Annotated in this window: 48 protein-coding genes (2 of these 48 cut by a window edge); 33 read left to right on the forward strand and 15 right to left on the reverse strand. The window is 65.0% G+C overall.

Annotation, left to right across the window (positions count from 1 at the left end; translation table 11 throughout):
• From AC1DQ3_RS07045 to asnB (AC1DQ3_RS07110), 14 genes are all read left to right on the forward strand, one after another.
• A protein-coding gene (locus tag AC1DQ3_RS07045) for a class I SAM-dependent methyltransferase (protein WP_477119460.1) crosses the window boundary here: on the forward strand, positions 1-786 show its 3' portion. It extends 369 nt beyond the left edge of the window; 786 of the gene's 1,155 nt are visible here — the last part of the coding sequence; its start codon lies off the left edge, out of view; the stop codon is at positions 784-786.
• Positions 783-1,544: a polysaccharide deacetylase family protein gene (locus AC1DQ3_RS07050; RefSeq protein WP_477119461.1), complete on the forward strand. Its 762-nt coding sequence runs from the start codon at positions 783-785 to the stop codon at positions 1,542-1,544. The genes AC1DQ3_RS07045 and AC1DQ3_RS07050 overlap by 4 nt, the downstream gene beginning before the upstream one ends.
• 149 nt (positions 1,545-1,693) lie before the next feature.
• The gene (locus tag AC1DQ3_RS07055) at positions 1,694-2,422 is read left to right on the forward strand and encodes a WbqC family protein (protein ID WP_477119462.1); all 729 of its coding nucleotides are present in this window, start codon (positions 1,694-1,696) and stop codon (positions 2,420-2,422) included.
• 60 nt (positions 2,423-2,482) lie between these two features.
• A complete protein-coding gene (locus tag AC1DQ3_RS07060) occupies positions 2,483-3,769 on the forward strand; it encodes a glycosyltransferase (protein WP_477119463.1) in 1,287 nt (428 codons plus the stop codon).
• On the forward strand, positions 3,763-4,920 hold the full coding sequence (locus tag AC1DQ3_RS07065) for an ABC transporter ATP-binding protein (protein WP_477119464.1): 1,158 nt from the start codon (positions 3,763-3,765) through the stop codon (positions 4,918-4,920). Before AC1DQ3_RS07060 ends, AC1DQ3_RS07065 begins: the two co-directional genes overlap by 7 nt.
• 10 nt (positions 4,921-4,930) lie before the next feature.
• Entirely contained in the window at positions 4,931-6,142 is a 1,212-nt protein-coding gene (locus AC1DQ3_RS07070) for an ABC transporter ATP-binding protein (RefSeq protein WP_477119465.1), read from the forward strand.
• A 13-nt stretch (positions 6,143-6,155) separates the two neighbouring features.
• Positions 6,156-6,941, forward strand: a complete 786-nt coding sequence (locus AC1DQ3_RS07075; protein ID WP_477119466.1) for an ABC transporter permease — start codon at positions 6,156-6,158, stop codon at positions 6,939-6,941.
• A gap of 42 nt (positions 6,942-6,983) precedes the next feature.
• Positions 6,984-9,428 (forward strand): hypothetical protein, encoded by a 2,445-nt coding sequence (locus AC1DQ3_RS07080; protein WP_477119467.1) that lies wholly within the window; start codon positions 6,984-6,986, stop codon positions 9,426-9,428.
• Positions 9,429-9,548: 120 nt separating this feature from the next.
• Complete coding sequence (gene asnB, locus AC1DQ3_RS07085) at positions 9,549-11,435, forward strand: asparagine synthase (glutamine-hydrolyzing) (RefSeq protein WP_477119468.1); 1,887 nt, start codon at positions 9,549-9,551, stop codon at positions 11,433-11,435.
• 57 nt (positions 11,436-11,492) lie between these two features.
• Entirely contained in the window at positions 11,493-12,431 is a 939-nt protein-coding gene (locus AC1DQ3_RS07090) for an NAD-dependent epimerase/dehydratase family protein (RefSeq protein ID WP_477119469.1), read from the forward strand.
• Positions 12,432-12,441: 10 nt separating this feature from the next.
• The gene (locus AC1DQ3_RS07095) at positions 12,442-13,380 is read left to right on the forward strand and encodes an NAD-dependent epimerase/dehydratase family protein (RefSeq protein ID WP_477119470.1); all 939 of its coding nucleotides are present in this window, start codon (positions 12,442-12,444) and stop codon (positions 13,378-13,380) included.
• Positions 13,381-13,399: 19 nt separating this feature from the next.
• On the forward strand, positions 13,400-14,452 hold the full coding sequence (locus tag AC1DQ3_RS07100; protein WP_477119471.1) for an NAD-dependent epimerase/dehydratase family protein: 1,053 nt from the start codon (positions 13,400-13,402) through the stop codon (positions 14,450-14,452).
• Between the two features lie 529 nt (positions 14,453-14,981).
• Positions 14,982-16,436, forward strand: a complete 1,455-nt coding sequence (locus tag AC1DQ3_RS07105; RefSeq protein ID WP_477119472.1) for a glycosyltransferase — start codon at positions 14,982-14,984, stop codon at positions 16,434-16,436.
• Between the two features lie 3 nt (positions 16,437-16,439).
• Positions 16,440-18,350 carry an asparagine synthase (glutamine-hydrolyzing) gene (gene asnB / locus AC1DQ3_RS07110; RefSeq protein WP_477119473.1) on the forward strand — a complete coding sequence of 637 codons (1,911 nt, stop codon included), beginning with the start codon at positions 16,440-16,442 and terminating at the stop codon, positions 18,348-18,350.
• Positions 18,351-18,581: 231 nt separating this feature from the next.
• Here asnB (AC1DQ3_RS07110) and argH read toward each other — a convergent pair whose 3' ends face one another.
• The 3 genes from argH to AC1DQ3_RS07125 all read right to left on the reverse strand — a co-directional run bounded on the left by argH (position 18,582) and on the right by AC1DQ3_RS07125 (position 21,361).
• Positions 18,582-19,991, reverse strand: a complete 1,410-nt coding sequence (gene argH, locus AC1DQ3_RS07115) for an argininosuccinate lyase (protein WP_477119474.1) — start codon at positions 19,989-19,991, stop codon at positions 18,582-18,584.
• A 114-nt stretch (positions 19,992-20,105) separates the two neighbouring features.
• The gene (locus tag AC1DQ3_RS07120; protein WP_477119475.1) at positions 20,106-20,843 is read right to left on the reverse strand and encodes an anti-sigma factor; all 738 of its coding nucleotides are present in this window, start codon (positions 20,841-20,843) and stop codon (positions 20,106-20,108) included.
• Positions 20,840-21,361: a sigma-70 family RNA polymerase sigma factor gene (locus tag AC1DQ3_RS07125; RefSeq protein WP_477119543.1), complete on the reverse strand. Its 522-nt coding sequence runs from the start codon at positions 21,359-21,361 to the stop codon at positions 20,840-20,842. Before AC1DQ3_RS07125 ends, AC1DQ3_RS07120 begins: the two co-directional genes overlap by 4 nt.
• Positions 21,362-21,639: 278 nt before the next feature.
• Here AC1DQ3_RS07125 and AC1DQ3_RS07130 point away from each other — a divergent pair, with 278 nt between their 5' ends.
• Positions 21,640-22,275 (forward strand): ferritin-like domain-containing protein, encoded by a 636-nt coding sequence (locus AC1DQ3_RS07130; RefSeq protein WP_477119476.1) that lies wholly within the window; start codon positions 21,640-21,642, stop codon positions 22,273-22,275.
• Positions 22,276-22,371: 96 nt separating this feature from the next.
• Here AC1DQ3_RS07130 and ppc read toward each other — a convergent pair whose 3' ends face one another.
• Positions 22,372-25,389 (reverse strand): phosphoenolpyruvate carboxylase, encoded by a 3,018-nt coding sequence (gene ppc / locus AC1DQ3_RS07135; protein ID WP_477119477.1) that lies wholly within the window; start codon positions 25,387-25,389, stop codon positions 22,372-22,374.
• Positions 25,390-25,461: 72 nt separating this feature from the next.
• Between ppc and hemC the strand changes: the two genes are divergently transcribed.
• The 3 genes from hemC to AC1DQ3_RS07150 are packed head-to-tail and all read left to right on the forward strand — an operon-like array spanning position 25,462 to position 29,849.
• On the forward strand, positions 25,462-26,463 hold the full coding sequence (gene hemC, locus AC1DQ3_RS07140; protein ID WP_477119478.1) for a hydroxymethylbilane synthase: 1,002 nt from the start codon (positions 25,462-25,464) through the stop codon (positions 26,461-26,463).
• Positions 26,464-26,472: 9 nt separating this feature from the next.
• A complete protein-coding gene (gene hemDX, locus AC1DQ3_RS07145; protein WP_477119479.1) occupies positions 26,473-28,653 on the forward strand; it encodes a fused uroporphyrinogen-III synthase HemD/membrane protein HemX in 2,181 nt (726 codons plus the stop codon).
• A 5-nt stretch (positions 28,654-28,658) separates the two neighbouring features.
• Positions 28,659-29,849, forward strand: coding sequence for a heme biosynthesis HemY N-terminal domain-containing protein (locus tag AC1DQ3_RS07150; RefSeq protein ID WP_477119480.1), 1,191 nt, complete (start codon positions 28,659-28,661; stop codon positions 29,847-29,849).
• 183 nt (positions 29,850-30,032) lie between these two features.
• Here AC1DQ3_RS07150 and AC1DQ3_RS07155 read toward each other — a convergent pair whose 3' ends face one another.
• Positions 30,033-31,565, reverse strand: a complete 1,533-nt coding sequence (locus AC1DQ3_RS07155; protein ID WP_477119481.1) for a cryptochrome/photolyase family protein — start codon at positions 31,563-31,565, stop codon at positions 30,033-30,035.
• A 148-nt stretch (positions 31,566-31,713) separates the two neighbouring features.
• On the opposite strand from AC1DQ3_RS07155, the gene AC1DQ3_RS07160 reads away from it, so the two are divergent.
• The 7 genes from AC1DQ3_RS07160 (at position 31,714) to AC1DQ3_RS07190 (ending at position 37,438) form a co-directional block, all read left to right on the forward strand.
• Positions 31,714-32,427 (forward strand): pseudouridine synthase, encoded by a 714-nt coding sequence (locus AC1DQ3_RS07160; protein ID WP_477119482.1) that lies wholly within the window; start codon positions 31,714-31,716, stop codon positions 32,425-32,427.
• A gap of 106 nt (positions 32,428-32,533) precedes the next feature.
• Positions 32,534-33,106: a YqgE/AlgH family protein gene (locus tag AC1DQ3_RS07165; protein ID WP_477119483.1), complete on the forward strand. Its 573-nt coding sequence runs from the start codon at positions 32,534-32,536 to the stop codon at positions 33,104-33,106.
• Complete coding sequence (gene ruvX, locus AC1DQ3_RS07170; RefSeq protein WP_477119484.1) at positions 33,099-33,536, forward strand: Holliday junction resolvase RuvX; 438 nt, start codon at positions 33,099-33,101, stop codon at positions 33,534-33,536. Before AC1DQ3_RS07165 ends, ruvX begins: the two co-directional genes overlap by 8 nt.
• Positions 33,533-34,060: a bifunctional pyr operon transcriptional regulator/uracil phosphoribosyltransferase PyrR gene (pyrR, locus tag AC1DQ3_RS07175; protein ID WP_477119485.1), complete on the forward strand. Its 528-nt coding sequence runs from the start codon at positions 33,533-33,535 to the stop codon at positions 34,058-34,060. The genes ruvX and pyrR overlap by 4 nt, the downstream gene beginning before the upstream one ends.
• Positions 34,061-34,188: 128 nt before the next feature.
• A complete protein-coding gene (locus AC1DQ3_RS07180; RefSeq protein WP_477119486.1) occupies positions 34,189-35,160 on the forward strand; it encodes an aspartate carbamoyltransferase catalytic subunit in 972 nt (323 codons plus the stop codon).
• A gap of 84 nt (positions 35,161-35,244) precedes the next feature.
• Positions 35,245-36,519, forward strand: a complete 1,275-nt coding sequence (locus AC1DQ3_RS07185) for a dihydroorotase (protein WP_477119487.1) — start codon at positions 35,245-35,247, stop codon at positions 36,517-36,519.
• Positions 36,520-36,586: 67 nt separating this feature from the next.
• Positions 36,587-37,438 (forward strand): lysophospholipid acyltransferase family protein, encoded by an 852-nt coding sequence (locus AC1DQ3_RS07190; protein WP_477119488.1) that lies wholly within the window; start codon positions 36,587-36,589, stop codon positions 37,436-37,438.
• A 33-nt stretch (positions 37,439-37,471) separates the two neighbouring features.
• Here the strand turns inward: AC1DQ3_RS07190 and AC1DQ3_RS07195 are convergent, their stop codons facing one another.
• Entirely contained in the window at positions 37,472-38,323 is an 852-nt protein-coding gene (locus AC1DQ3_RS07195) for a symmetrical bis(5'-nucleosyl)-tetraphosphatase (RefSeq protein WP_477119489.1), read from the reverse strand.
• Between the two features lie 264 nt (positions 38,324-38,587).
• Here AC1DQ3_RS07195 and rfbB point away from each other — a divergent pair, with 264 nt between their 5' ends.
• The 4 genes from rfbB to rfbC are packed head-to-tail and all read left to right on the forward strand — an operon-like array spanning position 38,588 to position 42,007.
• Positions 38,588-39,652 (forward strand): dTDP-glucose 4,6-dehydratase, encoded by a 1,065-nt coding sequence (gene rfbB / locus AC1DQ3_RS07200; protein ID WP_477119490.1) that lies wholly within the window; start codon positions 38,588-38,590, stop codon positions 39,650-39,652.
• Positions 39,642-40,562 (forward strand): dTDP-4-dehydrorhamnose reductase, encoded by a 921-nt coding sequence (gene rfbD / locus AC1DQ3_RS07205; protein ID WP_477119491.1) that lies wholly within the window; start codon positions 39,642-39,644, stop codon positions 40,560-40,562. Before rfbB ends, rfbD begins: the two co-directional genes overlap by 11 nt.
• Before the next feature lie 7 nt (positions 40,563-40,569).
• Complete coding sequence (rfbA, locus tag AC1DQ3_RS07210) at positions 40,570-41,448, forward strand: glucose-1-phosphate thymidylyltransferase RfbA (protein ID WP_477119492.1); 879 nt, start codon at positions 40,570-40,572, stop codon at positions 41,446-41,448.
• A 7-nt stretch (positions 41,449-41,455) separates the two neighbouring features.
• The gene (rfbC, locus tag AC1DQ3_RS07215) at positions 41,456-42,007 is read left to right on the forward strand and encodes a dTDP-4-dehydrorhamnose 3,5-epimerase (RefSeq protein ID WP_477119493.1); all 552 of its coding nucleotides are present in this window, start codon (positions 41,456-41,458) and stop codon (positions 42,005-42,007) included.
• A gap of 113 nt (positions 42,008-42,120) precedes the next feature.
• Here the strand turns inward: rfbC and AC1DQ3_RS07220 are convergent, their stop codons facing one another.
• The 5 genes from AC1DQ3_RS07220 to AC1DQ3_RS07240 are packed head-to-tail and all read right to left on the reverse strand — an operon-like array spanning position 42,121 to position 48,101.
• Positions 42,121-43,212 (reverse strand): glycosyltransferase family 4 protein, encoded by a 1,092-nt coding sequence (locus AC1DQ3_RS07220; RefSeq protein WP_477119494.1) that lies wholly within the window; start codon positions 43,210-43,212, stop codon positions 42,121-42,123.
• Positions 43,209-44,459 carry a lipopolysaccharide biosynthesis protein gene (locus AC1DQ3_RS07225; RefSeq protein ID WP_477119495.1) on the reverse strand — a complete coding sequence of 417 codons (1,251 nt, stop codon included), beginning with the start codon at positions 44,457-44,459 and terminating at the stop codon, positions 43,209-43,211. Before AC1DQ3_RS07225 ends, AC1DQ3_RS07220 begins: the two co-directional genes overlap by 4 nt.
• Positions 44,459-45,583 carry a glycosyltransferase gene (locus tag AC1DQ3_RS07230; RefSeq protein WP_477119544.1) on the reverse strand — a complete coding sequence of 375 codons (1,125 nt, stop codon included), beginning with the start codon at positions 45,581-45,583 and terminating at the stop codon, positions 44,459-44,461. The genes AC1DQ3_RS07225 and AC1DQ3_RS07230 overlap by 1 nt, the downstream gene beginning before the upstream one ends.
• Positions 45,584-45,618: 35 nt before the next feature.
• Positions 45,619-46,935, reverse strand: coding sequence for a sugar transferase (locus AC1DQ3_RS07235; protein WP_477119496.1), 1,317 nt, complete (start codon positions 46,933-46,935; stop codon positions 45,619-45,621).
• The gene (locus AC1DQ3_RS07240; RefSeq protein WP_477119497.1) at positions 46,932-48,101 is read right to left on the reverse strand and encodes a glycosyltransferase family 4 protein; all 1,170 of its coding nucleotides are present in this window, start codon (positions 48,099-48,101) and stop codon (positions 46,932-46,934) included. Before AC1DQ3_RS07240 ends, AC1DQ3_RS07235 begins: the two co-directional genes overlap by 4 nt.
• A 313-nt stretch (positions 48,102-48,414) precedes the next feature.
• Between AC1DQ3_RS07240 and AC1DQ3_RS07245 the strand changes: the two genes are divergently transcribed.
• The 4 genes from AC1DQ3_RS07245 to AC1DQ3_RS07260 all read left to right on the forward strand — a co-directional run bounded on the left by AC1DQ3_RS07245 (position 48,415) and on the right by AC1DQ3_RS07260 (position 53,241).
• Entirely contained in the window at positions 48,415-49,800 is a 1,386-nt protein-coding gene (locus AC1DQ3_RS07245) for a phosphomannomutase/phosphoglucomutase (RefSeq protein ID WP_477119498.1), read from the forward strand.
• 94 nt (positions 49,801-49,894) lie between these two features.
• Entirely contained in the window at positions 49,895-50,917 is a 1,023-nt protein-coding gene (gene waaC, locus AC1DQ3_RS07250) for a lipopolysaccharide heptosyltransferase I (protein ID WP_477119499.1), read from the forward strand.
• On the forward strand, positions 50,917-52,263 hold the full coding sequence (gene waaA, locus AC1DQ3_RS07255) for a lipid IV(A) 3-deoxy-D-manno-octulosonic acid transferase (RefSeq protein ID WP_477119500.1): 1,347 nt from the start codon (positions 50,917-50,919) through the stop codon (positions 52,261-52,263). Before waaC ends, waaA begins: the two co-directional genes overlap by 1 nt.
• Before the next feature lie 141 nt (positions 52,264-52,404).
• The gene (locus AC1DQ3_RS07260; RefSeq protein ID WP_477119501.1) at positions 52,405-53,241 is read left to right on the forward strand and encodes a DUF4377 domain-containing protein; all 837 of its coding nucleotides are present in this window, start codon (positions 52,405-52,407) and stop codon (positions 53,239-53,241) included.
• A gap of 58 nt (positions 53,242-53,299) precedes the next feature.
• Here the strand turns inward: AC1DQ3_RS07260 and AC1DQ3_RS07265 are convergent, their stop codons facing one another.
• The 4 genes from AC1DQ3_RS07265 to AC1DQ3_RS07280 form a co-directional block, all read right to left on the reverse strand.
• Positions 53,300-54,796 (reverse strand): TolC family outer membrane protein, encoded by a 1,497-nt coding sequence (locus tag AC1DQ3_RS07265; protein WP_477119502.1) that lies wholly within the window; start codon positions 54,794-54,796, stop codon positions 53,300-53,302.
• A gap of 178 nt (positions 54,797-54,974) precedes the next feature.
• Complete coding sequence (locus AC1DQ3_RS07270) at positions 54,975-55,298, reverse strand: rhodanese-like domain-containing protein (RefSeq protein WP_477119503.1); 324 nt, start codon at positions 55,296-55,298, stop codon at positions 54,975-54,977.
• 14 nt (positions 55,299-55,312) lie between these two features.
• Positions 55,313-55,966 carry a protein-L-isoaspartate O-methyltransferase family protein gene (locus AC1DQ3_RS07275; protein ID WP_477119504.1) on the reverse strand — a complete coding sequence of 218 codons (654 nt, stop codon included), beginning with the start codon at positions 55,964-55,966 and terminating at the stop codon, positions 55,313-55,315.
• Positions 55,967-56,170: 204 nt separating this feature from the next.
• Positions 56,171-57,189, reverse strand: the 3' end of a protein-coding gene (locus tag AC1DQ3_RS07280; protein ID WP_477119505.1) for an efflux RND transporter permease subunit. The gene runs 2,170 nt beyond the window's last position; 1,019 of the gene's 3,189 nt are visible here — the last part of the coding sequence; the start codon falls outside the window, past its right edge; it ends in the stop codon at positions 56,171-56,173.

Genomic DNA, 57,189 nt, shown 5'->3' on the forward strand with positions numbered 1-57,189 from the left:
GGCATCGAGCCTGGCGAACAGGGTCAAGACGGTGCAAAACGCCATGGAGTGCCGATTATCCACGGATTCTTTCCGCACCCAGACGTGGATGCGAAGTTCGACGTGATCATCGCATATGGTGTAGTCGAGCATATCGTCGATCCGGTGCAATTCATGCGGCAGGTCGCCGCACAATTGGCGACGGACGGCGTGGCATACATTGCCGTCCCGGATTGCGAGCCCTATCTGCGCCGGGGAGACATCTCCTGCCTGCTGCACGAACACTGGTGCTATTTCACCGCAGATACGCTGGCGGGCGTGCTGGCGCGTGCCGGCCTGGGCGCGGAAGTCTCCAACTCAGGCTTCGGTGGCAGCCTGTACAGTCGCTGTCGCCTGGGACACGGTGTCGAAGCCGTCGCCGACAAGCCAGATGCTATGCTGTTCCGGCAGTTTCGCGAACGTGCAGGCGCGGCTGCCGCGCGTATGACGGATGTGCTGAGCAGTACCGATGGCGAGATCGGACTCTATGTGCCCGGGCGCGTGGTGAATCTGCTGTCTACACTCAATGCGTCGGTGTTGTCCCGACTCCGTTTTTTCGACGACAACTCTCGCATGACCGGTCAGTTCTTTCCCGGCGTTCCTGTGCCGATCGAGAACTTCGCCGGACTGGTCTCACGCCCACCGGCCCGGCTGTTCATTGCAACCCGGAGCTTCCAGGACGCGATCGTAGCGCAACTGCGCGACGCTGGAGTGGATATCCCGACGGTCGGTTGGGCGGACGTCTTTGAGGCAGAGTCCGTGAAATGAGTGCATCCGATCAACACGATTATGCCGACTTCACGCGCGAAAACTATCGCCGCTTGCTGCGGCTAGCGCGTGATCGCTACGTCTTTCAGGGCTATGGTGACGATCTGGCGTTGGCGCAACCGCCGTTCGTCCTCTGGCGTCATGACATCGACATGTCGGTGCACGCCGCGCACCGGCTGGCAACCATCGAACACGAAGAAGGTGTACGTGCGACCTACTTCTTGTGGATCCATTCGCACTTCTATAATGTGTTCGAACGCGAGATCAGCGATCGGATTCGAGACATCGCGCGGATGGGGCACGATATCGGCTTGCACTTCGACTGCGACTATCATGACGCTGGTTCGGAGGATACCTTCCTGTCACAGCTGCGCGTCGAGGCGGATTGGTTGTCAAACCATTTCGACGTACCGGTTGGAGCGTTCTCTTTCCATAATCCGGACGCGTGGTCGTTGGCCCATGACCAATTGCGTTACGCAGGCCTGGTCAATACCTACGCGGCCTGTTTACGGCAGGGAATCGACTACTGCTCCGATTCCAACGGGTACTGGCGACATCGGCGGCTTGAGGATGTTATCCTCGCCAACCCTGCGCGGCTGCAAGTGCTTACCCACCCCGAGTGGTGGACGGACACGCCGATGAGCCCCCACCAGCGCGTCGAGCGCTGCATCGAGGGCCGTGCGAAAGCAGTGCGGCGGTTGTATGAGACGCAGCTCTCGGCATTTGGGCGGAGCAATCTTGGCAGCGATGACAAGTGAGATCACGCGTCGGTCACTCTATATGTCACGGTGGGAGCGTACCGGCCGGTGCGCTCGATTGCTGACGCAAAGCGAGCCTATCGGCTAATACGCCATTGGAACGGACAGCAATCATAATCAAAGTGCACATCTGAAATTGGGAAAATACAATGCGCGATAACCGCCGCCTTATATGCGCAATTCACCAGCCAAATTTCTTTCCTTGGCTCGGTTATTTCGACAAGATCGCAAAAGCGGATGTATTTTTGCTGATGGACAATGTGCAGTTTCCCAAAAAGGCGGGGACCTGGATAAATCGCGTGAAACTTTTGTCTGGTGGCGGCTCATATTGGGCGACGGCTCCGATAGATCGGAAATTTCACGGTACGCGACTGATTCGGGATTCGCAGTTCAGCTCTGAAGAAACAGCGTGGAGAGAGAAGCTGCGCCGCTCCATCGTCATGCAATATGGCAAGACATTGCATTTTGCTGAGGTATTTCCGGCTATTGAGCGGTTGCTGATGTTCGAAACGGATAACATTGCGGAATACAATATCAATGCGATTGTGGGTACCTGCACGCTGCTTGGGTTGGACGCTGGGAAACTGCGCCGAGGCTCCTCGCTTCATGTCGATGGCAGTGCCACGGCCTTGTTGATTCAAATGTGCGAAGCCGTCGGCGCAAGCGTTTATCTTTGCGGGGGAGGCGCATCCGGCTATCAGGATGATGAGGCATTCCGGGCTGCAGGCATCGAGTTGGTGTATCAGAATTTCGAGCACCCAACATATTCGCAGGGCAAGGCTTCGTCATTTCAGCCTGGGTTATCGACGATGGATGCATTGATGCATTGCGGTGTCGCGGGCGTACGGGGAATGCTTGGTGTGGGTAACAGCCAGTAGGATTGTGGATGGCATGGATAAGCATGGCGCGCCGGCGTTTGTGAAAATGTGGAATACAGGATGTTGAAGCGTCTTTTTTTGAGTGATTTTTTTCGTAAACACCATCGAATTTTGATCGATTGGCTCATTGGGCCAATTTTTCGACTGCGAGTGAAGTGTTTTCCACGTAAGGCAGTTCTTTACGTGGGGCATTCCTACTATCACGCCTGGTACCTTTCCAGATCGCTACGCAAGCTCGGCTGGAAAGCTGATGTGCTCAACTGGGACACTAACGAATCTTCCGCAATCTATTACCACGGTGACGATTACAGATTCAAGGCCGATGACGACGTGCAGGATCAATTGGCTTTCTATTTGCGCTCGATTCTCGATTACGATATTTTTCATTTTTCCAACAAGGGCGGGATTGCGTACAGCTATCCCTTGCAGGCTTATTTCCGGGATCGCTTCGGCATCCACTCCGAAATCGAGCTCTTGCGCAAGTTGGGGAAGAAGGTTGCCTACTCGCACACCGGCTGTCTCGATGGCGTGTCACAAACCGCCTTCAGCAAATGGGGGCCCCATTCCGTCTGCGCGATTTGTCCATGGCGCAATCGTCCCGACGTTTGTAGCGACGAGGGCAACCTCGCGTGGGGCCAGTTTCGTAATTCCGTGTCGGACTACCAGTGCACGCTCGGCGGAAACCGCGCTGACTGCAATATGGATCCGAGGGTACATGAGACACCGGGTTTCTTCTGCCTCGATCCGGACGTTTGGCGTCCCGATCTGGTGATCCCCGAGCGTTTTCGCCTGAAATTCCCGGAAGGCACGATCAAGCTCTATCACGCAGTCGGCAATCTCGATACGCGGACGGATGAGAATGGCGTCAATATCAAGTCGACGCATGTCTACCTGCCGCTCATCGAGCGCCTGAAGCAGGAGGGGTACCCGATCGAACTGCTCTCGTATTCCAACGTTCCCAACACGGAGATCCGCTTCTACCAGGCGCAGGCGGACATCGTTCTGGACATGCTAACCTACGGTTTTTTCGGCGCAAATGGCCGCGAGGCATTGATGCTGGGCAAGCCTTTCGTGTGCTTCGTGCGGCCAGAATGGCTGGAGAGCATGCGCGACGAGATACCCGAGTATGTCGATGAACTGCCGGTCGTCAGTGCGACCCCGGAAACGGTCTATGACGTGCTCAAGGATCTCCTCGATAACCCGGAAAAGCGGGCTGAAATCGGCCGTCGTAGCCGGGCGTTCGCGGTGAAATGGCATTCCGCGGACAGTGGGGCCGTCCATTTCGACAGGGTTTATCAAAGCTTGTTACGCGGCAACGCCGAGTTCAGGGGAGAGACCACATGCTAGAGCCGCAGGAACGGAGTGTTGCGTTAACATGTCGCAATGTCGGCAAGACGTTCCCATTGCAGCGAGAGGGCAACGTCTGGCGTCTGATGGTCGGACTGCCGACGGTTGGCAAGTCCTTCACCGCATTGACCGACGTTTCTCTGTCGGTGCCGAAAGGCAGGATCGTCGGTATCCTTGGACATAATGGCGCCGGCAAGAGCACGCTGTTGCGCGTGCTGGGCGGGGTCTACCAGCCGACGATCGGCACGATTTCGGTCGAAGGCTCTGTGTGCGGCCTGTTTGAAATGGGGGGTACAGGCAATCCCCATCTGACTGGCCGTGAGTACGCGCATCGCTACTTCATGCTGATGGGCGTGCCTCGCGACCGTCATGCCGCTTTGCTGGAAGACATTGAGGCCTTCTCTGAACTCGGGGCTGATTTTGACCGCCGCGTTCTGACGTATTCGGCCGGGATGGCCGCGCGCCTGTATTTCGCGACGGCGACGGCGATCGAGTACGACGTCTTCCTGATCGACGAGTTGTTGTCCGTGGGCGACGAACACTTCCAGGCGAAATGTTGGTCCCGAATGCGCAAGCTGTTGCTCAACGGTGCATCAGGCATTCTGGTCACGCACGACTGGGTCGCAATCCTGCGCCTGTGCGAGGATTCGCATATCTTGCGGCGCGGCCGCATCGTCGACAGCGGCGCGAGCGACGCGGTGGTGGTCAAGTATCTCGGTTTGCCGGTTCCCAGCGCCCGGGTTGCGCGCTTCGCCGAGACCAATGGCATGGAGTTCCGGGCGACGTCGGGGTGCGATGCAACGTTACGCTTTGAAATCGAGGTGGACGAACCCGCCCGGGTGGCGTTTGTCTACTCGATAGAGATGATGCGCATCGGCACCGGGTGGGAAGTCCTCATGCTCGAGAGCAATGTCCTTGTTGCCGAGACCGTCGGCCGTCACGAGGTCATGCTTGAGATCGACAGCCTGCCGCTGGTGGCCGGCGAATACTCGCTGAACGTCGCATTGAACCGGTACCAGGAAGGTCCCGTCGGCGCAGCCGAATCGTTCGATGCGCGCGGGTGGACGACGGGTAATGGATGGAAACTTGAAGTGGACGGAACCCCCTCTGCCACGGCAGTCAATGTCGCCGTCGATGCGACTATCTGGTGAATCTGGCGTCATGGATCTGCATATCAGTCTGAAAGCATTGACCAAGGCATATCGGCTTGCTCACTCCGAGTCGGGCGAGATGCTCGAACGGATGCTGGTGGGAGCCGGCGCAGACGACACGAAGCCGGAAGGCGAGTACAAGCTCGCTGTCGATCATGTCGATCTGCACATCACGCAGGGCGAGCGGGTCGGCATCATTGGCCGCAACGGCGCGGGCAAGTCGACTCTGCTGCACATGATTGCCGGATTGTCGAATCCGACGTCGGGCAGTGTCGAAGTCAATGGCAAGGTGACGGCCATTATGACGTTGGGGCTCGGGCTGCGCGAGCACGCATCGGGACGCGACAATATCTACATTGACGGCGAGATCCAGGGCAAGAGCCGAGCTGAGATCGACGCTGTCATCGACCAGATCGTGGCATTTGCGGAACTCGGCGAGTTCATCGACCTGCCCGTGCGGACCTACTCGACCGGCATGAAATCGCGCCTGGCGTTCGCGATGATCAGCTGCATCGAGCCCGAGATACTGATCATCGACGAAGCGCTCTCCGCCGGCGATGCGCAATTCGGCAAGAAGGCCACGGCCAAGATCCGGGAAATCTGCAATACGGGCAAGATCGTCATTATCGTGTCGCACTCGATGAAAGCGATCAGTGACATGTGCGATCGGTGCATCTGGATCGATGGCGGAAAGATCGTGATGGACGGGCCGTCGAAAACGGTGACGAAGGCCTATCTCGATGCGGTGCGCGGTGAGGATGAAGCGCGGTTGCTGGAGCGCTTCAAGCGCGAAATGCAGGATTTCTCGGCCGGTCCGGGCTGGCGGGTCGAGTTGTTGCATGCTACGCATGAAGACGAAGCCGATCGCACCTTGCTGATGGCAGGGCAGACTGCCTCCCTCCGGACAATCTTCGCCGTAGCCGAATGCGACGATACGACCCGGGTGCGTTGCGTGATCACGCGGCTCGATGGATCGGTCATGCTTGATTACGCCGTCGACGCACGCGATTATCATCGCGATGGAAAGATACGGGTGGCCTTCGGCATGGCATCAATCGTGCTTGGCCCGAGCGTCTACCGGCTCGATGTCAGCGTGTCCCATCGGGGGGATACGAAAGCCAGTTCGTGTAAGATCTTCGAGATTTACTCACTGAATCCTCCGTCCGGGGGTAAGCCGATGCTGTTATACCCGTCCCGGGTGCGCGCCCGCTCAATTTCCTGATTCTGGATAACCCATGTTTGGTTTCAACAAACGCGACGTAGCGTTGACGTTCAACTTTCTTGTCGTGAACTTGCGCGACAAGTACCTCGGGTCGAAATTAGGCGGGGTGTGGGCAATCGCCAATCCGCTGTTCATGCTGGGGCTGTTCACATTCGTGTTCGGTTTCGTCTACAAATCGAAGCTGCCCGGTGCCGACACGACGCTCGCTTATGTGATCTGGCTGATCAGCGGTTATGGCCCGTGGATTGCGGCATCCGAGGCGATTTCGACTTCGGCGATGTCGGTGGTCGGTGCCGGTGGCCTGATCAAGAACCTTGCGTTCAAATCCGAGGTATTGCCCATCGCGGCGGCGGCGACCGGCATCGTGCCACTCGGGGTCAGCATAGTGTTTCTCGTTATCCTGATGATTTTCGACGGTAATGTGCCAACCTGGCATGTCGTCTGGGTGCCGCTTGTCATCTGCCTGCAGTTTTATTTTGTCGCGGCGCTTGGTATCTGGCTGTCGGCGCTGACCGTATTTATCCGCGATATTTCCTTCGTGATTCCGAATGCGCTGACCATGCTCCTGTTCGGGACACCGATCTTCTACCAGATCGAGTCCATGCCACGGATCATCCGCTTCGTGTCGCAGTTCAATCCCTTCTACATCCTGGTCGAAGGGTATCGGCAGCCGCTGGTGCATCATCAAAGTCCAGGCGCGACCGGCCTGGCATATGTGTTCGTGTTGTCAACGGTGCTGTTCTACCTTGGCTTGCTCGCATTCCGGCGGGTGAAAGGCCATTTCGAAGCCGCACTCTAGCGCGGATAGAGGAACGCGATGAAACAATGCGTAGGAACTGAAGTGATTGCGACGCTGATTGAACGTTTCGATTGCGTTGTCATGCTTGACGACGGTGCGACCGATAGCGCGATGTTGCGCCGTGATGCCATGCGCCTGCGCATGGTGCTTCCGGTGGTTCTGGTGTCGCCGCCGGCGGCGACGTGGACCGACGAAGCATTGCCGGCTGCGATCGAGCCTTTTCCCATGCCTGCGCCGCTCGATGCCGAAGGTGTCGAGTCGTTGGTCACATACCTGGCCCAGCGCGGCGTGGCGCGGCCTCTGTTGTGGGTTGGGGAGGCCAGCGCCGCCAATGCATTGTTTGCCGCCTGGCCGAATGCCTTGCGGATCATGCATTTGGGGCGCACGGCGCCGGACGAGACGGATGCGAGTCTTCGGCAGGCAGCAAAGGTTGATCTGCTCATCGTCGACGACGAAGCGGCGTATGCCCTTGCGCGAGTGGAATACGGCCAAGCCGTTCCGATCGTTGTCATTGGCGAAGCGCTTGACGCCGAGCCTACGCTTGCACGCCCCGTGGCATTGAGCGACGCCGGCTTGGGCGTGGCGCTGGATCCGGAGATATTGCACGCACTCGTCCACCGTCTGCCGTGGTGGGACCTCCACGTCGCAGGAGATAGCGACCGCTCCGGCCCCGCATGGCAACTCCTGAGCAGTCACCCGAGCGTGCGCGACCTCGGGCCAGTGGACGCGGCCTCACTGACGAGCGCTGCCACGGCCATCGTGCTGCCCTGTGCTTCCGATGCTGATTCCGCAGTCGGCGTGCGGCTTGACGCGCTGATCGCGAGCGGTTTGCCGGTTATCGCGTCGCCGGCGCTTGGTGCGAGCGCCGGGGTAACGCTTGCAAGTTCGCTCGACGCATTCGCGGATAATCTTCGGCGTGCCTGGGCGTTTGCCAACCTGGCGGGCCCGGCGCAGGATTGTGCCTGGCTCGGGGCGGTGGCGAATGCCATCACCACACGCTTGCAAGCGATGCTCAGCGCGGAGGTGCATGGCCGCCTCAACATTCTGTTGCTGTATGACGACCGTTCGACGTTTACCAGCACGGTCCTGGAGCACCTGGAGTCGTTCGCGGCGTTCTCGCGGCACAGTTTCCACTACATGCCAGCGACGGGCACGCCGATTCCGTCGAGCGCCAGCTTCGACATCGACCTGTCGATGTTCGATGCCATCATTTGCCACTACTCCGTGCGCCTGTCGCTGCCGGACTACTTGCAGGCCCGCATCGCGGCCAAGCTTGAGCGTTTCCACGGTTTGAAGCTCCTGTTTATCCAGGACGAATACGACACCACGGAGACTGCACGCCGCTGGATGGAGCGGATTGGCTTCGACGTGGTCTACACGTGCGTCCCCCCCAGCGGCAGGGAGTATGTCTACCCGAAACACCGCCTGCCACGTATCGAATTCCTGCAGACGCTGACCGGCTATGTCCCGATGGATACGGGCATTGACAGCTATGCACTGCCAATCGAGGCACGCGCCACGCGCATCGCCTATCGTGGCCGCATGCTGCCCTACCACTATGGCACGCTCGGGTGGGAGAAGTACCGGATTGGCGTCGACGTCAAGCGGCTGGCGCAAGAGCGAGGCGTATGCATCGACATCGAAGTCGACGATAGCAAGCGGATTTATGGCGCGGACTGGTATCGCTTCATCGGCTCGGCGCGGGCAACGCTCGGCACGGAAAGCGGTTCGAACGTGTTCGACTTCGACGGCACGGTGCGCAGCCGCATCGAGGCCACGCTGGCCGCTGACCCGCAAACGTCTTTCGAGACCCTCCAGCGCGATCTGTTGGCGCCATTGGAAGCGCAGGTTCGCATGAATCAGATTTCGCCGAAGATTTTCGAGGCGGCGAGGTTGCGCACGGCGCTGATCCTGTTCGAGGGGGAGTATTCGGGTGTCGTCAAGCCGTACGAGCACTACCTGCCGTTGCGGCACGACTATGGCAATCTCGACGAAGTGCTTGCGGCGCTGGAGGACATCCCCCGCCTGCGTGAGATGACAGACCGGACGTACCGAGACCTCATCGCCAGTGGACGGTACGCCTACCAGACATTCGTCCGGGGCATTGACGCTGACATAGAAAGCCGTTTGGTGCGGGGACCCCGCCATCGCATCTTCGCCGCACCAGCGATGGTTTGCGATGAGCTTGGCACGGTATCGCGATTCGAGCCTGACCAGGTTGCGGCATGGTGCCTGTTCGACGAGGTCTTGTGTCGCGCGACAACGCGCGAGCAGGCGTCCGAACTGTTTCATCCTTATGTGCCGCCTCCGCCGCCTCCGCCGCCGCCGCCCGTTGACCGGTCGCTGAAGGCGCGGGTTCGTCCGATGGTGCGGGGCATAGCCGGGCGCCTTGTGCGTCAACGCGCATTCGTGGCCGTAGTCCGGCCGGCGTGGCGGCTATTACCCGCGCGGCTGCGCCGCGTACTCGGCCCGAAGATCCTGGGCTGAGCCAGGCGGCGAATTCAAGTCGTGTAGAATATCGGGCCGGTGACGGGATCCGTGACTTTCGCTCGGTGACTGGAGTGCCGGTAGCGTTAGTGTTTTGTTCATCACAGGGGAACGTCGCGGATGTGCGGGATTTTTGGGTTCTTGACGGCTCGGGGCAACCCGATCGAGACAGACGCTCGATTGCAGCAAGGGATTGCTGCGATTCGTCACCGCGGCCCCGATGGCGACGGTATCTGGCGCACCCCTGATGGGGATGTCGGGCTGGCGCATGTACGTCTGAGCATCATCGACCTGGCGACCGGTGCGCAGCCCATGCGTTCCGGCTCGGGCAATGTCATCACTTATAACGGCGAAATCTACAACTACCTCGAATTGCGGGAGGAGTTGGGCGCCGAGAATTTCACCACGCATTCCGATACCGAGGTCATCCTGCGCGCCTACGAGCGCTGGGGTGCCGATTGCGTCGATCATCTGCGCGGCATGTTCGCCTTCGCGATCTGGGATGTGCGTCGGCAAGAGTTGTTCATCGCGCGCGATCGCTTTGGCATCAAGCCCTTCTACTATCACGCTGAGGGTAGGGAATTCTGCTTCTCATCCGAGATGAAGGGGCTGTTGGGGGCGTTGCCGAATCGGGATATCAATACCGCGGCGCTCAACGAGTACTTCTCCATGCAGTTCTGCCTGGGCGAGAAGACGCTGCTCTCGGGCGTGCGCCAACTGCTGCCAGCGCATTGCGGATACGTCAAGCCAGGCGAGCAGCCTCGCCTGCGGCGCTACTGGGAAGTGTTCTACCATCTTGACTGGGACCATACCGAGCGCTATTTTGTCGAGCGTTTGCGCACGTTGCTGGACGATTCCGTGGCTTTCCACATGCGCAGTGACGTGGAGGTCGGCGCATATATCAGCGGCGGTGTTGACTCGAGCCTGATTGCCGCCAGCGCCCGCGAGCATCGGCCGGATGAGCGCTTTCAGGGATTTACCGGCAAGTTTTCCCTGAGTGAAGCGTTCGATGAGTCGCACTACGCCAGGGCCGTTGCACGCGACAAGCGCATCGACCTGCACGAGATCGACATCACCGAACAGGACTTCGTCGACAACATCGAGCGCGTCATTTTCCATCTGGACCAGCCGACGGCGGGGCCAGGCGCATTCCCGCAGTACATGGTGTCGAAGCTGGCCAGCCAGCACGTGAAGGTTGTGCTTGGCGGGCAGGGCGGCGACGAGATCTTCGGCGGATACGCGCGGTATCTCATTGCCTATTTCGAGCAGTGCATCAAGGGGGCGCTCGACGGTACGATTCACAACGGCAACTACGTCGTCACGTACGAATCGATCATCCCCAACCTGCAATCGCTGCGTGCCTACAAGCCATTGCTGCAGGAGTTCTGGTCTTCCGGGATCTGGGAGGAGCGGGATTCGAGGTACTTCCGCCTGATCAACCGGGCCAACACGTTCGGCGACCTGCTCAACACCGACATGTTCCACCCGATGGCGGCACTGGCCGAGTTCAAGGAGATCTACTGGGGCGAAAATGTGGGCAAGGAATCGTACTTCGATTCCATGACGCATTTCGACTTCAAGACGCTCCTGCCGGCACTGCTGCAGGTCGAGGATCGCATGAGCATGGCGCATGGGCTGGAGGCGCGAGTGCCATTCCTCGATCACCGCCTGGTCGAACTTGCTGCGACAATTCCCTCCAACGTAAAATTTGCCGACGGTGAGTTGAAGCGCCTGCTGCGGATTGCGTTTGCCGAACGCTTGCCGCAGGAGATTCGCGCGCGCAAGGACAAGATGGGTTTCCCCGTGCCGCTGCAGGTCTGGCTTGGCCGCAAGGGCGTGGCGCGCGAATTCGTCAGCGACATCCTGAACAGTTCCGCCGCGCGGACTCGCCCTTATCTTTCGAGGCCGATCGACGTCGACGCCCTGATCGACGGGAAGAACGTATACAGCCGTAATTTGTGGGCCTTGCTAAGCCTCGAGCTCTGGCATCGCCAATTCGTGGATTGAACCGATTCCGGGCGGTCGCAGACCGTCGAGTGAAATCATTGCAATGGGATGACGAAAATGAAAGTATTTGTGACGGGTGGTTGTGGGCAGATCGGTTCGCACATCATCGAACTGCTGCTCGAACGCGGTGACCAGGTGGTTGCCATTGACAACCTGGCGACGGGCCGCCGCGAGCATCTTGGCGATCATCCGAACCTGGAAGTCATCATCGACACCATTGCCGACAAGGCATTGATTGACCGCGTGATCGGTGAGTTCAAGCCCGATGCGATCGTTCATACCGCCGCATCGTACAAGGACCCGGAAGACTGGTACAACGATACGCTCACCAATTGCGTCGGCGGCACCAATCTCATCCATGCAGCGAAAGCCAATGGCGTCGGCCGCTTCATCTATTTCCAGACGGCCCTGTGCTACGGCGTGAAGCCGCTGCAGCAGCCGATCCGCCTCGATCATCCCAAGTTGCCGGCGAACAGCTCGTATGCGATCTCGAAGACGGTCACGGAAGACTATCTCGAAATCTCCGGCGTCGACTACGTGTCGTTCCGTCTGGCCAACGTCATCGGCCCGCGCAACGTCAGCGGCCCGCTGCCGATCTTCTTCGACCGGCTGACGCAAGGCAAGAAGTGCTTTGTCACGAAGGCGCGCCGCGACTTCGTTTTCGTCAAGGACCTGGCGCGCTGCGTGATTCGCGCACTCGACGGCACCGGTCATGGTGCTTACCATTTCTCGTCGGGCGGCGATGTCGCTATCCAGGAACTCTACGATGCCGTCGTGGCCGCCATGGCCCTGCCGGCGTACCCGCAGCCCGATGTGCGCGAACTCGGCGAGGACGATGCACCGTCGATCCTGCTGGATCCGTCGCGCACCTACGCGGATTTCGGCAAACTGGAGTTCACTCCGCTGTCCGAAATCGCCAGTGCCGCGGTTGCGTACTTCCGCGAGTTCGGCACCTTCGGCGGTTACACGCACCTGAAGCACGCCGAAAGCAAATAAGGGGACGGGTATGCGGATCTTTATCACCGGCGGTGCCGGCTGTCTCGGCTCCAACCTGATCGAGCACTGGATTCCCGCGGGGCACGAAATCCTCGTGCTCGACAACTTCGCGACTGGTAAGCGCGAAGTCCTGCCGCAGGTCGCCGGGCTGGCGGTCGTGGAAGGCAGTGTCGTGGACAGTGCCCTTGTCGATCGCCTGATGGGCGAGTTCAAGCCGGACATCGTTGTGCACAGCGCCGCGTCGTACAAGGATCCGTCGGACTGGCTCGAGGATACCGCCACCAACGTCACCGGCAGCATCAATGTCGTGCGGGCGGCCGAGGCGCATGGTGTTAAGCGCCTGATCAATTTTCAGACGGCGCTGTGCTATGGCCGCCCGTCGAGCGTGCCGATTCCTGTGGATGCGCCGGTCGCGCCGTTTACGAGCTACGGTATTTCGAAGACCGCCGGCGAGCAGTTCCTGCGCTCGGCGCAGATTCCCGTGGTGTCGTTGCGACTCGCCAACGTTACCGGGCCGCGACTGGCCATCGGGCCGATTCCAACCTTCTACAAGCGCCTCAAGGCCGGTCAGAAGTGTTTCTGTAGCGATACCGTGCGCGACTTCCTCGACATGGAGGACTTTCTCGCACTGATGGACCAACTGCTCGGGGAGTCGGTGCCGGCGGGCGTGTACAACGTGTCGACTGGCGAAGGCCATTCGATCAAGGAGATCTTCGACATCGTCGCGGATCACCTCCAGTTGCGTGATGTTGCGCCGCCGCCGATCGTGCCGCCCGGCGCGGACGACGTGCCCGCGGTAGTGCTGGACGCAAGCGTTACCACTGCCACGCTCGGCTGGCGCGCGAAGCACAATTTCGAGCAGACGATTCGGCGTCAACTGGACTGGTATGACCAGCACGGCGTGACGGATATTTTCAGCCACCTCGCCGCGCAGCCGACGGGCCGGTGACTACTTTCTGGACTGACAAATGAGTGAACTGGACTTCAAGGGATCGAAGATCCTGGTCGTGGGTGGCGCAGGCTTCGTAGGTTCGAACCTCTGCCACGCGTTGCTCGCACACGCGCCGCGCGAACTGGTGATCGTCGATAACCTGCTGTCGTCGAATCTGGCGAACGTGCCCGATCATGCGGCTGTGAACTTCATTCTCGGTTCGATTGCGGATGACCGGGTACTGGACAAACTGCCGCGCGATATCGATTTCGTTTTTCACCTGGCGTGCTATCACGGCAACCAGTCGTCGATTGCGGATCCGATTGCCGACCACGACAACAATACGATCACGACGCTGAAGCTGTTCGATCGCCTGAAGGGCTTCGAGAATCTCAAGAAGGTAGTCTATGCCGCCGCCGGTTGCGCGGTCGCGGAGAAGACCTTTGACGAAGCGTCGGCGACGCCTGAAGACGCACCGATTTCGATGTATCACGACAGCCCGTACTCGATTTCAAAGCTCATCGGGGAGTTCTACGGCAACTATTACTTCACGCGCTACAAGATGCCGTTTGTGAAGGCGCGTTTCCAGAACGTCTATGGCCCGCGGGAAATCCTCGGCGCGGGGCGCTGGCGCGGCACGCAACACACCGTGTGGCGCAACGTCACTCCGACTTTCATCTGGAAGTCGCTGAATCACGAGGCGCTTCCGCTTGATAACGGCGGCAATGCCAGCCGCGACTTCATCTTCGTCGAGGACATGGCGCGCGGACTGATGCGCTGCGCCCTGGCCGGCGAGCCGGGCGAGGTGTACAACCTCGCGTCGGGCGTGGAAACGAATATTCGTACGCTCGCCGAGACGATCAATCAGTTGACGGCCAATCCCACACCGGTCGACCTTCGACCGGCGCGCGACTGGGACCGTTCCGGCAAGCGGTTCGGGGCCACGGAGAAGGCGCGCCGCGAAATCGGATTCGTCGCGGAAGTGGGCTTGGATGAGGGCCTGGCCAGGACCGTCGCCTGGACGCGGGAGAACCAGGCACTGATCAAGCAGTGCATGGATTCGCATGACTACATGATGCGACACATCTGAACGCACTGTCTGGCCGACGCGCGGAAGTACGCTGGCCGGCGCATCGTGCGTTCTTGCGGGCGGCGGCTTGCCAGTAGGCCCCATCGGGTTCGCGCAATGCGTAAAGGGCTGGCCGCTTGCCCTGGCTCCCGCGCATCCACGCCGCCTCGCAAAACAAGGCATCCGGGCATTGTCGAAATTGCTCCCGGTCCATGTGCGGCGTGGCTTACGCCAGCGTCCCGGCGGCCATGTTGGCCGGTGCGCCGCGCGTACCATGGAAGGCGGGCGTACGCTCGGGCTCCGCATGGTGGTGTGGTAACATGCTTGTCCTTTTTCCAAGTGTTCTCGATTTAGTCGAGTGGGAATCATGGGATTCCCGCCTCGCCGCAACATTGCGCGACGGTATTGATCCAGGAACAGTGCGTAAGTCAGGACGCATTAGTTAGGTCGCATTTTCCTGTGGATCGTGAGGCGCACGACGACAGCATTTTGGCACCGCGCCGGGATAGACGAAGTCATCCCGGATGCCGGATTCCAATGCACATCAAGGATGTCAACAGACAATATGGCAGGAAGATCCAGCGAAAGTTCATGCGCTACTGCAATCGAGAACATGTCGATACGTACTTCCGAAAAACCCGTCGCTGAGCCCGGCACAGCACGCAAGCGCGTTGCATGTGTCATCGCCCTTTCGGATATTCCCAATGACCCGCGCGTACGTCGGCAATGTGATGCATTGCATGACGCGGGGTGGGATGTTGTCGCGGTCGGTGTTCCCGGCACGGATGATCCGAGCTTGCGTTGGCCTGTCAATGTCCGGGGCGAGCCCGAAGCCAGTGTTGGCGTGCAGCCCCGGCAGGCCGCGGCTGTGGCCGCGGTGGCGGGGGTGCCTGCCGTCGCGGATGCGCCAGTACCCCGGCCCAATGCCCTGAAACAAAAGGTCAAGCGTTTCGTGGGGCCGCGCGTCTGGTCCTCGCTGGCGAGGTCCCGAAATCTGCTGGCGAAGATCCGGCATCGTCTTGAAGCACGTCCAAACACCCTCTACAAACTGCACTTCCAGCCGGAGTTCGCCGAGACGGTCTACTGGTCGTGGCCGAATATCCAGCAGCTGCTGGCAGCTGCGAGTGGTGTCAAGGCGGACCTCTGGCTTGCCAATGACTGGACGGCGTTGCCGATCGCGGCGCGCCTGGCGGCTCGCGATGGCACCTCGTATGTCTACGATTCGCATGAGTTTGCCGTCGACGAGTACGCGCAGCGACTTCGGTGGCGCCTGATCAACCGGCCGATCGTCCGAGAGGTCGAGCGGCGCTACATCAAGGGCGCGAAGGTGGTCTCCACCGTGTCGTCCGGCATTGCGGATGCGCTCGAGAAGCTATACAAGCTGCCGTTGAAACCGGCCGTGATCCGGAATGCGCCCCAGTTTTCACAATCCGTGTTCCGCCCGACGGGCGAATCGATCCGCCTGCTGTACCACGGTATCGTGGCGCCCGGGCGCGGTCTCGAAGAAACCATCGCCAGCGTACCGCTCTGGCGCCCGGAGTATTCCCTGTACATTCGCGGCCCGGGTGACGCTTACTACCTGGAGGGACTGCGCAGCCTGATCAGCTCGCTGAAGCTTGAGTCGCGCGTCATCATGCTGCCGCCGGTGCCGATGATCGAACTCGTATCGCAAGCGCGAGAGTTCGATGTGGGGTTCTTCGCACTCAAGGCGCATTCGCTGCAGAACCATTATGTTCTGCCAAACAAATTCTTCGAGTACACGATGGCCGGCCTGGCGCTTTGCGTCAGCGATCTGCGGGAAATGACGCGTCTGTGCGAACAGTACGGTCATGGCGTCGTTTTCGAGGGGCTCTCCAAGGAGACCATCGCGGCTACGGTCAACGGACTGACGCGCGACAGCATCGATCGCATGAAGCACAAGGCGATCGTGGCATCCGAAGAGCTGTGCTGGTCCAATGAGGCGGCGCGGATGCTGCGTCTCTACAACGAACTCGTGGCGAATTGATTCATGTGTGGAATTTGGATTTCAGTTGGCCTCGCGCCGGATGAGAAGTACCTGGACGTCATCGCGCATCGTGGGCCTGACGGCCACGGCCTGAAGACATTCGAGATCGGCGGTCGGCCAGTCACGCTGGGACACCGTCGGCTTGCGATCATCGATACGAGTTCCGCCGGTTTGCAGCCGATGGCATTCGCCGACGAGCGATATTGGCTGGTCTTCAACGGCGAGATCTACAACTACCGTGAACTGCGCACGGAACTCGAGGCCAAGGGCGTCGTGTTTCACACGCATTCGGATAGCGAGGTGCTGATCGCCGCCTATGCCACGTGGGGCGAGGCTTGTCTCGACCGCTTCGTTGGCATGTTCGCCTTTGCGATTCTCGATCGCGCCACCCGCAAGCTGTTCATTGCGCGCGACCGTTTCGGCATCAAGCCACTGTATTTCGCGGCGACCGGGGCAGGCCTCGCGTTCGGCTCCGAAATCAAGCAGCTGCTGGAGATGCCGGGACTCGCGCGGCGCGGCAATGTCGCCCGCCTGTTCGACTTCGTGTCTACCGGCATCACCGATCATACCAACCAGACGCTGTTTGCCGACGTATTCCAGTTGCGTGGCGGCGAGAAGCTCACCCTCGACCTGGATAACTTTAACCCTGGTCGGCCGCTTGCACCGCAGCGCTGGTATCGCCTGCCGGAGCCCGGCAGCATCAAGCTCGACGCGACCGCGGCAGCGGAGCGCTTTCGCGAACTGCTCGACACGTCGGTTGGCCTGCATCTGCGCTCCGATGTGCCGGTGGGGTCGTGCCTGTCGGGCGGCCTCGACAGTTCCGCGATCGTGAGCCTGGCATCGCGGCGTCTCGCCGGCGAGGCAGATGGCGGCCACATGCACACCGTCAGTGCCTGCTATGCGGAAAAACGCGTCGACGAGCGGCCGTTCATGGAGTCCGTCGTCAAGCAATCCGGCTGCCGGCCATACTACATCTATCCGCGTTATGAGGACGCGTTCAGCCTGGCCGAGAAAATCACCTGGCACCAGGACGAGCCCTACGGCAGCACCAGCATCTTCGCTCAGTGGAGCGTATTCTCCGAGGCGCACACGCAAGGCATTACCGTCATGCTCGACGGGCAGGGTGCGGACGAGCAACTTGCCGGTTACCACGGTGGCTACAGCTACCACATGAACATGCTGCTGGACCAGCGGCGCTTTGGCGAATTGCTGGGCACCGTGCGGGAGCGCCAGCGCGACCTCGGCGTGCCGATCAAGGAGCAGCTGCGCACCCTGTTCGGGCCGCGCCTGCCATATCTGCTGCGCGGGTGGTTGGCAAGGCAGGCGGCGGTGGTCGGCGGCGGCGGGCCGGACTGGCTCAGTTCGGAGGCATTCACCACGCTCAATCCACGCAAGGGTGCGTTCCAGACTGCGCTCGATCAGGACGGTTTGCCGCCAGTCACCGATATCGGCGGCTTGTGCCAGGCCATGGTCCAGGCGACCAACCTGCCGATGCTGCTCAAGTACGAAGATCGCAACAGCATGGCGCACAGCATCGAGGCGCGCGTGCCATTCCTCGATCACCGGCTCGTCGAGTTCACGATCGGCCTGGGGAACGAGCACAAGATGCGCGGCAGCGAGACCAAGTCGGTGCTCCGCCGGGCCATGCGCGGCATCATGCCCGACATGATCTGCGACCGGCGTGACAAGCTTGGTTTCACCACGCCGGAAGAAGAGTGGTTTAGAGGGCCGCTGCGCGGCGCCATCATTGACGGGATGGAAGAAACGCTGCGGCGCTTCCCCTCGCTGCTCAATGCCGAAGGCACGCGCCAACGGGTGCATGCTGCGCTGGATGGCCGTGGCCCCGTGGACTTCACGCTATGGCGTATCGTGAACCTCGGTATCTGGAGCAAGGTTTTCGGCGTAACAGTCTGATAGTCTGATACTGCTTGCCTGGATGAAGGTGCCGGCGGCAGTGGCGTGCCGTCGCACCATGGCGCCTTGCCACCGCGCAAGCCTGCGGTTTCGCTGACGCCGGAGATCAGAGATGCCCGGCGGCTTTGTGCCGGCGATCGACAAGAGTACCCATCCACCGCGCTGCCAGCACCCGCCCTGGAGTGCCGGCAGCCGTAGTTCCTCTGGTTATTCCTCTGGTTATTTCTGTTATTACAGTGCCGCGCGTGCCGCGGCAATCGCCGCGCGCACCTGCGCCGGCGCGGTGCCGCCGATATGGTTGCGTGCCGCGACCGAGCCTTCCAGCGTCAGCACCGCGTGCACGTCGTCGCCGATCAGCGCGGCCTTGTCGCCCAGGCCGGTGACCTCGCGCAGCTCGGCCACGGTGAGGTCGGCCAGGTCGCAGCGGCGGTCGTCGCAGGCGCGCACCGCGTGCGCCACGGCTTCGTGGGCATCGCGGAAGGGCAGGCCGCGCTTGACCAGGTAGTCGGCCAGGTCGGTGGCGGTGGCGTAGCCCTGCAGCGCGGCGGCGCGCATGGCTTCCGGTTTGACGGAGATGCCCGGCACCATGTCGGCGAAGATGCGCAGCGTGTCGGCCACGGTGTCCACCGTGTCGAACAGCGGTTCCTTGTCTTCCTGGTTATCCTTGTTGTAGGCCAGCGGCTGGCCCTTCATCAGGGTCAGCAGGCCGACCAGGTGGCCGTTGACGCGGCCGGTCTTGCCGCGCGCCAGTTCGGGCACGTCCGGGTTCTTCTTCTGCGGCATGATCGAGCTGCCGGTGCAGAAGCGGTCGGCGATGTCGATAAAGCCGACGCGCGGGCTCATCCAGATCACCAGTTCCTCGGAGAAGCGCGAGATATGCGTCATCACCAGCGCGGCGGCGGCGCAGAACTCGATGGCGAAGTCGCGGTCGGAGACGGCGTCCAGCGAGTTGCGGCACACGCCGTCGAAACCGAGCTGCTGCGCGACGAACTCACGGTCGATCGGGTAGCTGGTGCCGGCCAGCGCGGCGGCGCCCAGCGGCAGGCGGTTGACGCGGCGGCGGCAGTCGGCCATGCGCTCGGCGTCGCGCGTGAACATTTCCACATAGGCCAGCAAGTGGTGGCCGAAGGTGACCGGCTGGGCCACCTGCAGGTGGGTGAAGCCCGGCAGGATGGTGTCGGCGTTCTTCTCGGCCAGGTCCAGCAGCGCGCCGCGCAGTGCCCCCAGCAGGCCGATGAGGGTGTCGATCTCGCTGCGCAGCCACAGGCGGATATCGGTGGCGACCTGGTCGTTGCGCGAGCGGCCGGTGTGCAGGCGCTTGCCGGCGTCGCMGACCAGCGCGGTCAGGCGCGCTTCGATATTCAGGTGGACGTCTTCCAGGTCGAGCTTCCACTCGAAGCTGCCCGCCTCGATCTCGCCGCGGATCTGCGTCATGCCGCGCTCGATCTCGGCGCGGTCGGCTTCGGCGATGATCCCTTGTTTGGCCAGCATGGCGGCGTGCGCCAGCGATCCCTGGATGTCGAACAGCGCCAGGCGCTTGTCGAAGAACACCGAAGCGGTGTAGCGCTTCACCAGGTCGGACATCGGTTCGGAGAAGCGGGCGGACCAGGCTTCGCCTTTCTTGGCAAGTTGGGAGGTCATGGGCGGTAAGGCTGGGTTGGTTCGCAAGCCGGCGGCAGGCCGCGGGGGCAAACGAGAAAAATCGGGGAAACCGGGATTATATCGCTGCGGGGCACCTCCCAGCCCCAGCCTTGCCTAAAGCGTGTTGTCGATGACCTGGCCCTTGAACACGACAGGCCCGGTCGGCCCATTGGGGTCGGGCGAGCCGCCCGGCCGCTCCACGCTGATGGCCAGCGCCGGCACCTTGCCCAGCGGCTGCGCCACTGCCAGGCGCAATTGCCGCTGGTGTCCGATCAGGCCGAGGGACTGCGGTTTGCCGCCGGCCGGCAAGGCCCAGAGCTGCAGCACCTGCTCATCGGTCAACGGCAGGTGATCCAGGCGGCGCAGTGTCATGGACCGGGAGCGTGCGTCCCACGTCACGAGCACGGCCGCCTCGGCGCGGTCGTCGTTCAGCACCGCCACGGCACTGACCAGTGGGGCGGTGTCCAGCTGGTGCGCAATGCGGACATTGAGGCCCACCGCCAGCGCGGCCACGGCAGCCGCCGCCAGCGTGGCGCCGCGCCAGAAGGATGGCACGTTCCACAGGCGCTGCCACCAGGGCTCCTGTATGCGAGCCGAGGCAGCCGCAGCGGGCACGGGCTGCCAGCCCAGCCGTTGCTCGATGCCGCACCACACCTTGTCGACGGGCTCGGCGGGGGGCTGCAGCTCCGCGATGCCGGACAGCCGCGCCTGCCAGTGGCCGATCGCGGCGCGGATGGCGGGTTCCTGCCGCGCCAGCTGCTCGAAGCGGCGGCGCGCGCCGCCGCGCAACACGCCCAGCGCGTACTGCGCGGCGAGGCGGTCGATCAGGTCGGGGTGGCGGCTGAGGTTCATGGGAGGCTTTCCAGGCACGTGCGCAGGCGTTCCAGGCCGCGCCGTATCCATGACTTGATGGTGCCCAGCGGCACCTGCAACTGTTCGGACAGTTCGCTATGGCTCATGTCCTTCAGGTAGGCCAGCGAGATCGCCTGCCGCTGCGGCTGCTCCAGCTGTTGCAGGCACTGGTTCAGCGCCCGCGCTTCCTGGCTGGCCAGCGCCAGTTCGGCCGGGCCGGCCGCATCATCCGCCAGCCACTCGCCCAGGCTGTCGTCCAACTCCACCGTCTGGCTCGTGCGCGCGGCCGCCTGCCGGCGCAGGCAGTCCAGCGCCCGGTTGCGCACGATGGCGCTCATCCAGGTCATCGGGGCGGCCAGGTGCGGCCGGTAGTCGCCGGCGTGATGCCAGATGCTGACGAAACTCTCTTGCACCACATCCTCCGCCCAGTCGTGCCTGTTGGTGATACGCAGCGCGAGACCAAACAGTTTCGTCACGGTCTGGTCGTAGAGCTGGCGCAAGGCCTGCCGGTCGCCCATCGCCGCGCCCTGCAGCAACGCCGCAAGCCGGTCGGCGTCGGCCGGCCTGGGGGCAAAGGAAGAATCGGCGGGGGAGGGCACCGTTGTGGATCCGATGTGGACATGGACAAGTGACGTGTCCGGATTATAGGCACGACTTGGGCGCGGCATGCATGCGGGATCACGCCGATTGCTGCATCCGATTGCTGCATCCGATCGGCAGGTGCGCGCGTAGATGGGACAGGCGCCGCCATTGTGACCTGGCCAGGGCGCCATCTATCCCACTACAGGAGAACACCATGGAACGCATGCAGTCGACACCCGTGCGGGCGGCTCGCGAGGCCGGCGAGGACACGGACAGCCGCATCCTGGCAGCGCCGGACGCGCGCCGGCGCGGCTTGCTCAAGGTCCCCGGGCTATTTGCGCTGGGATCGCTGGCGGTGATGAGCCTGGGCGAATCGATGCCCGCCTGGGCACAGGCCAAGTCCGGCAGCACCAAGGACGATATTGCGATTCTCAATGTGGCCCTCGGGCTCGAATACCAGGCCATCGCGGCTTATCAGGTGGGCGCCGAAAGCGGCCTGCTGCAAAAGCCGGTGCTGGATACCGCGGTCAAGTTCCAGACACATCACAAGGCACACGCGCAAGTGCTGGCGGGCACCGTGTCCAAGCTGGGCGGCAGCCCGGTGATGGCGAAGAAGCCGGCGGAGTACAGTTTCCCGACCGACCAGCTCAAGACGCAGGCCGATGTGCTGCGCTTTGCCGCCGGGCTGGAGAAAGGCGCTACCGCCGCCTATCTTGGCGTATTGCCGAATTTCCATAACCGCGAGCTGACCAAGGCCGCCGGCAGCATCCTGGGCGATGAGGCGATGCACTGGGCCGTGCTGCTTTCGGTACTCGGCGAAGACCCGGTGCCGGGCGCATTCGTCGGCTAAGCAACGCCCTTTTGCCGTCCTGGCCGCGGCAGAACCCGCCGCCATGGTGCCAGCCACCATGGCGGATTCCTTGCATTGCCAGGGCGTTACCTAGCCTCAGCCGCTGTTGCGCAAGCCCGCGGCCACGCCGTTGATGGTCAGGTGGATGCCGCGCCGCAAGCGGATATTGTCGCCATCCTTGCCCGCGCGGTAGCGCTTGAGCAACTCCACCTGCAAGTGGTTGAGCGGGTCCAGGTAGGCGAAGCGGTTCTTGATCGAACGGGCAAGCAGCGGGTTGTCGGCCAGGCGCTCATGGCGGCCGGTGATCAGCGCCAGCATGTCGCAGGTCAGGTGCCACTCGGCGCTGATGCGCGCGAACACACTCTTGCGCAACGCGGCATCCTCGCAAAGCTGCGCGTAGCGCGAGGCCACGGCCAGGTCGGTCTTGGCCAGCACCATGTCCATGTTGGACAGGAGCGTGGAGAAGAACGGCCAGGTCTTGACCATGCGGCGCAGCGTGGCAACGGCCGCCTTGTGCGCCTTTTCGTCCGGCGCCCCGTCCAGCACCGCCTTGACCGCGCTGCCAAAGCCGTACCAGCCCGGCAGCAGCAGGCGGCACTGGCCCCACGAAAAGCCCCAGGGAATCGCGCGCAGGTCTTCGATGCGGCGCTGTTTCTTGTCCATCAGCTTGCGCGAAGCCGGACGCGAGCCCAGGTTCAGGTCGGCGATCTCGGTAATCGGCGTGGTGGCGAAGAAGTAGTCCTTGAAGCCCGGCGTCTCGTAGACGAGGGCGCGATAGGACGTGAAAGCGCGGTCCGAGAGCTGCTGCATCAAGGCCTCGAACATGGCCAGGTCCTTGGGCGCGTTCTGCGTCGGCAGCAGCGAGGCTTCCAGCGTGGCGGCGATCACCGTTTCCAGGTTGCGCCGGCCGATCTCGGCGTTGGCGAACTTGCTGTTGATGATTTCGCCCTGCTCGGTCAGGCGGATCTGGCCGTTGACCGTGCCCGGCGGCTGCGACAGGATGGCCTGGTAGGTCGGGCCGCCGCCACGGCCGACGGTGCCGCCGCGGCCATGGAACAGGCGCAGCTTCACGCGCCGGGCCTCGAACACCTGCACCAGTGCCAGTTCGGCCTTGTACAGCTCCCAGTTGGAGGTCAGGAAGCCGCCGTCCTTGTTGGAGTCGGAGTAGCCCAGCATCACTTCCTGCTCGCCGCCGTGATGGGCGATGACGGAGGCGAAGCCCGGCAGTTCAAGCAGCGATTGCATGATGCCGGCGGCGTTGCGCAGATCCTCGATGGTCTCGAACAGCGGGATCACCATCAGTTCCGGGCGTGCCGGGTCCGTCTTGCTGCCCAGCGCGCCGCGCAGCATGCCCGCTTCCTTCTGCAGCAGCATCACCTCGACCAGGTCGGACAGCGATTCGGTGTGCGAGATGATGTAGTTGCACGCCACGCGCGCGCCGTAGCGGGCGCGCAGCTCGCGCGCCATGTTCAGGATGGCCAGCTCGCTGCGGGTCTGCTCGGAATAGGTATGCCAGGGCAGCGTCAGCAGGCGCGGCTGGCGCAGCTCGGACAGCAGCAGTTCCAGCTTGCGCGCCTCCGTCAGCGATGCGTAGTCGGCCTCCACGCCGGCGGCGGCGAACAGTTCCGCGATCACGGCCTCGTGCACGTCGGACACCTGGCGCATGTCGATCGAGGCCAGGTGGAAGCCGAACACGGCGATGGCCTTGGCCAGCGCGTCGACGCGGGTGCGCGCGAGCGCTACGCCATGGTAGGCGCGCAGCGAGTCGATCACCACCTGCACGTCGGCGCCGAAGGATTGCGCGTCGGCATACGGCGTGGCAGCGGCCACCGGGTGGCGCGGCGCGGCCTGGCCGGTGACGGCCAGGCAGGTTGCCGCCAGGCGCGCATAGATGCCGATCAGGGCGCGGCGGTACGGCTCGTCGGCGCGGTGCTCGGAACGGTCGGGCGAGGCTTCGGCCAGCGCCAGCAGTTCCGGGCTGGCTTCCACCATCAGGCGCGACATCGACAGCTCGGCGCCGAGCGCGTGGACTTCATCCAGGTACCACTCCAGGATCAGCGACGATTGCTTACTCGCGGCTTGCTCCAGCGTGTCGGCGGTGACGTTGGGATTGCCGTCCCGGTCGCCGCCGATCCACGAGCCCATCTGGAAGAAGGGCGCGAGCTGCGTCGAGGCGGCCGGCGCGGACTTGTTCTTGCGCGTGGCGGGAAACACCGCGGCGATGTCCTCCTCCAGTTCGCTCATCAGCTGCGGAATGCCGCGCAGGAAGCAGGTGCGGTAGTAGGACAGCGCGTTCTCGATCTCGTCGACCACCATCAGCCGCGTATTGCGCAGCATGCGGGTCTGCCACAGCGTGGTGACGCGGGCGCGCAGCAGCGCGGTGTTCTGATCGCGCTCGCGCGCGGTCATCGGCAGGTCGCGCTCGGCCAGCAGGCGGGCGATCTCGCGCTCGGCGTCGAGTATGCTCTTGCGCTGGACTTCGGTCGGGTGGGCGGTGAGCACCGGCACGATCAGCGCTTCGTCGAAGAACTTGCGCAAGGTCTTGCCGGTCACGCCGGCCGCGTCGATGGCCTGCAGCGCGTGCGCCAGGCTGCCCGGCTGCGGCGGCGAGCCGGCCAGCGCGTGCACGCGCCGGCGGCGGTTGTGATGCTGGTCCTCGGCGATATTGGCCAGGTGCGAGAAGTAGCTGAAGGCGCGCACCACCGAGTTGGTCTGGTCGCGCGACAGGCGCTTGAGCAACCGGTCCAGTTCGGCGCCGGCGGCGCGGTCGTTCTCGCGGCGGAAACGCACCGCGGTCTGGCGGATGGTCTCGACCACCTCGAAGGCGGCATCGCCTTCCTGCTCGCGCACGCACTCGCCCAGCAGGCGGCCCAGGAAGCGGATGTCCTCGCGCAGGGGCAGGTCCTTGTCGCTGGCGCGCCGCGCCGGGGCACTTGCCGCCGGCGTCGCCTCAGGCTTCGCGGCGGCGGGGCGCTTGCGGCCGGCAGTCTTGGCAGATGGGGTGGCGGGGGCACTTGCGGGAACCGAAGCGGAAGCCACGACAGTGTCCGGGGCGTCTGCCCGGCTGGCGGTTGGCTTGCGCCGGCCGGCGGGGCGCGCGGCTTGCTGCGTCATGCAATCTCCTGATGTCTCTTATCTCTTGTGGGTTGGCCCGAAGCGGCTTGGGGTGCGTGCTAACATTGGCGGATGCAAGCATCCGTCACCCAGTCTCCCTCCGGCGCCGCGCCGCGCAAGCTCGTGATCGCCTCCCGCGAAAGCCGTCTGGCTATGTGGCAGGCCGAGCATGTGCGTGCTGCGTTGCAACAATACTATCCCGCGTGCGATGTGTCCATTCTCGGCATGACCACGCGCGGAGATCAGATTCTAGACCGTACCTTGTCCAAAGTCGGCGGCAAGGGACTGTTCGTGAAGGAACTTGAGATCGCGATGGCCGAAGGCCGTGCCGACCTTGCCGTGCACTCCCTGAAGGATGTGCCAATGCAGTTGCCTGAAGGCTTCGCCCTGGCCGCCATCATGGAGCGCGAGGATCCGCGCGATGCCTTGGTCTCGGCCACCTTCGGCTCGCTCGAAGAGATGCCGGCCGGGACCGTGGTCGGTACCTCCAGCCTGCGCCGCGAGGCCGCGCTGCGCACCCGCTACCCCCACCTTGTGATCCAGCCGCTGCGCGGCAATCTCGACACCCGGCTGGGCAAGCTCGACCGCGGCGACTATGGCGCCATCATCCTGGCCGCCGCCGGCCTCAAGCGCCTGGGCCTGGGCGAGCGCATCCGCGCCGTGCTCGATCCCATCAGCTCGCTGCCGGCTGCGGGGCAGGGTGCGCTTGGCATCGAGATTCCCGCCGGGCGTGCGGAACTGGCGGCGTGGCTGGCGCCGCTCAACCATGCGCCCAGCGCGCTGGCGGTCGCTGCCGAGCGCGCGGTGTCGCGCATGCTGGGCGGTTCCTGCCAGGTGCCGCTGGCGGCCCATGCATGCTGGGACGGCACGGTGCTGAAGATCGAGGCCTTCGTGGCGCTGCCCGACGGCAGCCGCTGCGTGCGGGCCCGGTCCGAGGCGGTGGTCGAGGGTGCCGACGCATCCAGCCGGGCGGAAGCGCTTGGCAAGGCCGTCGCCCAGGACCTGCTGGGGCAAGGCGCAGCCGAGATCCTGGCAAAGCTGGCGGACCCCGCCTCCCATCAAGCCCCTGCCTGAGGCCGTCCCATGCCCCGCCCGACCGTCGTTGTGACACGACCCGCCGGGCAGTCCCGGCAACTCACCGAGGCCTTGTCGGCCGCGGGCCTGGACGTGCTTGGTTTTCCCCTGCTGGCGATCGGCCCCGTGGCCGACGACGCGCCCCTGCGCGCGGCGCTGGCGCAACTGGCGGACTTCGCCCTGGTGGTCTTCGTCAGCCCCAATGCGGTGGCGTTCGCTCTCGACGCACTGGCCCAGGTGCAGAACAAGCCCACGCCGCTTTGGCCCGAATCCGTACCGGTGGCCGTGGTCGGTCCCGCCAGCGTGGCCGCGCTGGCCGAGCGCGGGATCGCCGCGCCAGCCCACCGCGTGATCGCGCCGGCCGGCTGTACGACCGGCCATGAGGCCGATAACGGCGATGCCGCCAACGGCGGCGACGGCGCCGAAGCCCGTTTCGATTCCGAAGCCCTGTGGCAGCAACTCGAAGCCCAGCTTGACCCCGGCACCCTGGATGGACGCCAGGTCCTGATCATCCGGGGCAACGGCGGACGCGACTGGCTGGCCGAGCGCCTGCGTGCGGCCGGTGCCGGGGTGCGCGCGGTGGAGGCCTACCAGCGCTCCATCCCCACGCCCGGCAGCATGCAATGGCAGGCTGTGCGCGACGCGCTCAAGCCGGGCGCGCCGCCCCAGGCGTGGCTGCTGACCAGTTCCGAAGCGGTGCGCAATCTCGATGCCATGGCGCGCCAGGCCCTGAGCCCGCAGGAGTTGGCCTGCCTGCGGCAGGTGCAGTGCATGGCGCCGCATGCGAGAATCGCCGAACAAGCCGCCGCGCTGGGTTTTTCCCACGTGCTGCGCGCGGCGCCAGGGGATGACGGCCTGCTGGCGGCTTGTCGCCAGTGGGCGCAGGCGCATGCCGGCCCGCCGGTGCCGATGCCGGCGCCACCGGCAGCCGCTGAGTCCGTCCCGGCCATGGCACCGTCGCCGGTGCTGGCGCCGGTCCCGCAAATCAACCCACCGCCCCCAACGTCAACGAAGGTCGATCGCGTGACGCAAGAAAATACCGCTCCTCCCGCCGCCAGCGCGCCTCCCGCGGCTGGCGTCCCGCAGTTCGCCCGCGGCGCGCCCCGCGTCAACCCATGGTGGGTGCTGTTGCTGCTGTTGATCCTCGCCATCGGCGGCGGCTTCTGGTGGCTGCAGCAGCGCGTCGAACACCTGACCCAGGAACTGGCGCGGCGCCAGCAGAGCAACGATGCGCTGGTGCAGGAATCCCGCGTGCTGTCGCGCAATGCGCAGGACTCGGTCAAGGAGCTGCAGGCCAAGGTCGGCGCGCTGGACGGGCAGGTGGGCGAGGCGCGCGACAAGCAAACCGCGCTGGAGCAGGTCTATCAGGACCTGATGCGCAACCGCGACGACTGGGAGATCGCGGAGATCCAGCAGCTGCTGACCAACGCCGGCCAGCAACTGCAGCTGACGGGCAACGTGCAGGTCGCGCTGGCCGCGCTGCAAAGCGCCGACACGCGCCTGGCGCGCACCGACAAACCGCAATACAACCTGCTGCGCCGGGCCATCGCGCGCGATGTCGCGCGCATGAAGGCCGTGCCGGATACCGACCTGACCGGTGCCGCCATCAAGCTCGACGAAGCCATCAACCAGATCGACACGCTGCCGCTGCTGTCGAGCGAGCGCATGCTCGAGCGCAGCGAAGCCGATGCGCGCAAGTTGGACGTCAAGTCGGACATCAAGGCCGACGTCAAGGCCGACGTGGCCGACAAGACGCCAAAGCCCGCTCCCGGCAAGGGCGCAAAAAATGTCGCCAGGGACGAGCCGGCATCGGCCGGCAACGCGGTCGGCAACTGGTTCGGCAGGCTCTGGGGCACCGTGCGGGACGAGCTGACGCAGGTCATCCGCATCCGGCGCGTGGACGACGCCCAGGCCTTGCTGCTGACCGGCGACCAGGGCTGGTTCCTGCGCGAGAACGTCAAGCTGCGCCTGCTCAATGCGCGGCTGGCGCTGCTGTCGCGCAACGAGCCGGTGTTCCGCAATGACCTGGCGGCCGCGCAAGCCATGCTGGGACGCTATTTCGACACCAAGTCGCGCCGCGTGCAGGCCGCGATGACCCTGCTCAAGCAGGCCCAGGCTGGCGCCGTGACGGTGCAGTTGCCCACCATGGCGGAAAGCCTCGGCGCGCTGCAGGCGCTCAAGAAGGAGTAGAGCGCATGCGGCTTCTTTTCTGGGTGGCAATCCTGTTTGGCGGCGCGGTCGGGCTGGCGCTGTTCACGCAATTCAACCAAAGCAATGTGGTCCTGTTCTACCCGCCTTACCGGGTGGAGCTCTCGCTGAACCTGGCGCTGGCGCTTCTGTTGGCGGCGTTCTTCGTGGTCTGGACCATCCTTACCACCCTGCGCCATCTGTCCGAGATGCCGGCGCGCGCCTCGGCCTACCGCGAGCGCAGCCGCATGAACCGGGCCCAGGCGGCCCTGCGCGAGGCGATCGAGAACCTCTTCGCCGGCCGCTTCGCCCGCGCCGAGCGCACCGCGCGCGAGGCCCAGGCCTGGCCCGAGCAGGCCCAGACCGCGGCGCTGATCGGCGCGCGCGCCGCGCACCGCATGCAGGAAACCGAGCGGCGCGATGCCTGGATGGCGCAGGTGACCGATCCCGAGCGCGAGCAGGCGCGGCTGGTGTCGATGGCCGAACTGCTGGTCGACGCCCGCGACGCCGATGGCGCGCTGGAAACCATCGCGCAGCTGCAGTCGCAAGGCGCACGCCAGATCCACGTGCAGCGCATTGCGCTGCGTGCGCACCAGCATCTGAAGAACTGGACCGAAGTCCTGCGCCTGGCGCGCTCGCTGGAAAAGCGCAATGCGCTGCATCCGGTGCTGGCGCTGCGGCTCAAGCAGATGGCGTGCGAAGCCCTGCTGGAAGAGCGCCGCAACGACAGCGACGCGTTGCATGATTTCTGGCGCTCGCTATCGAACGACGAACGTCGCGCGGCCCGCATCGCGGAGCCGGCGGCGCGCTATTTCGCGGCGCTGGGGCGGCAGGATGAGGCCCGCAGGATCGTGGAAGACGCGCTCAAGTTCAACTGGGATAGCAGGCTGGTGTTGCGCTATGCCGATTGCGCCGAGCCGGGACGGGCGCTGCCGCAGATCCAGCAGGCTGAAAAATGGCTGGCGCAGCATCCTGTCGATGCGGATCTCTACTTCACGCTGGGCGTGCTTTGCCTCGGCGAGAAGCTATGGGGCAAGGCGCAGTCGAGTTTTGAGCGGGCGCTGCGGTATGCGGATATGGATTCGCAGCGCAGGCTGCGGGTGAGGGCGCATTTGGCGCTGGCCAGGATGTTCGAGGAAACCGAGCGGCCCGATGAGGCGCAGAAGCATTATCGGGAGAGTGCGATTCTGGCGGCGTGAGGATCGACTCACCACCGTTTTGCTCCCCTCTCCCGCTTGCGGGAGAGGGGCCGGGGGAGAGGGCGGGCGCTCGCTACGCCGTCGTGCTGGAAAAAACCGAGGGCTTCGCTTCAAGTGGCTCCTAGCTAAGCCACCCCTCTCCCCCTGAGGTCCCCCTGAGGGGAGAGGGAGAGACAGCCGTCGTCATCGCGCGCGGCTTTGGCCTGTTCCCTGCACCGCCGCATACCGCGCCAACGTCTCCTTACGCACGACATCATGCTGGACGATAGGCCGCGGATAATTTTCCCCGAGCCTGACCCCAGCCGCCAGCAGCATGTCCTCTGACGCCGCCCACGGCGCATGTATGTATTTGTCCGGCAGCCGCGCCAGTTGCGGCAGGTACTTCCGGATAAACCGTCCCTGCGGATCAAACTTCTCCGATTGCGTGGTTGGGTTGAAGATCCGGAAGTAGGGCTGGGCGTCGCAGCCCGTGGACGCGGCCCACTGCCAGCCCCCGTTGTTCGCCGAGAAATCGAAGTCGTTCAACTGGTCGGCAAAATACTGCTCCCCCCGCCGCCAGTCCACGCCCAGATCCTTGACCAGGAAACTCGCCACCACCATCCGCAGCCGGTTGTGCATATAACCGCTCTGCCGGATCTGCAGCATGGCCGCATCCACCAGTGGATAGCCGGTCCGCGCGTCGCACCAGGCCTGGAAGTAGCGCTCGCCGGTCTCACCGCCAATCCAGCGGATGGCATCGTACTCGGCGTGAAATGCCTGTCCCTCGGCGACTCGTGGATGGTGGTGCAGGATCATGAAATAGAAATCGCGCCAGATCAGTTCCGACAGCCAGGTGGCGGCGCCCGCGCTGTCCGCGCCGCCGCGCAGCGTGGCCGCGTGGGCGGCGCGGGCCAGCGTGCGGATCGACAGGGTGCCGAAACGCAGGTGGACCGACAGGTAGCTCGGGCCGCGCAGCGCGGGGAAGTCGCGCCGGCGCGCGTAGTCGGCCATGCGGTCCCGGAACGCATCGAACAGCGCGTGGGCGCCGGTGCTGCCGGCGGGCATGGCGATCTCGACCAGATTGGAGGGAGCGAAACCCAGTGCCTCCAGCGTTGGCAGCGGCCGCGCGTACCGCCGGGGAACAGGGGCCAAGGCTGCGAGATACGGTTCGATCGGGTAGGGCTTGAGGTCGAACGGCAGCAGCGCCTTGAGCCAGGCGTTCTTGTAGGGCGTGAATACCGAGAACGGCTTGCCCTGGCCGGTCAGGATCTCGTTCCGCTCGAAGATCACCTGATCCTTGAAGCTGAAGAAGCGGGACCGATCCGCCAGGGTTTGCCTGACCTCGGCATCGCGGGCCAGGGCGGCGGGTTCGTAGTCGTGGTTGGCGAACACGGCTTCGGCGCCCAGTTCGGCGGCCAGCCCGGGGATGGACTGGCGCGCATGGCCGTGCAGCACGATCAGGCCGCCGCCGGCGTTGCGCAGTGCGTCATCGAGCGGGCCGAGCGAGGCGAGGATGAATTCCACCCGGCGGTCGGCGCGCAGGCCGCGTGCCAGCAAGGGGCCCAGGATCTCCCGGTCGAATACGAACACGCACCATACCTGGCGGCAGTGCTTGAGGGCATAATGCAGCGCCGCGTGATCGTCGGCGCGCAGGTCGCGCCGGAACCAGACCAGCCCGCGCTCGAACTGCCGGTCGATCCGGTAGGGCTGGCGGATAGCGGCGGCGGGCGAGGACAAGATCGGAGGCTCCGGGAAATGGGCGGAAGAAGCCGCTTACTCCTGTTACCCTACCATACCGGCAGCGGCGCGCCGCACCGCGCGGGCAGCGCCGGCCCCGTATTCCAGTCATCCAGTAATCCAGATTTCAAATATCAAGAAGCAAGCCATGGCCATGACACTCGACCGCATCCTTCAATCCCAGGGCTTCGGGACCCGCCGCTATTGCGGCGACCTGATCGGCGCCGGCCTGGTGGAGGTCGACGGCGTGCTGTGCGAGGACCCGGGCCAGAAATTCGAAGTCGACGGACTGCGCCTGACCGTGGACGGCGAGGCATGGATAGGCCACGCCAAGGCCTACCTGCTGCTGAACAAGCCGGTGGGCTACGAATGCTCGCAGCGGCCGCGCCACCATCCCAGCGTGTACAACCTGCTGCCGGTGCCGCTGCGCCAGCGCGAGGTGCAGGCGGTAGGGCGGCTGGACCAGGACACCACCGGCCTGCTGCTGCTGTCGGACGACGGCCAGTTCATCCATGCGCAGACCTCGCCCAAGAAGATGGTGCCCAAGGTCTACGAGGTGACCACTGCCGAGCCGGTTACCCAGGCGCAGGTCGATGCGCTGCTGGCAGGCGTCAAGCTGGATGACGAGCCCGCTCCGATCGCTGCCGCCGCCTGCGAGGCCACCGGGGAGCGCAGCTTGCGCCTCAGCCTGACCGAGGGCAAGTACCATCAGGTCAAGCGCATGGTGGTTGCGGCAGGCAACCACGTGGAAGCGCTGCACCGCAGCGCCATCGGCGGGCTGGTGCTGGAACCGACACTGGCGCTGGGCGAGTGGCGCTGGCTGACGCCAGAAGACCTGGTCGCGCTGACGCGCAAGGAGTAAGCAGCAGGGCCGATAGGAAAGCGCGCCGGGGAAGCGCCGGGATGCTGCAGTGCGGCATCCGTGAATCTTTTCCGGAAGGATGGCAACGATTTGATAAAATGCAGGGATGGCGACGCTGGAAGCCCCAATCAATCTCACCAATCAGTTCCTGATTGCCATGCCCGGCATGGCAGACCCGACCTTTTCGGGTTCCGTCGTCTACTTGTGCGAGCACAACGACCGCGGCGCGCTGGGCCTGGTGATCAATCGGCCTATCGACATCGATATGGCCACATTGTTCGACAAGATCGACCTCAAGCTGGAGATCCAGCCGGTGGCGCAGCAGCCCGTTTATTTCGGCGGGCCGGTGCAGACCGAGCGGGGCTTCGTGCTGCACGATCCGGTCGGCATCTATGTCTCGTCCCTGGCCGTGCCGGGCGGGCTGGAGATGACCACCTCCAAGGACGTGCTGGAGGCTGTCGCCAACGGCAGCGGCCCGCACCGCTTCCTGCTCACGCTTGGCTATGCCGGCTGGGGCGCGGGGCAGCTTGAGGAAGAACTCAGCCGCAATGGCTGGCTGACCGTCCAGGCCGATCCCGAGATCATCTTCAGCGTGCCGCCCGAGGAACGCTTTGCCGCCGCCATACGCCTGTTGGGCATCGATTTCGCCATGCTCTCGGGCGAGGCCGGGCATGCCTGAGGCCGGGGCGGCGCCAGCGCCGCGCCTGTTGCCCACCGACGGCACCGTCCTGGCGTTCGACTACGGCGAAAAAAAGATCGGCGTCGCGCTGGGCAACTTCGTCACGCGCGAGGCCCGCGCGCTCGTCATCATCCCCAACATCACCGTGGAAGGGCGCTTCGAGGCCGTGACCGCGCTCATCGCTGAGTGGGCACCGGTGCAACTGGTGGTGGGCATGCCAATCAACCCGGACGGCACCGAGCAGCCCTCGATGCGGCTCGCGCGCCGCTTCGGCAACCAGCTGCACGGCCGCTTCGGCCTGCCGGTGGAGTGGGTTGACGAGCGCTACACCTCGATTGCAGCCGAGATGGCCGGCGCCCGCAAGGGCGCGCTCGATGCCGAGGCCGCCAGCATCATCCTGCAACAGTACTTCGACCAGCATCCGCTATGACCCAGACTTCCTCTCCCGACGCCGAGGCGCTGTACCGCACGCTGCGTGACCAGGTGCAGGCCGCGCTGCCCGCCGACGGGCGCGCGCAATGGTCGGTAGCCGGCATCTACTCCGGCGGCGCCTGGATTGCCGAGCGGCTCGCCGCCGACCTGCAGCTGGCGGCGCACGGTGTCGTCAACGTCGCTTTCCACCGCGACGACTATGCCAAGAAGGGCCTGCACAGCCAGGCCCAGCCCACCACGCTGCCCTTCGACGTGCAGGACCGCAAGATCCTGCTGATCGACGACGTGCTGGCCACCGGGCGCACCATCCGCGCCGCCGTCAACGAACTGTTCGACTACGGCCGGCCCGCGCGCGTGGCGCTGGCGGTACTGGTCGACCGTGGGGGGCGCGAGCTGCCGGCCGCCGCCGATTTCGTCGCCGCGCACATCGAGCTGCCGCCCGGGACCACGCTGGTGCTGTCGCACGAGGGGTCCGGCGCGGACATGCGCTTTGCCTTTGCCAACGAGGCCACCGGCAACTAAGCCTGCCCAGCCTGAATATCCGCGTCCCGCGTCCCGAATATGGGGCGCCGGACGGGGCGCCAGATGGGGCGCCAGCACCGCCCGCCCCAGACCAGTCAATCGCCACCGCCCGGCCCTTTCTACCTGCCATGATCAAGACGTTCCGCAACCCGCAACTGACCAAGAACGGCGAGCTCAAGCATTTGCTCTCGATCGAGGGCTTGTCGCGCGAGATGGTCGCGCACATCCTCGACACCGCCAGCCAGTTCGTCTCGCTGTCCGACTCGGACCGCGAGGTGAAGAAGGTGCCGCTGCTGCGCGGCAAGAGCGTGTTCAACCTGTTCTTCGAGAACTCCACGCGCACCCGCACCACCTTCGAGATCGCCGCCAAGCGGCTTTCGGCGGACGTGCTCAACCTGAACATCAACGCCTCGTCCACCAGCAAGGGCGAGTCGCTGCTCGACACCATCAACAACCTCTCGGCGATGTCGGCCGACATGTTCGTGGTGCGCCACGCCAGTTCCGGCGCGCCCTACCTGATCGCCGAGCATGTCGCGCCCCACGTGCATGTCATCAATGCCGGCGACGGCCGCCACGCGCACCCCACGCAGGGGCTGCTCGACATGTACACCATCCGCCATTTCAAGAAGGATTTCACCAACCTGACGGTGGCGATCGTCGGCGACATCCTGCACTCGCGCGTGGCGCGCTCCGACATCCATGCGCTGACCACGCTCGGCGTGCCCGAAGTGCGCGCCATCGGCCCGCGCACGCTGCTGCCCTCGGGGCTGGAGCAGATGGGCGTGCGCGTCTTCCACAATATGGAGGAGGGCATGAAGGGCGTGGATGTGGTGATCATGCTGCGCCTGCAGAACGAGCGCATGAGCGGCGCGCTGCTGCCCTCGGCGCAGGAATACTTCAAGGCCTACGGCCTCACGCCGGATCGCCTGGCGCTGGCCAGGCCCGACGCCATCGTGATGCACCCGGGCCCGATGAACCGCGGCGTGGAGATCGACTCCGCCGTGGCCGACGGGCCGCAATCCGTGATCCTCAACCAGGTGACCTTCGGCATTGCGGTACGCATGGCCGTGATGGGCATCGTGGCCGGCAACAACGACTGATAGCGGATAGCGGATAGCGGATAGCGCCCGGCCGACCCGGCCCAGGCAAGCCAGAACAACCGAATACAAGCCAAGCGACACGATATGAAGATCCACATCAAGGGCGGCCGCCTGATCGACCCGGCCGCGAACGTCGATGCGCAGCAAGACCTCTACATTGCCGCCGGCAAGATCGTCGGCGTGGGCAGCGCGCCGGCGGACTTCCATGCCAACAAGACCATCGACGCCACCGGGCTGATCGTCTGCCCCGGCCTGGTCGACCTCTCCGCGCGGCTGCGCGAGCCGGGCTATGAATACAAGGCCACGCTGGAATCCGAAGTCGCGGCAGCCACCGCCGGCGGCGTGACCAGCCTGGTCTGCCCGCCCGACACCGATCCCGTGCTCGACGAGCCCGGCCTGGTGGAGATGCTCAAGTACCGCGCCCGCACGCTCAACCAGACGCACGTCTACCCGCTGGGCGCGCTGACGCTGGGCCTGCAGGGCGAGACGCTGACCGAGATGTCGCAACTGACCGAGGCCGGCTGCATCGGCTTCTCGCAGGCCGAGGCGCCGATCCGCAATACCCAGGTGCTGCTGCGTGCGCTGCAGTATGCGAAGACCTTCGGCTTCACGGTCTGGCTGCGCCCGGAAGATCCCTACCTCGGTGGCGGCGTGGCCGCCAGCGGTGCCGTGGCCTCGCGCCTGGGGCTGTCCGGGATGTCGGTGATCGCCGAGACGGTGCGCCTGCACACCATTTTCGAGCTCATGCGCAGCACTGGCGCGCGCGTGCACCTGTGCCGCCTGTCCTCGGCCGCCGGCCTCGAACTGGTGCGCCAGGCCAAGCGCGAAGGCCTCAATGTCACCTGCGACGTCAATATCCACCATGTGTCGCTGACCGACATGGACATCGGCTACTTCAACTCGCAGATGCGCTTCTCGCCGCCGCTGCGCAGCGCGCGCGACCGCGATGCCATCGTGGCGGCCCTTGCCGACGGCACCATCGACGCCCTGTGCTCCGACCACACCCCGGTGGATGACGATGAAAAGCTGCTGCCCTTCGCCGAGGCCTCGCCCGGCGCCACCGGGCTGGAGTTGCTGCTGCCGCTGACGCTGCGCTGGGCCGAGGAACACAAGGTGCCGCTGGCGCAGGCGCTGGCGCGCATCACGGCCGCACCGGCCAGCGTGCTGGGCCTGGCGGCCGGCACGCTGACCACGGGCAGCGCGGCCGATATCTGCATCTTCCATCCCGAGCAGGAGTGGAAGGTCGAGCGGCGCGCGCTCAAGAGCCAGGGCAAGAACTCGCCGTGGCTGGGCTATGACATGCGTGGCCGCGTGCGCACCACGCTGGTCGGCGGCCACGTCGTCTACGAACTGCATTGAGCGTCATGCCTGGCCAAGTCGATATGGACAAGACGTTGCGGGCAGGCCTGCCGGCGGGGGTTGCTGCATGATCTGGCTACGCTATACCGCGCTGGTCCTGCACCTGCTACGCGCCCTGGTTACCTGTGCCGTGCTGTTCCCGTGGCTGGGCGTGGAATCGCGCCAATGGCATATCCGGCGCTGGTCGCGCCGGCTGCTGAAGATCTGCGGGATCACGGTCGAGGTACAGGGACTGCAGCCCGGGCAGGCGCCGCCCCGCGGCGCCATGGTGGTCTGCAACCACATCTCGTGGCTGGACATCTACGTCATCAATTGCTGGCAGCCCGTACGCTTTGTGGCCAAATCGGAAATCCGTAACTGGCCCTTGGTCGGCTGGCTGTGCGGGCATACCGGTACCATCTTCATCGAACGCGCGCGCAAGCGCGATGCCCATCGCGTGCTGCATGCCATCACGGACGTGATGCTGCAGGGCGACCTGGTTTGCGTGTTCCCGGAAGGAACCACGACGGACGGTACCAGCGTGCTGCCGTTCCATGCCAACCTGATGCAGGCGCCGATCTCGAGCGGGCTGCCGGTGCAACCGGTCGGGCTCGCCTACCTGGATGCCGCGACGGGGCAGCCAACCGCGGCGCCGGCGTATATCGGTGACCTGACGTTGCTGCAGACGCTCGTTGCGGTCTTGCGGGCGCCGCCGATCGTTGCCAGGCTGTGCTTTGCGCCAGCCTTGACGCCGGTTTCGGCCAGCCGCCGTGACCTGGCCGAGGCAGCGCGCGAAGTCGTGAGTCACCTGAGCCAGGGCGCGCAGCAGCATGCGGTAGAAGCGGCGGGGCGGATCAACGGCGAGGCAAGCACAGGGGGTTCGGACGCCGGCGAGACGGACGATGGCGTCGGGGCGCCGGCACCGGCTACCACACCCTAAGCCCCTTGTCGCCCTGGCTCACGCGGGGCGCGCTCAGGCGAACGGATCACAATGCTGCGCGCACGACACCTGGACCAGCCTGCGTTCAGCTGGATTCGGCGCCAACCGCGCGGCCGTTAGTTCGCCGCCCCAGACACAACCGGTGTCCAGCGCCATCAGGTTTGGCCGCATCACCAGTCCCAGCGTGGACCAGTGCCCGCACACGACGGTGGTGTCTTCGGTGAGGCGCCGGGGAACGTCAAACCAGGGCAGGAGGCCTGGCGGTGTATTGCTCGGTCCTTCCTTGGTCTTCAGATCCATCACCCCTTCGGCGCTGCAAAAACGCAGCCGGGTGAGGGCGTTGACCACTACCCGCTGGCGCTGGATGCCGCGCAGCCCCTCATCCCAGCGATCCGCGGCGTTGCCGAAGATCTCCCCCAGGAAGCCCTTCCAGTTGGCGCCTTGTAGCTCGTGCTCCACTTCACGGGCCAGTTCCTGCACCCGTTCGGCGGTCCACTGGGGAAGTACGCCGGCGTGCACGAGGAGGAAGCCGTTTTCGTAAAGGGCCAGGGGCTGGTGGCGCAGCCATGTGAGTAGATCGGCGCAATCCGGGGCTTCGAGGATATCCCGGAGCGTGTCGTTGCGGCCCGGCTTGCGCACCCCGGCCGCCACCGCCAGGAGATGGATGTCGTGGTTTCCCAGGACGGTCCGGGCCCTCGAGCCAAGCTGGCGAACGGTCCGCAGCGTGCGCGCCGAAGCCGGGCCACGGTTGACTAGATCGCCGACGAAGCGTAGCTGGCTGTGCGGGGGGAGTCGTGTCGAGATGAGTTCGTCAAGCGACGACGCGCAGCCCTGAAGGTCGCCGATGGCGTATGGGAGAGAGTCGGTTTCCTGGGGCACTCGCATAGGAGAAGAGGCGATGATGGCTCTATGGTTAATACAATGACAATGTGTTGGAACACGCTACAAATGTCGGCAAGCCTGTTGGTCTTGGCAAGCCAGTTGGCGGGCGGAGAAGATCTGACCGCTCACCTGGTCAGATAGAATACCGCGCTTGAGACGGATCGCGGAAATCCCGCCAATCCCGTCAATCCCATTCATGTCCGGCCAAGGCAGCCCCTGGCTCAAGCTGAGTGGCTGGACCTATCGAAGGGAAGGAGCAAAGAATAGTTGTCGCAAATTCTTGTTACGGGCGGTGCCGGCTTTATCGGCGCCAACTTCGTCATGGATTGGCTGCGCGAGCAAAGCGCCGATGGGGTTGTCAGCGTCGACAAGCTTACCTATGCGGGCAGCCTGGCAAACCTTGCACCGGTCAGAGACGATACGCGTCATGTCTTTGTGCGGGCGGATATCTGCGATCGCACGGCAATGGACCAGTTGTTCGCCAGGTACCGGCCGCGGGCGGTAGTTCATTTTGCCGCCGAAAGCCATGTTGACCGCTCGATACATGGCGCAAGTGAATTCGTTCAGACCAATGTCGCCGGTACGGTCACCTTGCTCGAAGCGGCTTGCTCCTACTGGCGCACGCTGGACCCGGTGGCCAGGGCGGGTTTCCGCTTTCTGCATATCTCGACCGACGAGGTCTTTGGCTCTCTTGGCCCCGGCGACCCGCCATTCACGGAGCAGTCTCCCTATAGACCCAACAGCCCCTATTCGGCTTCCAAGGCAGCATCGGACCACTTCGTGAGAGCGAGCCACCGCACTTACGGCTTGCCTGCGCTGACTATCCACTGCACCAACAACTACGGTCCCTACCAGTTCCCGGAGAAGCTGATTCCACTCACCATCTCCAATGCGCTGGCAGGCAAGGCCCTCCCTCTGTATGGAGATGGTCTTAACGTGCGCGACTGGCTTTACGTCAGCGATCACTGCGTGGCCATCCGGGCCTTGCTTGAGCGGGGAAGGATTGGTGAATGCTATAACGTCGGCAGCAGGAGCGAGAAGACGAACATAGAGGTAGTGACGGCATTGTGTGACCTGCTTGATGAACTGTCGCCAAGTGGGACGGGCTCATACCGGGAGCAGATTGCCTACATTGCGGATCGGCCAGGCCACGACAGGCGCTACGCGATGGACGCGCATAAGCTTGAATGCGAACTGGGCTGGGCCCCGGCCGAGACCTTCGCGACAGGGCTGCGCAAGACAGTCCGGTGGTACCTGGACAACCAGGCGTGGGTGAGCGCGGCAATGACCGGAGAGTCCCAAGACTGGATGGGCAGGCACTATGCAATCTAGATCTCCCGATCTCCCTGTCCTGTTGATAACAGGAAGCAACGGCCAGGTTGGTTTCGAGTTGCGCCGCAGCCTCGCACCGCTGGGGCAGGTGATTCAGTTCGATCGCGCCACTTGCGACCTGAGCAAGCCAGATGAAATCCGCCGTGCAGTACGTGCGTACAGCCCCAACGTGATCTTCAATGCAGCCGCCTACACGGATGTGGATCAGGCGGAGAGCAACGCGGAACTCGCCCATGCCATCAATGCCACCGCTGCCGGCATTCTGGCTGAAGAGGCACTGAGGGGCCGGAGCCTGCTCGTACACTATTCGACGGACTACGTTTTCGACGGCAGCAAGTCGGGTTCCTATACCGAAATGGATGCGCCCAATCCGCAATCCGTTTACGGCAAGAGCAAGCTTGCCGGGGAGCAAGCTATCCTGGCATCCGGTGCAAAAGCGTTGATACTACGCACGTGCTGGGTGGCCGGTGCCCACGGCAATAATTTCGCCAAGACCGTGCTGCGGCTGGCGCGCCAGCGGGATGTGTTGCGCGTGGTCGGGGATCAAAGCGGCACGCCGACGAGCGCCGCGCTGATTGCCGACGTAACGGCACAGATCGTCGCGCGCTACTGGCTATCCGGCAATCAGGACGCCTTCGCGGCCGGCATTTATCATCTGGCGGCGGCCGGTGACGCCAGCTGGCATGGATATGCAACAGAGATTTTGCGATATGCCGCCGAACACGGCGTGAATCTCAAGGCCGGACCGGCCAGCGTTGAAAACATCCAGTCCCACGAATACCCACAACGTGCACCCCGCCCGCTCAACACGAGGTTGAATACCACCAAGCTGCGCCAAACCTTCGGCATCCATCTGCCTGACTGGCGGCAAGGCATTCATCACCTGCTGGACCAGATCCTGCCTGAGTGAGTTCAATATGCGCAAAGGCATCATCCTCGCAGGCGGGTACGGCACGCGGCTCTATCCGATCACCCGGGCTGTCTCCAAGCAACTGCTGCCGGTGTACGACAAGCCGATGATCTACTATCCGCTGACCACGCTGATGCTGGCCGGGATCCGTGACATCCTTCTGATCTCTACCGAAGAAGACACGGGGAGATTCGCCACCATGCTGGGCGACGGTAGCCAGTGGGGTATCAATCTACAGTATGGCGTGCAGGCATCACCGGCTGGCCTGGCTCAGGCTTTTATCATTGGGCGCGAGTTCATTGGGAATGACGCTTCGGCGCTGGTGCTGGGCGACAATATTTTCTATGGACATGACCTGGTCGGGCTGCTGGCGAGAGCGATGGCACGGCAAGCCGGCGCAACCGTGGTTGCGTATCACGTGCGTGACCCCGAGCGCTATGGCGTGATCGAGTTCGATGCCGGATTCCGGGCGCTCTCGATAGAAGAAAAGCCAGTTCATCCCAAGTCCAGCTATGCCGTGACCGGCTTGTATTTCTACGACAACCAGGTATGTGACATCGCTGCCGCGGTTCGGCCATCGGCGCGCGGCGAGCTCGAAATCACGGACGTTAACCGCCACTACCTGCAGATGGGGCAACTCAATGCCGAAGTAATGGGTCGTGGCTACGCATGGCTGGATATGGGCACCCAGGATTCCTTGCTGGATGCGGCGAGTTTCATCGCCACCCTGCAGAAGCGGCAGGGGTTGATGGTGGCTTGCCCGGAAGAGGTAGCATACCGTAGTCAATGGATCTCGGCGGAGCAGCTTGCCAGGCAGGCAAGTGCGCTCCAGCAAAGCAGCTATGGTGACTATTTGCGGCGCCTGTTGATAGAGATGAGAGGCTAGGGGTTTCATGCAACTGAACGTGATTTCAACACGGCTGCCAGAAGTCCTGGTGCTCGAGCCAACGATTTTCGGTGACGAACGAGGATTCCTCTTCGAGAGCTTCAATGCTCGGGATTTTCATGCAGCCACCGGTTTGGACCGTGTCTTTGTGCAGGACAATCACACCTGCTCCGTGAAGAATGTACTTCGCGGACTGCATTATCAGCTTGGCCATCCACAGGGGAAGCTGATCCGGGTGGTATCGGGCGAGGTGTTTGATGTCGCCGTGGACTTGCGCAGGCACTCACCCAACTTCGGGCGGTGGGTGGGCCTGACGCTGTCCGCCCGGAATCGGCGGCAGCTTTGGGTACCGGAGGGATTCGGCCATGGGTTCCTGGTCTTGTCCGATGAGGCAGAGGTGCTGTACAAGGCTACGGACTTCCGCTGCGCTGAATACGAGCGCACCGTTGCCTGGAACGACGCGCAACTGGGCATCGAGTGGCCAGTCCAGGGAGAACTCATCATGGCGCAAAGGGATCGCGTGGCCCCCGGGCTGCGAGATGCGGAGCTCTTCCCGTGAGCATGGACGAGCGGCCGGCTCATGACACTTGAATGCGGCTCGTGGGTAACGATTCCAACCAACCCGTGGGCGAGTGCACTTTCGCGCTGGTGGGGCGTTCCCGTGCTTGTTTCTCAGGGCTGGCGACCCAGGATCTGCTCCCACTTTGAGCAGATATGCTGAATGGTCTGGCGTGAAGCACGCTGGCGGCCATTGGCGGCCAGCCTTTCCCGCAACTTGACTTCATGTTCCGAGGCCAGCGTGACGATGGCTTGCGCCATTGCGGTGGCGTCGTCTACCGCCACGACCATCCCGTTGGTGCCGGCCTGCAGGATTTCGCGCGGCCCGGTCTCGCAATTCGTCGAGACGATCGGCAGGCCGTACGCCATGGCCTCGACCAGGGCCAGGCCATATCCCTCGTAGCGCGAGCTCAGGCAAAACATCGCGGCATCGCGATAGACGCCCTCGATGTCCTTGGTGGCGCCTGGCATGTCTACGGAGCTGTCAAGTCCAAGTCGATGGCGCATTGCCTCCAATTGCCCCCGCGCTTCTCCCTCGCCGACGATACGCAGTTTCCAGCCGGGCATATTGCGGCTGGCAAGCTCCCAGGCCTGCAGCAAAACGTCGAAGCCCTTTACCGGGGTCAGTCTTCCCACGGCGAGGACAATCCTGGAGGTAAGTGCTGCCGGTTCGGTGGGAAACGCGAACGGCAGGGGGTTGGATATTGCAATGACGGGGGCGCTGGCATGCGTGGCTTGCAGCCAGCGCTTCCTGTCGCGCTCGGTAAGCACGACCACGGCCTCATTCCAGCGGGCCGCCATGCGCCTGGCATAACGGCGCAACGGGTTGCCCAGATCCTCGTCGAAATGACAATGCTCCCACGCGATCCGGCGCACGTTGAGGCCGAGGGTGGCGGGCAGGGTGAACAAGGTAAGCATGGTGTCGACTTCGATCAGCACATCGACATGCCGTTGCTTGACAAAGCGCCTGATGCCGCCGACCGTGGAGAGATAGGCTCGCTTGAACGACGGCCGTTGCGCAAACAGCGTTTCATGCACCACGTCGGGATGGAGCGTAAAGCAACTGCGCGCATCCCACAGGCTAAGGATCAGCACCGGATAGCCTCGCTCCGCGAGCGCATTGGCGATGACCGCCGTCATTCGCTCGGCGCCGGCAAAGGCGTTCAGCGTGCCGGTCAGGAAGCAGATCGTAGGCAAGGGCTTCATGCCGCCACCAGGGAGGGGGTTCTCTTGCTGCGCCACCACAGGCAGATGCCAAATACCACGGCAACGGCATTACCCAATGTATAGCCGCCGACAGCACCCCAGGCACCGTACCTGGGGACCACCGCCAGATCGAAGGCGAGCGTGACGGCAAGGACCGCTCCCCACTTGATGGCGATCCAGTCGGGCCGGCGTAGATAAACGGGAAGCAAGGTCAGGCCGACATCGGCAAAGATCAATGTCGAAGAGAGGGCAGCAGCCTGTAGCAAGGCCGCGGTAGAGGCAAAGGCGTGGCCGTACAGCAATTGCACGATCCATGGCGCGCCAGCGGCGATCAACGCCGCCCCGCACAGTCCGATCGCCGTCATGCCTAGCGCAATACGGGCGACGTTTGCACGCGCTGTTGCGAAAACGGGCTTGCCGTAGACATAGATCGGCGCGATCCCGGCAGCCAGGATGGTCGCCACGACTGTGTAGTTGTCGAGTATCTGCATGCACGCCGCATACGCGCCGAACTCGGCGAGCGGCACCGAGGGCTGCAACACCAGCTGGTCGATCCGGCGCGCGCCCATCATCAGCATGAAGCTGACCCAGAAGAGCGCCCCCTTGGTCATCAGCTCGCGGCTTACCCCGAAGTCGTACTGAACCCGGCCGCGTTCCATCCGGGCGAAGTAGTAGGCCGCCAGCAGGCTGGCAAGGACGATCGCCTCGATGGCAAACGCGCTGGCGAAGAACGGCACACTATGTACGCCAGCGGCAAAGAGGATGGCCACCAGGCCGCCCTTGGCCGTGAGCGATATCAGGCTGAACAACGTGTTGGGCCGGTTGTTGGTGCGCGCTTGCAACCAGGCAACAACGACCCCCGACGGCTCCCTCAGCAAAATGGCGATGCCCAGCAGCATGGCCGCAGCCCAGGTGTCTTGCGCAGGGTGCCGGAGCAGCAGGAAGCCACACATCAGGACGTAGCCGAGTACCGCACCGGCAACGCGAAGCGAAAACGCATGGGTGAGCAGCCTGTGCTGTTCCCGCGGCGATTGCGTTGCCACCAGCCGGGGCACGACCACCTCGCTGCCGCAGATCAACGCGACCGACGCGGCGATCAGGACTACGGCCTGTGCATACTGGAAATGCGCGAATCCCTCGGGCCCCAGCGCGCGGGCCAGCATGGCGACGATGCCGATCCCCGCGGCGACCTGTATGCCACGCTCGGCCAGCATCCACAGGAGATTCCCGGCAACGCGACGCCGCATCAGGCAGGCTCCACGCGAGCGGCCGCGGTGCCCGCTGCCAGGTTGGCATAACAGGACACCCACTGCCGGGCCACGGCATCAATGCTGAAGCGCGAGACGATGCGTTGCCGGCGTGCGGCTTGCTCCGCGGGGGCGCCAGGTCCGCTGCACAGTGCCCTCTGCATTGCCATCGCCAGGGCGGCGGCGTCGTTCCTTGGCACGATCGTGCCGGCATCGCCCAGCAAGTCGGCCACGCCGGGCGCATCGGTGGCGACGACGGGGCAGCCACACGCCAGCGCCTCGGCGATGGCCAGCGGCATGCCTTCTATCCGCGACGAAAGGACAAAGAGGTCGGCGGCATTCAGCAGCGCAGTGATATCCCGCCGCGCGCCCATCAGCGTTGCGTTTCCGCTCAGGCCAAGCCGGGCGATCGTAGCGGTGAGCATGGCGCGTTCGGGGCCTTCTCCGGCGATCAGCAAGCGCGCCGCGGCGGCACTTTCCGGTTCCAGGCGGCTGAATGCGTCCAGCAGCAGATCCTGTGCCTTTTCAGGCACGAGCCGGCCGACATTGAGGACAAGCATCGAACCCTGCGTGGCGCCGAGCGCCGTCCTGGCCGCCTGCCTTGTCTCCGGCATCGGGCGGAAACGTTCGGTATCGATGCCATTCGGCACCACGACGATGCGATCCGGCGGCACCGCGCCAGCCTCGATCATGCCCTGGCGGCCGTCCGCGCTGACGTGTGTCGTGAGGCTTGCCCACCGGTCGGTCAGCCGGTAGGCAAGCATGCGCAGCTTGCCGCCTTCGCGGTAGCTGTGCGCGGTGCAAATCACCGGCGGTGTCCGCGTGATCCGCGTCAGGGCACGAGCGAAAAGGTTCGCGTGCACCATGTGGGCGTGGATGACGTCAGGCTGCCAGGCACGCAGGAATCCGCGCACCTGCCACAGGGCGCGCGCCATCGACCACGGCGTCTTGCGCATGTCCAGGCTCAGCACTGTTGCCGATGCCGGCAGGTCGACCTCGCAGTCCGGTGTCAGGCTGACCACGGCAACGCTGTGTCCGAGCGCGATGAATTGCCGCGCGAGGGCGGCTACCTGCTGCTCGGCGCCACCGAGACGCAAGCCCGTGCTGAGCAGCATGATCCGCATCGGGCGCGGCAGCGCTTCTTGTCGCCCCAGGTCCATCACCGCGCCCCATACCCCGTCAACAATGTCCGCAACGTCTTCAACCCGATCAGCAAGTCCAGCGCAAACGAACAATGCTTGACGTAATACAGGTCGTAGCTGAGCTTGGTCACGGTTTCTTCGTGCGTGCCGACGTAGCCTTGCTGCACCTGCGCCCAGCCCGACAGGCCGGGCCGCACCAGGTGACGGTAGGGGTAGTAGGGGATGGTCTGGGCGAATTCGTCGACCATCGGCACCTGCTCAGGCCGCGGACCGATCAGGCTCATATCGCCCACCAGCACGTTCCACAACTGCGGGATTTCATCGAGCCGGTACTTACGGATGACGCGGCCGACGCGGGTGACGCGCGGATCGCGGCGGGCGGCGAATTGCGCGGGCGCGCCGGCGTCGAATCCCATGCTGCGGAACTTGAACATGGTGAAGGGTTTGCCGAACAGTCCCACCCGCCTCTGGCGGAACAGTGCCGGTCCGGGCGATTCGAGGCGGATCGCGATGGCTGCCGCCACGCCAAGCGGCAGCGCGAACGGCGCCAGGCAGGCCACCGCGGCGAGGTCGATCAGGCGCTTGGCGAAGCTGTAGAAATAGTGGGCGGCGTAGTCATCGAGGAAGTTCTCGTCGATGTGCGCCAGGCCGACGCGGCCGGTCAGCATCTCGCCGATCCGGTCCACTGAATACATGCGCACGTGGCTGAGTTTGAACTGGGCGAGCAGGCGGGTGCGCTCGGGGTCGGCGGTGGCGTTGCGGTCCAGCATCAGGCCGTCGCAATGCACCGCTTCCTCCAGCGAACTGATGGCCTGGAAGCGGGTATGGCTGGCGGGCGCCGCGCCTGGCATGGCGAGGATCTTGTCGAGCTGTGCCAGCGTGGCGGCATCGGTGTAGCCGAATACCGGCACGTAGTTGCGCACGAAGTGCCGGTAGCCGAACCAGATCCAGCCCAGCGTGGTGAGGTAGCCAAGGAGAAGCGCGCCGCGCGAATATTCGAGGTGGAAGGCGGCAAAGCCGAACAGCAGCGCGGCAAAGGGCAGGGTGACCGCCAGCCCGACGAGGCTGTTGCCTTCCATGGCGGGCAGATGCAGCGAGCGGTGCAGCAGCACGAAGGCGAACAGGTAGGGCAGTACCGACCACAGCAGCGTGCGGGTGAAGACGTAGGTGACCAGGCCGGCGTGATGCGCGAATTCGGCCAGCGCGATATTGAGGCCGAACAGGAGCAGGCCGAGCAGCGCCCAGGCCAGCATGCGGCTGGCGCGGCGGATGGTTTCCGAGCCTTGGGCGCGGGGCGGCTGGGTAGGGCGGCCGACGCTGTGCGTCTTGTTCATGATCCTGCTCCTGCTCCAGTGCTGGCCGCTGCACGCGCGGCGCCGGGCCTGCCCGCCAGGGCTTGCTGGTAGATCGCCCAGGTCGCCTCGGCCATCGGTCCCAGGCCGAATTCCTGCGCCCAGCGTGTCCGGGCCGCGTGCCCCAGGCTTGCGCGCAGCGCGGCGTTGCCTGCCAGCCGCGCCAGTGCGGCGGTCCAGGCGTGTTCGTCATGGCCGGCGACCAGCACGCCGCAGGCACCGTCGTCGAGCTGCTCGCGAATACCCGGCAGGTCGCTGGCGACGACCGGCAGCCCCGCGCGCATGGCCTCCAGCACCGAGAGCGGGAAGCCTTCGTGGTCCGATGCCAGCGCGAAGGCCTGCGCCGAAGCCAGCAGGGCGGGGATGTCGCCAACCGCGCCGGCAAACCGTACCCGGCCCGGTGCCATGGTGTCGGCCAGGGTCCGCAGGGCGGCCAACTGCGGGCCCTCGCCGGCCAGCACCAGTTCGCAATCGGGCAGCGCGGCGCGCGCGAAGGCGCGGATCAGCAGGTCGGCGCGCTTGGGCGCGGCCAGGCGCGCCACCATGACGATGCGCCGCAGCGGCGCCCCGGGCGTGGCACGCGCGTTGCTATCGGCAATGCCGTTGCGGATCACGCTGACGCGCGCGGCGGGCATCGGCAAGGCCGCGGCCAGCGCCCGTTCGCCCTGGGCGACGCAGATCAGGCGCGTGGTCAGCGGTGCAAGCAGCCATTCCATCACGCGCGAGACCAGGCGCTGGCGGGCCGGGGCCGCGGCCTTGAAGGCAAAGCCATGCACCGTATAGACGACCGGGACGCCGAGCAGCCAGCCGGCCACGCGGCCCAGGGCGCCGGCCTTGGCGCTGTGGGCGTGGATCAGATCGGGCTGCGTGGCGCGCAGCGCCTGCAGCAGCTCCCTGAGGGTGGCCAGCGCGCGCAGCGGCGACAGCGCATTGTCAAGCAGCGCCAGGCGTACGGTGCGGGCTCCGGCCGCCCGTGCCGTGTCCAGCAGGGGGCCATCGCCGCCGGCCAGCAGCACCGGCTCGATCCTGTCGCGCAGCGCCTGAAGCAGATCGCCGACGTGCGACTGCGCCCCGCCGATCTCGGAGTTTGTGATCAGGTAGGCGATGCGCGGGCGGAACGGGTGGTGTCTGGACGGGGGCGAAGGCACTGGGCAAATCGCAAGGGGGCTAGGGGAACAGGGCCAGGGCAGGTCGGCAGGGCCAAAACGCATCCGGACACCGCTAAATGGCGCTGGCCGGCCAGATGCGTGGCAAGTGACGCGAACCCGCCAAAACCCATCCGGCGTATACGGGCCGCCTCGCCACGCCCTTTTTCGAGCGTAGGCGAACGATTATAACTGGCGTGCCCTTCGCAATCCGGCAAAATACGGGCTTTGATGCATTTGCCCGCCGCGCCGGCTTTGGCCGGAACGGGTGGCCGGCGATGCCGACCGGTTCAACCGCCAATATTCAGGATGACCCATGCAAGCTGATCCTTCCATTTTCAAGGCCTACGATATCCGGGGCATCGTCGGCAAGACGCTGACGCGCGACGTGGCGCGCGCGATCGGCCTGTCCTTCGGTTCGGCCGCCGCCGGGCAGGGCGAGCGCGCCGTGGTGGTAGGGCGCGACGGGCGCCTGTCGGGACCGGACCTGCTGGGCGGCCTGGTCGAAGGCCTGCGCGCCGCGGGCATGGATGTGATCGATCTTGGCATGGTCGCCACGCCGATGGTCTATTTCGGCACCCATGTCGAGCTGGACGGGCGCCGCGCCACCTCGGGCATCATGGTGACCGGAAGCCACAATCCGCCCGACTACAACGGCTTCAAGATGGTGCTGGCCGGCAAGGCGATCTACGGCGAGCAGATCCAGTCGCTGCGCCAGCGCATCGAGGCCGGCCAGTTCGCCAGCGGCGCCGGCGGCTACCAGCAGGTCGACATCCGCCAGCAATACCTGGACCGCATCGTCGGCGACGTCAAGCTGGCGCGCCCGATGAAGATCGCGCTCGATGCCGGCAACGGCGTGGCGGGCGCCTTCGTCGGCGACTTGTTCCGCGCGCTGGGTTGCGAGGTGACGGAGCTGTTCTGCGAGGTGGACGGCAACTTCCCCAACCACCATCCCGATCCCGCCCATGTGGAAAACCTGCAGGACCTGATGCGCTGCCTGAGGGACACGGACTGCGAACTGGGCCTGGCCTTCGATGGCGACGGCGACCGGCTGGGCGTGGTGACCAAGGACGGCGAGGTGATTTTCCCCGACCGCCAGCTGATGCTGTTTGCCGAGGAGATCCTGTCGCGCAATCCCGGCCAGCAGATCATCTACGACGTCAAGTGCACGGGCAAGCTGGCGCCGTGGATCCGCCAGCACGGCGGCGAGCCGCTGATGTGGAAGACTGGCCATTCGCTGGTCAAGGCCAAGCTCAAGGAAACCGGCGCGCCGCTGGCCGGCGAGATGAGCGGCCACGTGTTCTTCAAGGATCGCTGGTACGGTTTCGACGATGGCCTGTACACCGGCGCGCGCCTGCTGGAGATCCTGTCGAAGCACGCCGACCCGAGCGCCGTGCTCAACGCCTTGCCCAACTCCAACTGCACGCCCGAACTGCAGCTCAAGTGCGCCGAGGGAGAGGCCTTCACGCTGCTCGACAAGATCCGCGCCAATGCGAAGTTCGACGGCGCGCGCGAGGTCATCACCATCGACGGCGTGCGCGTGGAGTACGCCGATGGCTTTGGCCTGGCGCGCCCGTCGAACACCACGCCGGTGGTGGTGATGCGTTTCGAGGCCGACAACGATGCCGCCCTGGCACGCATCCAGGCTGAATTCAAACGCGTGATCCTGGCGGAAAAGCCGGACGCGCAACTCCCGTTCTGAACGGATGCCGTTGAATGCGCCCCCGACGGCAGAATCGGGCAAATCGGGCATATCGGACATATCGGGCAAATCCGACATACTGGGCAAATCCTCGATGCCGCATGCGCTGCCCGCGCGGCCGCGCATCCTGGTGGTCAAGGTCTCGTCGCTGGGCGACGTGGTGCATAACATGCCGCTGGTGCACGACCTGCGCGCGCGCTGGCCGGACTGCGAGATCGACTGGGTGGTCGAAGAGGGCTACGTCGATCTCGTGCGCTTGCTGCCGGCAGTACGGCGGGTGATCCCGTTCGCCTTGCGCCGCTGGCGCAAGCACTTCTACCAGGCGGCTACCTGGCGGGAGATCGGCGCGTTCAGGCGCGCCTTGCGCGAGGATGCCTATGACGCCGTGATCGAGACGCAGGGCTTGCTCAAGACCGCCGTGGTGGCCCGCGTGGCCGGCCGGCGCGCCGGCGCGCCGGTGATCGGGCTGGCCAACGCCACCCAGGGCTCCGGCTACGAGCCGGCCGCGCGGCTCTTCTATACCGAGCCGGTGACGGTGCCGCGCCAGACCCATTCGGTACGGCGCTCACGCCTGCTGGGCGCGGCCCTGACGGGGGGCGCTGCGCCCGAGCCGCCGCAATTCTTCGGTCCCGGTGCGCGCACGCTGCATGCCGGCGACCCGCTATGGGCCGGCCTGCCGGCGCGCTTTGCAGTGTGTTTCCACGCCACCGCTGGCGCGAAGAAGAAATGGCCGCTGGCCAGCTGGCACGACCTCGGCCGGCGCCTGGCGGACGAAGGCCTGACCATGCTGCTGCCCTGGGGCAACGAGGCAGAGCGGCGCGCGGCGCAAGAGATCGCCGCCGGCGTGCCGCAGGCGCAGGTGCTGCCGCGCTTCAGCGTCATGCAGGGTTTCGGCCTGATCAACCGCGCCGAAGTGGTGATCGGGGTCGATACGGGTTTGGTCCACATCGCCGCGGCGCTGTGCCGGCCGACCGTGGAGATCTATACCGCCACCTGGCGCTGGAAGACGGAAGGCTACTGGTCCGATCGCATCGCCAATGTGGGCGATGACGGCGTGGTGCCGACGGTCGATGAAGTCTACGCCGCCGCCCGGCGCGTGCGCGGGCAGGGGATCTGATGCTGCGCGTCCTGTATAACCTGCTCTGGCTGCTCGCGCTGCCCGTGGCGCTGCTGCGCCTGGTCTGGCGCGCGCGCAAGGAACCCGGCTATGTGCAGCACGTGGGCGAGCGCCTTGGCCTCTATGGCAAGCTGCCGGCCGCCGGGCCCTGGCTGTGGGTCCACGCCGTGTCGGTGGGCGAGACCCGCGCCGCGCAGCCGCTGATCGACGCGCTGCTGGCGCACTATCCGTCGCATCGCATCCTGCTCACGCATATGACGCCCACCGGGCGCCAGACTGGTGCCCAGTTGTACGGTGGGCAGCCGCGTGTGATGCAATGCTACCTGCCCTATGACCTGCCCTGGCTGGTGCGCCGGTTCCTGCACTATTTCCGCCCGGCCGCGGGCATGCTGATGGAAACCGAGGTATGGCCCAGCCTGGTGCGCGGTGCCCGCCTGGCAGGCGTGCCGCTGTTGCTGGTCAATGCCAGGCTGTCGCCGCGCAGCTTCCGCCGCACCGCGCGCTTTGGCAGGGCTGCGACGGCGATGTACGGCGATTTCACCGCGGTGCTGGCGCAGACCCAGGGCGATGCCGAACGCTTTCGCGCGCTGGGGCTGCCCTCGGTGCAGGTGACCGGCAATCTCAAGTTCGACATGCAGCTGTCCGAGGATGGCCTGCGCCGGGGCCGGGTATTGCGCCAGGGCTTCGGCGCGCGCGCCGTGTTCGCCGCCACCAGCACGCGCGAAGGCGAGGAAGCGCTGCTGCTCGAGGCGTTCGCGCGCTGGCAGTCCCTGGCTGGCGCGGTGCCGCGCCCGGCCTTGCTGCTTGTGCCGCGCCATCCCCAGCGTTTCGATGAAGTGGCCGCGCTGGTCACGCGTGCGGGTTTCACGCTGCAGCGCCGCAGCGCGCTTGGCGATCCTGCCGGATGGGAGCAGGCGGGGCTGTCGGAGCCGTCGGAGCCGGTCATGGCGGATGTATTGCTGGGCGATTCGATGGGCGAGATGGCGATGTACTTCGCCGCCGCGGATATCGCCTTTATCGGCGGCAGCCTGCTGCCGCTGGGCGGCCAGAACCTGATCGAGGCATGCGCGGCCGGCACGCCGGTATTGATCGGGCCGCATACCTTCAACTTTGCCCAGGCAACCGAAGATGCCATCGCTGCCGGCGCCTGCCAGCGCGTGGCGGATGCGCACGCGCTGATGCGCGCGGCCGCCACGATACTGGGCGATGCGCCAGGGCTGGCCGCCATGCGCGGCAATGCCCGCGAATTCGCCGTGCTTCACCGGGGGGCTACCGGGCGGACCGTGGCAGTGCTGGCTGGCGTGCTCGACAAGGCACGTCAGGTGCCGCTGCGGCTGATCTTGTAGGCCAGCGCCCGATGGGCTACGTGCCCACGGTTCGCTAAACTGTCCGCCGTGTGGGCACGACTCGCCGCCTGCCGGGCTGCGGGTCGCCGCCGAGCGGCGCGGGCCGATCAGGCCGCGCGCCCCCTACCAGGAGCTTTTCAGATGCAGACATCCATTCGTCGTTCACCCGGCGTTCTGGCTGCGCGCGCCGCGGCAACCATACTCCTTGCCGCTGCCCTGGGCGCGTGCACCACCTCGCCCGCGCCGGATTCGCCCGGTGCCGGGGCCAGCCTGAACCAGGCGCAGACCGGCGGCCCCAGCCGTTGGGAGCTGGTGCGCTGGCAGCAGGCCGACGGCACGCTCAAGCCCATCCCGCATGGCGACAACGGCGAGCCGATCATTTTTGAATTCAATAGCGGCATCGATTCGGCGCAAGGCACCGTCAGCGGCTACAGCGGCTGCAATCGCTTTACCGGCGGCTACGGCAAGACGGCGACCGGCATGCGCTTCGACAAGCTGGCCGGCACGCGCATGGCTTGCGAGCCGCCGCGCGGCGAACTGGAGGGGGCGCTGCTCACGGCCATGCAGTCGCCGTTCACCACCGTCGGCACGCAGCCGTCGGCCGGGTCGACGGGACGCCAGATCATCTGGAAGACCGCCGACGGCGACCTGCTGCAATTCGTCGAGCGCGAAGGCGTGGGCGCGCGCGGCGCGAAGACGGATGCGCAGGCGGCGGCCGGTGGCGTGGAGAAGATCGTGTACGTGGATTCGCAGCGGGTGGAGTGCTCGGGCATGGGCCGGCATACCTGCTATCGCGTGCGCGACAATCCCAATGCGCCATGGACGCTCTGGTATGGCCCGATCGAGGGACTGGATTTCGAGCCGGGCATCGCCTACACCTTGCGTGTGCGCGAGACCCGGGTGGAGAACCCGCCGGCGGACGCTTCGGCCATCCGGTGGCAGTTGCTGAGCGTGGAGTCCCGAACACGGGTCAACTGAGGGGCCAACTGAGCACGGCGCGGTCACCGGTCTGCCGGTAACCGTCCGGTAGTCACATTCAGCTGCGCGGCGCGGGCGCGCCGGCGATGGCTTCCTTGCGTGTGACGCGGCGCTTCCCCGCCGGCGTACCCGTCGTCGCCGCCGCCGATGCCGTGCCGGGCTTGACCTTGTCCGGCAGCATGTACATCGTGCCCGGTGCCGAGGTCAGCAGCGTATTGATCTGCACGACATCTTCCTCGGTCAGCGCGCCCGTCGCCGCCTTGAGACGCAGCCCGCTCATGATGGTGTCGTAGCGCGCCTTGGACAGGTCGCGGCGGGTGGAGAACAGCTGCGCTTCGGCGTTCAGCACGTCGATATTGATGCGCAYGCCCACTTCATAACCGAGCTGGTTGGATTCCACCGCGCTCTGCGCCGAATGCTCGGCGGCTTCCAGCGCCTTGACCTGGGCCAGGCCATTGGACACGCCCGAGTAGGTCTGCCGCGCGTTCTGGGCGGCGGTGCGGCGGGCGAACTCGAGGTCGCTGGCGGCCTTGTCGGCCAGCGCGGAGGTTTCGCGCACGCGCGACTGGATCGCGCCGCCGGCGTAGATCGGCACGCTCAGCTGCACGCCGATCTGGGCGCTGTTGTAGCGGCTGGAGATATTGACCTGCTGCGTGGCATTGCCGGTGGCGTTGACGAAGCCATAGGACGCCACGAGGTCGACCGAGGGCAGGTGGGCGGCACGCGCCTTGTTGTACTCGCGCTGGGCGGTGTCGAGGTTGTAGCGGGCCAGGCCCACTTGCGGGTTGGTGTTCTCGGCCTGGCTGGCCCAGGCGTTCACATCGGCCGGCTGCGGACCCGGGAGCGTGGCGGCGGCGCGCAATCCCGGCAGTTCGTCGACCGGCTTGCTGGTGATCTGCTGCAGGTTGGCGCGCCGGATTTCGAGGTCGCTCCGCGCCGCGATCTCGGTGGAGATGGCGAGGTCGTAGCGGGCCTGCGCGTCGTTGGCATCGGTGATGGTGGCGGTGCCGACCTCGAAATTGCGCTTGGCCTGCGCGAGTTGCTCGCCGATGGCTTTCTTCTGCGCACCGGCCAGGTAGAGGTTGTCCTGCGCGGACAGCACGTCGAAGTAGGCCTGCGAGGTGCGGGTGATCAGGTCGAGTTGCGCCTGGCTGAAGGTGACCTCGCCGGCCAGCGCCGCCAGTTCGCCCTGCTTGTAGGTTTCCCAGCGATCCCAGCGGAACAGCGGCTGGACCAGTTGCAGCGCCCAGTTATTGTTGTTGAGAAAGCGGTCCGCCACGAACGGCGCCGTCTGGTCCACGTTGGTGCGCGTGGCGCCGAGCGTGCCGCTGACCTGCGGCAGCAGGCCGGAGCGTCCCTGCGGCAGCTTTTCCTGGCTGGCAGCCAGTTGCGCGCGCGCGCTGGCGAACTGGGCGTCGTTGGCCTGCGCGTCGCGGTAGACCTGGAGCAGGTCGGCCCCATGCGCGGCCGGCAGATGCAGCAGCGCAAGCAGGGAACCCGTCAGTGCCAGGCGCGTCCTGGGCACGCCCCGCGCAGGGAAAAGCGCAAACCTCATGACATCTCCAGTCTGCCGGGCACCGGGCGCGCGGCTAGCGTTTCTAACGATCAGCGTTCTAGGGAATTGGCGCCGCGGGAAGCCGGCGCCTTGGGATTGATGCTGGTGGTGCTGGTGGTGCGATCGATGCGGGTAGTGCTGGTGGTACTGGTGGTACTGGCGGTACCGGTGGTGGTGCTCAGTACTTCGGCATCGCCGGGTCGACCTGCTCGGCCCAGGCGTGCACGCCGCCGGTCAGGTTGTAGACCTTGGCAAAGCCCTGTCGCTCGAGGAAACTGGCCACCTGCATGCTGCGCGCGCCGTGATGGCAGATGCAGACGATGTCGGCGTCCTCGTCGATCTCGGCGGCGCGCGCCGGGATCTGGCCCATCGGGATATGGGTGATGCCGGGCATGGCGCAGGTCTGCACCTCCCAGCCTTCGCGTACATCGAGCAGCACCGGGTGCGTGCGGCCGCTATCGGCCAGCCATTGCGCGAGTTCGGGGGCGTTGATCAACTGCATGTCCTGTTTCCCGCTTAGAAGTGGAAGCGCGAAGGCTGCTCGACGCCCATCAGCGGCGTGACGGCAGTCTCGAACAGGTTGACGGTCTTGTACTCGGTCTCGCTGACGCGCGTGATGAGCTGGGCTTCCATCGCCGGCAGGGTGCCGACGAAGGCGGCGATGCGCCCGCCGACCTTGATTTGCGACAGGATGGCCGCCGGCACCGAGGGCAGGGCGCCGGAGATGCAGATCACGTCGTAGGGCGCGCTGGCGGCCCAGCCGGCGGCGGCATTGCCTTCGGCCACGTCGACATTGGCCACGCCGGCTTCGGCCAGGTTCTTGCGGGCCAGCGCGGCCAGTTCCGGCAGGATGTCCACGGTCAGGACGTGGCGCGCGCGGTGGGCCAGCAGGGCCGCCATGTAGCCGGAGCCGGCGCCGATTTCCAGGACCTGTTCGTGCTTGCGCACGGCCAGGTCCTGCAGGATGCGGGCTTCCACGCGCGGGGCCAGCATGTTCTGGCCGCCCGGCAGCGGGATTTCCATGTCGACGAAGGCCAGCGCGGCATACGCCGGCGGCACGAACTGTTCCCGCTTGACCACCGCCAGCAGGTCCAGGATTTCCTGATCCAGCACATCCCACGGGCGGATTTGCTGTTCGATCATATTGAATCGGGCTTTCTCGAGATCCATCTTGCCATTCCTTCCAATGCCAACCGCTAATCGGTTCTGAGTTCCGGCCGCGCAGTGCCAGGGGCCGGGGAAATCCGTCAAACCTGACATTTTAACCTCTCGCCAAGGCAGTTGCCGAAGCGCGTGGCCCCCGGTGTGGCCTGCATGCCGCACTCCGGTCCGGGCGACGGCATTCCGGGTATCCGCCCGCGTTTTCCCATGACCTCATTCCGCGCTCGCCGGCCCGTGCGCGGGCGCATTGCCCGCTTCATTGCCCGCTTCCTTGCCGCGCCACAGCCGGCCCAGCCAGGCGCTGAAATCGTCAAGATACGCATAGATCACCGGCACCACTACCAGGGTCAGGATCGACGAGGTGATGATGCCGCCGAGCACCGTCTGGCCCATCGGCGCGCGCTGCTCGGCGCCTTCCCCCAGGCTGAACGCAAGCGGCACCATGCCGAAGATCATGGCCAGCGTGGTCATCAGGATCGGCCGCAGCCGCACGCGCGCGGCCGCCACCAGCGCAGCGTCGCGCGACATCGGCGGCTGGCCGTCGGCGCCGCGCCTGGCCTGGTTGGCGAAGTCGATCAGCAGGATGGCGTTCTTGGTCACCAGCCCCATCAGCATGATGAAGCCGATGATGGAGAACATGTTCAGCGTGGAGCGGAACAGCAGCAGCGCCGCGAACACGCCGATCAGCGTGAGCGGCAGCGAACTCATGATGGCGAGGGGCTGGAAGAAGCTGGCGAACTGCGAGGCCAGGATCATGTAGATGAAGATCACCGCCAGCGCCAGCGCCGACACCGCGAAGCCGAACGATTCGTTCATCGACTTGGTGGAGCCGCCGAAGCGGTATTTGTAGCCCGCCGGCCAGTTCATGCCATCCAGCGCCGCCTTGACCTCGCGCGCCACCTCGCCCTGCGAGCGCCCCGCGGTATTGGCGGTCAGCTCCACTTCGCGGCTGAGGTCGCGCCGGCTGATCTGGTTGGCGCCGGTGGTGGGCACCAGCTCGGCGATCTGGCGCAGCGGCACCATGCGCGGCGAGCCGTCGGGATTGGCCTGGCTGCTGGCGATCATCAGCGCGCTGAGGTCGGCCATGCCGGTGCGCGCGTCCTTGGGCAGGCGCACGCGCACGTCGTAGTTCTGGTCATCGGGAGCGCGCCAGGAACTGATGGCGTCGCCGGCCAGCAGCGGGCGCAGCGCATTGCCGATCTGCACGATGCCCACGCCCAGGTCGGACGCCA

This window comes from Cupriavidus sp. 01T418 (assembly GCF_056398885.1).

What these genes read in the sequence shown, in the direction of transcription:
- AC1DQ3_RS07120 (WP_477119475.1), bottom strand. Translation starts at nt 20,843, where the DNA reads ATGAACCTCAGCCGCCACCCCGACCTGATCGACCGCCTCGCCGCGCAG.
- AC1DQ3_RS07190 (WP_477119488.1), top strand. Translation starts at nt 36,587, where the DNA reads ATGATCTGGCTACGCTATACCGCGCTGGTCCTGCACCTGCTACGCGCC.
- AC1DQ3_RS07060 (WP_477119463.1), top strand. Translation starts at nt 2,483, where the DNA reads ATGTTGAAGCGTCTTTTTTTGAGTGATTTTTTTCGTAAACACCATCGA.
- rfbD (WP_477119491.1), top strand. Translation starts at nt 39,642, where the DNA reads ATGCAATCTAGATCTCCCGATCTCCCTGTCCTGTTGATAACAGGAAGC.
- AC1DQ3_RS07160 (WP_477119482.1), top strand. Translation starts at nt 31,714, where the DNA reads ATGGCCATGACACTCGACCGCATCCTTCAATCCCAGGGCTTCGGGACC.
- pyrR (WP_477119485.1), top strand. Translation starts at nt 33,533, where the DNA reads ATGACCCAGACTTCCTCTCCCGACGCCGAGGCGCTGTACCGCACGCTG.
- AC1DQ3_RS07245 (WP_477119498.1), top strand. Translation starts at nt 48,415, where the DNA reads ATGCAAGCTGATCCTTCCATTTTCAAGGCCTACGATATCCGGGGCATC.
- AC1DQ3_RS07235 (WP_477119496.1), bottom strand. Translation starts at nt 46,935, where the DNA reads ATGAACAAGACGCACAGCGTCGGCCGCCCTACCCAGCCGCCCCGCGCC.
- AC1DQ3_RS07270 (WP_477119503.1), bottom strand. Translation starts at nt 55,298, where the DNA reads ATGCAGTTGATCAACGCCCCCGAACTCGCGCAATGGCTGGCCGATAGC.
- AC1DQ3_RS07100 (WP_477119471.1), top strand. Translation starts at nt 13,400, where the DNA reads ATGAGTGAACTGGACTTCAAGGGATCGAAGATCCTGGTCGTGGGTGGC.
- AC1DQ3_RS07185 (WP_477119487.1), top strand. Translation starts at nt 35,245, where the DNA reads ATGAAGATCCACATCAAGGGCGGCCGCCTGATCGACCCGGCCGCGAAC.
- ruvX (WP_477119484.1), top strand. Translation starts at nt 33,099, where the DNA reads ATGCCTGAGGCCGGGGCGGCGCCAGCGCCGCGCCTGTTGCCCACCGAC.
- rfbA (WP_477119492.1), top strand. Translation starts at nt 40,570, where the DNA reads ATGCGCAAAGGCATCATCCTCGCAGGCGGGTACGGCACGCGGCTCTAT.
- AC1DQ3_RS07070 (WP_477119465.1), top strand. Translation starts at nt 4,931, where the DNA reads ATGGATCTGCATATCAGTCTGAAAGCATTGACCAAGGCATATCGGCTT.
- AC1DQ3_RS07150 (WP_477119480.1), top strand. Translation starts at nt 28,659, where the DNA reads ATGCGGCTTCTTTTCTGGGTGGCAATCCTGTTTGGCGGCGCGGTCGGG.
- AC1DQ3_RS07105 (WP_477119472.1), top strand. Translation starts at nt 14,982, where the DNA reads ATGTCAACAGACAATATGGCAGGAAGATCCAGCGAAAGTTCATGCGCT.
- waaC (WP_477119499.1), top strand. Translation starts at nt 49,895, where the DNA reads ATGCCGCATGCGCTGCCCGCGCGGCCGCGCATCCTGGTGGTCAAGGTC.
- AC1DQ3_RS07075 (WP_477119466.1), top strand. Translation starts at nt 6,156, where the DNA reads ATGTTTGGTTTCAACAAACGCGACGTAGCGTTGACGTTCAACTTTCTT.
- AC1DQ3_RS07055 (WP_477119462.1), top strand. Translation starts at nt 1,694, where the DNA reads ATGCGCGATAACCGCCGCCTTATATGCGCAATTCACCAGCCAAATTTC.
- asnB (WP_477119468.1), top strand. Translation starts at nt 9,549, where the DNA reads ATGTGCGGGATTTTTGGGTTCTTGACGGCTCGGGGCAACCCGATCGAG.
- rfbC (WP_477119493.1), top strand. Translation starts at nt 41,456, where the DNA reads ATGCAACTGAACGTGATTTCAACACGGCTGCCAGAAGTCCTGGTGCTC.
- AC1DQ3_RS07130 (WP_477119476.1), top strand. Translation starts at nt 21,640, where the DNA reads ATGGAACGCATGCAGTCGACACCCGTGCGGGCGGCTCGCGAGGCCGGC.
- AC1DQ3_RS07095 (WP_477119470.1), top strand. Translation starts at nt 12,442, where the DNA reads ATGCGGATCTTTATCACCGGCGGTGCCGGCTGTCTCGGCTCCAACCTG.
- hemDX (WP_477119479.1), top strand. Translation starts at nt 26,473, where the DNA reads ATGCCCCGCCCGACCGTCGTTGTGACACGACCCGCCGGGCAGTCCCGG.
- AC1DQ3_RS07065 (WP_477119464.1), top strand. Translation starts at nt 3,763, where the DNA reads ATGCTAGAGCCGCAGGAACGGAGTGTTGCGTTAACATGTCGCAATGTC.
- AC1DQ3_RS07260 (WP_477119501.1), top strand. Translation starts at nt 52,405, where the DNA reads ATGCAGACATCCATTCGTCGTTCACCCGGCGTTCTGGCTGCGCGCGCC.
- waaA (WP_477119500.1), top strand. Translation starts at nt 50,917, where the DNA reads ATGCTGCGCGTCCTGTATAACCTGCTCTGGCTGCTCGCGCTGCCCGTG.
- AC1DQ3_RS07090 (WP_477119469.1), top strand. Translation starts at nt 11,493, where the DNA reads ATGAAAGTATTTGTGACGGGTGGTTGTGGGCAGATCGGTTCGCACATC.
- AC1DQ3_RS07195 (WP_477119489.1), bottom strand. Translation starts at nt 38,323, where the DNA reads ATGCGAGTGCCCCAGGAAACCGACTCTCTCCCATACGCCATCGGCGAC.
- AC1DQ3_RS07275 (WP_477119504.1), bottom strand. Translation starts at nt 55,966, where the DNA reads ATGGATCTCGAGAAAGCCCGATTCAATATGATCGAACAGCAAATCCGC.
- AC1DQ3_RS07225 (WP_477119495.1), bottom strand. Translation starts at nt 44,459, where the DNA reads ATGCGGCGTCGCGTTGCCGGGAATCTCCTGTGGATGCTGGCCGAGCGT.
- ppc (WP_477119477.1), bottom strand. Translation starts at nt 25,389, where the DNA reads ATGACGCAGCAAGCCGCGCGCCCCGCCGGCCGGCGCAAGCCAACCGCC.
- asnB (WP_477119473.1), top strand. Translation starts at nt 16,440, where the DNA reads ATGTGTGGAATTTGGATTTCAGTTGGCCTCGCGCCGGATGAGAAGTAC.
- AC1DQ3_RS07230 (WP_477119544.1), bottom strand. Translation starts at nt 45,583, where the DNA reads ATGCGGATCATGCTGCTCAGCACGGGCTTGCGTCTCGGTGGCGCCGAG.
- AC1DQ3_RS07125 (WP_477119543.1), bottom strand. Translation starts at nt 21,361, where the DNA reads ATGGGCGACCGGCAGGCCTTGCGCCAGCTCTACGACCAGACCGTGACG.
- hemC (WP_477119478.1), top strand. Translation starts at nt 25,462, where the DNA reads ATGCAAGCATCCGTCACCCAGTCTCCCTCCGGCGCCGCGCCGCGCAAG.
- AC1DQ3_RS07220 (WP_477119494.1), bottom strand. Translation starts at nt 43,212, where the DNA reads ATGAAGCCCTTGCCTACGATCTGCTTCCTGACCGGCACGCTGAACGCC.
- AC1DQ3_RS07050 (WP_477119461.1), top strand. Translation starts at nt 783, where the DNA reads ATGAGTGCATCCGATCAACACGATTATGCCGACTTCACGCGCGAAAAC.
- AC1DQ3_RS07180 (WP_477119486.1), top strand. Translation starts at nt 34,189, where the DNA reads ATGATCAAGACGTTCCGCAACCCGCAACTGACCAAGAACGGCGAGCTC.
- AC1DQ3_RS07165 (WP_477119483.1), top strand. Translation starts at nt 32,534, where the DNA reads ATGGCGACGCTGGAAGCCCCAATCAATCTCACCAATCAGTTCCTGATT.